This window comes from Azotobacter tropicalis (genome assembly GCF_059739045.1).
Map to the genome: position 1 here is coordinate 2357672 of NZ_AP046059.1, position 56662 is coordinate 2414333.

At 68.2% G+C, this 56662-nt stretch carries 49 protein-coding genes, 2 tRNA genes and 7 pseudogenes (2 of these 58 cut by a window edge); 35 read left to right on the forward strand and 23 right to left on the reverse strand.

All coding sequences use genetic code 11. The annotated features are described in order from the left end of the window. Both Atro_RS11130 and Atro_RS11135 read left to right on the forward strand, forming a co-directional pair. On the forward strand, nt 1-1334 hold the 3' portion of the coding sequence (locus Atro_RS11130; protein WP_497922287.1) for a retention module-containing protein. The gene continues 9955 nt to the left of window position 1, outside the view; 1334 of the gene's 11289 nt are visible here — the last part of the coding sequence; its start codon lies beyond the left edge, outside the window; the stop codon is at nt 1332-1334. A gap of 69 nt (nt 1335-1403) precedes the next feature. Continuing rightward, nucleotides 1404-1742 (forward strand): tryptophan synthase subunit beta, encoded by a 339-nt coding sequence (locus Atro_RS11135; protein ID WP_497922288.1) that lies wholly within the window; start codon nt 1404-1406, stop codon nt 1740-1742. 16 nt (nt 1743-1758) lie between these two features. On the opposite strand, the gene Atro_RS11140 is transcribed toward Atro_RS11135, so the two are convergent. Then, nucleotides 1759-3699, reverse strand: coding sequence for a bifunctional diguanylate cyclase/phosphodiesterase (locus Atro_RS11140; RefSeq protein ID WP_497922290.1), 1941 nt, complete (start codon nt 3697-3699; stop codon nt 1759-1761). 15 nt (nt 3700-3714) lie between these two features. Further along, a complete protein-coding gene (gene lapG, locus Atro_RS11145; protein ID WP_497922292.1) occupies nt 3715-4374 on the reverse strand; it encodes a cysteine protease LapG in 660 nt (219 codons plus the stop codon). A gap of 222 nt (nt 4375-4596) precedes the next feature. On the opposite strand from lapG, the pseudogene Atro_RS11150 reads away from it, so the two are divergent. From Atro_RS11150 to gshA, 3 genes and pseudogenes are all read left to right on the forward strand, one after another. Further along, nucleotides 4597-6911: pseudogene (locus tag Atro_RS11150) on the forward strand (Tex family protein). Between the two features lie 4 nt (nt 6912-6915). Next, nucleotides 6916-7305 carry a PaaI family thioesterase gene (locus Atro_RS11155; RefSeq protein WP_497922294.1) on the forward strand — a complete coding sequence of 130 codons (390 nt, stop codon included), beginning with the start codon at nt 6916-6918 and terminating at the stop codon, nt 7303-7305. 179 nt (nt 7306-7484) lie between these two features. Continuing rightward, nucleotides 7485-9068: a glutamate--cysteine ligase gene (gene gshA, locus Atro_RS11160; protein ID WP_497922296.1), complete on the forward strand. Its 1584-nt coding sequence runs from the start codon at nt 7485-7487 to the stop codon at nt 9066-9068. 5 nt (nt 9069-9073) lie between these two features. On the opposite strand, the gene argA is transcribed toward gshA, so the two are convergent. Both argA and argE read right to left on the reverse strand, forming a co-directional pair. Further along, nucleotides 9074-10372 (reverse strand): amino-acid N-acetyltransferase, encoded by a 1299-nt coding sequence (gene argA / locus Atro_RS11165; RefSeq protein WP_497922298.1) that lies wholly within the window; start codon nt 10370-10372, stop codon nt 9074-9076. A 142-nt stretch (nt 10373-10514) separates the two neighbouring features. After that, nucleotides 10515-11662: pseudogene (argE, locus tag Atro_RS11170) on the reverse strand (acetylornithine deacetylase). A gap of 157 nt (nt 11663-11819) precedes the next feature. Here argE and Atro_RS11175 point away from each other — a divergent pair. From Atro_RS11175 to Atro_RS11200, 6 genes are all read left to right on the forward strand, one after another. Further along, complete coding sequence (locus tag Atro_RS11175; RefSeq protein WP_497922300.1) at nt 11820-13301, forward strand: inorganic phosphate transporter; 1482 nt, start codon at nt 11820-11822, stop codon at nt 13299-13301. Nucleotides 13302-13317: 16 nt separating this feature from the next. Continuing rightward, nucleotides 13318-14682, forward strand: a complete 1365-nt coding sequence (locus Atro_RS11180; RefSeq protein ID WP_497922302.1) for a CYTH domain-containing protein — start codon at nt 13318-13320, stop codon at nt 14680-14682. A gap of 52 nt (nt 14683-14734) precedes the next feature. Next, nucleotides 14735-15418 carry a DUF502 domain-containing protein gene (locus Atro_RS11185; RefSeq protein WP_497922304.1) on the forward strand — a complete coding sequence of 228 codons (684 nt, stop codon included), beginning with the start codon at nt 14735-14737 and terminating at the stop codon, nt 15416-15418. A 66-nt stretch (nt 15419-15484) separates the two neighbouring features. After that, the gene (tfpB, locus tag Atro_RS11190; RefSeq protein WP_497927665.1) at nt 15485-17275 is read left to right on the forward strand and encodes a type IV pilus assembly ATPase TfpB; all 1791 of its coding nucleotides are present in this window, start codon (nt 15485-15487) and stop codon (nt 17273-17275) included. Between the two features lie 122 nt (nt 17276-17397). Then, on the forward strand, nt 17398-17649 hold the full coding sequence (locus Atro_RS11195) for an NfeD family protein (protein WP_497922305.1): 252 nt from the start codon (nt 17398-17400) through the stop codon (nt 17647-17649). 88 nt (nt 17650-17737) lie between these two features. Then, nucleotides 17738-18076 (forward strand): DUF2388 domain-containing protein, encoded by a 339-nt coding sequence (locus tag Atro_RS11200; protein ID WP_497922307.1) that lies wholly within the window; start codon nt 17738-17740, stop codon nt 18074-18076. Between the two features lie 608 nt (nt 18077-18684). On the opposite strand, the gene Atro_RS11205 is transcribed toward Atro_RS11200, so the two are convergent. Then, a complete protein-coding gene (locus tag Atro_RS11205) occupies nt 18685-19353 on the reverse strand; it encodes a YceH family protein (RefSeq protein WP_497922309.1) in 669 nt (222 codons plus the stop codon). A 285-nt stretch (nt 19354-19638) separates the two neighbouring features. Between Atro_RS11205 and Atro_RS11210 the strand changes: the two genes are divergently transcribed. From Atro_RS11210 to Atro_RS11225, 4 genes are read left to right on the forward strand one after another with little or no spacing between them, the layout of a single operon-like run. After that, nucleotides 19639-20673, forward strand: a complete 1035-nt coding sequence (locus Atro_RS11210) for an MlaE family ABC transporter permease (protein ID WP_497927666.1) — start codon at nt 19639-19641, stop codon at nt 20671-20673. Next, nucleotides 20670-21470, forward strand: a complete 801-nt coding sequence (locus Atro_RS11215) for an ABC transporter ATP-binding protein (protein WP_497922311.1) — start codon at nt 20670-20672, stop codon at nt 21468-21470. Before Atro_RS11210 ends, Atro_RS11215 begins: the two co-directional genes overlap by 4 nt. Continuing rightward, nucleotides 21470-22408 carry an MlaD family protein gene (locus Atro_RS11220; protein WP_497922313.1) on the forward strand — a complete coding sequence of 313 codons (939 nt, stop codon included), beginning with the start codon at nt 21470-21472 and terminating at the stop codon, nt 22406-22408. Before Atro_RS11215 ends, Atro_RS11220 begins: the two co-directional genes overlap by 1 nt. Continuing rightward, nucleotides 22405-23019 (forward strand): ABC-type transport auxiliary lipoprotein family protein, encoded by a 615-nt coding sequence (locus tag Atro_RS11225; RefSeq protein ID WP_497922315.1) that lies wholly within the window; start codon nt 22405-22407, stop codon nt 23017-23019. The genes Atro_RS11220 and Atro_RS11225 overlap by 4 nt, the downstream gene beginning before the upstream one ends. A 9-nt stretch (nt 23020-23028) precedes the next feature. On the opposite strand, the gene Atro_RS11230 is transcribed toward Atro_RS11225, so the two are convergent. Next, nucleotides 23029-24129 carry an IS630 family transposase gene (locus tag Atro_RS11230; protein ID WP_497922317.1) on the reverse strand — a complete coding sequence of 367 codons (1101 nt, stop codon included), beginning with the start codon at nt 24127-24129 and terminating at the stop codon, nt 23029-23031. A 94-nt stretch (nt 24130-24223) separates the two neighbouring features. Next, nucleotides 24224-24382, reverse strand: coding sequence for a YqaE/Pmp3 family membrane protein (locus Atro_RS11235; RefSeq protein WP_082765970.1), 159 nt, complete (start codon nt 24380-24382; stop codon nt 24224-24226). 126 nt (nt 24383-24508) lie between these two features. Here Atro_RS11235 and Atro_RS11240 point away from each other — a divergent pair, with 126 nt between their 5' ends. Continuing rightward, nucleotides 24509-25969, forward strand: a complete 1461-nt coding sequence (locus Atro_RS11240; protein ID WP_497922319.1) for a sigma-54 interaction domain-containing protein — start codon at nt 24509-24511, stop codon at nt 25967-25969. A 388-nt stretch (nt 25970-26357) separates the two neighbouring features. On the opposite strand, the gene Atro_RS11245 is transcribed toward Atro_RS11240, so the two are convergent. Beyond that, on the reverse strand, nt 26358-27542 hold the full coding sequence (locus Atro_RS11245) for an aspartate aminotransferase family protein (RefSeq protein WP_497922321.1): 1185 nt from the start codon (nt 27540-27542) through the stop codon (nt 26358-26360). Nucleotides 27543-27807: 265 nt separating this feature from the next. On the opposite strand from Atro_RS11245, the pseudogene Atro_RS11250 reads away from it, so the two are divergent. Together Atro_RS11250 and trmL are read left to right on the forward strand one after the other, a co-directional pair. After that, nucleotides 27808-28706, forward strand: a pseudogene (locus Atro_RS11250) (LysR family transcriptional regulator). 706 nt (nt 28707-29412) lie between these two features. After that, nucleotides 29413-29874 (forward strand): tRNA (uridine(34)/cytosine(34)/5-carboxymethylaminomethyluridine(34)-2'-O)-methyltransferase TrmL, encoded by a 462-nt coding sequence (trmL, locus tag Atro_RS11255; protein WP_497922323.1) that lies wholly within the window; start codon nt 29413-29415, stop codon nt 29872-29874. A 52-nt stretch (nt 29875-29926) separates the two neighbouring features. On the opposite strand, the gene secB is transcribed toward trmL, so the two are convergent. From secB to Atro_RS11270, 3 genes are read right to left on the reverse strand one after another with little or no spacing between them, the layout of a single operon-like run. Further along, a complete protein-coding gene (secB, locus tag Atro_RS11260; RefSeq protein ID WP_497922325.1) occupies nt 29927-30418 on the reverse strand; it encodes a protein-export chaperone SecB in 492 nt (163 codons plus the stop codon). A gap of 26 nt (nt 30419-30444) precedes the next feature. Next, complete coding sequence (gene grxC / locus Atro_RS11265) at nt 30445-30699, reverse strand: glutaredoxin 3 (RefSeq protein ID WP_497922326.1); 255 nt, start codon at nt 30697-30699, stop codon at nt 30445-30447. A gap of 7 nt (nt 30700-30706) precedes the next feature. Continuing rightward, nucleotides 30707-31120 carry a rhodanese-like domain-containing protein gene (locus Atro_RS11270; RefSeq protein ID WP_497922328.1) on the reverse strand — a complete coding sequence of 138 codons (414 nt, stop codon included), beginning with the start codon at nt 31118-31120 and terminating at the stop codon, nt 30707-30709. A 181-nt stretch (nt 31121-31301) separates the two neighbouring features. On the opposite strand from Atro_RS11270, the pseudogene gpmI reads away from it, so the two are divergent. From gpmI to Atro_RS11285, 3 genes and pseudogenes are all read left to right on the forward strand, one after another. Further along, nucleotides 31302-32836: pseudogene (gene gpmI, locus Atro_RS11275) on the forward strand (2,3-bisphosphoglycerate-independent phosphoglycerate mutase). A gap of 130 nt (nt 32837-32966) precedes the next feature. Beyond that, nucleotides 32967-34238, forward strand: coding sequence for a murein hydrolase activator EnvC family protein (locus Atro_RS11280; protein WP_497922329.1), 1272 nt, complete (start codon nt 32967-32969; stop codon nt 34236-34238). 29 nt (nt 34239-34267) lie between these two features. Next, on the forward strand, nt 34268-35590 hold the full coding sequence (locus Atro_RS11285) for a S41 family peptidase (protein WP_497922331.1): 1323 nt from the start codon (nt 34268-34270) through the stop codon (nt 35588-35590). A 64-nt stretch (nt 35591-35654) separates the two neighbouring features. Here the strand turns inward: Atro_RS11285 and hisF are convergent, their stop codons facing one another. From hisF to hisB, 4 genes and pseudogenes are all read right to left on the reverse strand, one after another. Beyond that, entirely contained in the window at nt 35655-36425 is a 771-nt protein-coding gene (gene hisF / locus Atro_RS11290; RefSeq protein ID WP_497922333.1) for an imidazole glycerol phosphate synthase subunit HisF, read from the reverse strand. 124 nt (nt 36426-36549) lie between these two features. Then, nucleotides 36550-37286, reverse strand: a pseudogene (gene hisA, locus Atro_RS11295) (1-(5-phosphoribosyl)-5-[(5-phosphoribosylamino)methylideneamino]imidazole-4-carboxamide isomerase). A gap of 69 nt (nt 37287-37355) precedes the next feature. Continuing rightward, the gene (hisH, locus tag Atro_RS11300; RefSeq protein WP_497922335.1) at nt 37356-37994 is read right to left on the reverse strand and encodes an imidazole glycerol phosphate synthase subunit HisH; all 639 of its coding nucleotides are present in this window, start codon (nt 37992-37994) and stop codon (nt 37356-37358) included. Further along, nucleotides 37994-38586, reverse strand: a pseudogene (gene hisB, locus Atro_RS11305) (imidazoleglycerol-phosphate dehydratase HisB). The gene hisH and the pseudogene hisB overlap by 1 nt, the downstream one beginning before the upstream one ends. A gap of 150 nt (nt 38587-38736) precedes the next feature. Between hisB and Atro_RS11310 the strand changes: the two are divergent. The 13 genes and pseudogenes from Atro_RS11310 (at nt 38737) to Atro_RS11370 (ending at nt 48782) form a co-directional block, all read left to right on the forward strand. Next, nucleotides 38737-39134 (forward strand): annotated as a pseudogene (locus Atro_RS11310) (acetyl-CoA sensor PanZ family protein). An 85-nt stretch (nt 39135-39219) separates the two neighbouring features. Next, nucleotides 39220-41466 (forward strand): AsmA family protein, encoded by a 2247-nt coding sequence (locus tag Atro_RS11315; RefSeq protein WP_497922337.1) that lies wholly within the window; start codon nt 39220-39222, stop codon nt 41464-41466. Then, nucleotides 41463-42551 carry an A/G-specific adenine glycosylase gene (mutY, locus tag Atro_RS11320; protein ID WP_497922339.1) on the forward strand — a complete coding sequence of 363 codons (1089 nt, stop codon included), beginning with the start codon at nt 41463-41465 and terminating at the stop codon, nt 42549-42551. Before Atro_RS11315 ends, mutY begins: the two co-directional genes overlap by 4 nt. Further along, nucleotides 42493-42819, forward strand: a complete 327-nt coding sequence (locus Atro_RS11325; protein WP_497922341.1) for an oxidative damage protection protein — start codon at nt 42493-42495, stop codon at nt 42817-42819. The genes mutY and Atro_RS11325 overlap by 59 nt, the downstream gene beginning before the upstream one ends. Before the next feature lie 106 nt (nt 42820-42925). Continuing rightward, nucleotides 42926-43001: transfer RNA gene (locus tag Atro_RS11330), tRNA-Phe, on the forward strand. A gap of 39 nt (nt 43002-43040) precedes the next feature. Then, nucleotides 43041-43116, forward strand: a tRNA-Phe gene (locus tag Atro_RS11335). Nucleotides 43117-43454: 338 nt separating this feature from the next. Beyond that, nucleotides 43455-44015: a 4Fe-4S dicluster domain-containing protein gene (locus Atro_RS11340; RefSeq protein ID WP_497922343.1), complete on the forward strand. Its 561-nt coding sequence runs from the start codon at nt 43455-43457 to the stop codon at nt 44013-44015. A gap of 1 nt (nt 44016) precedes the next feature. Then, nucleotides 44017-44961, forward strand: coding sequence for an anaerobic carbon-monoxide dehydrogenase catalytic subunit (locus tag Atro_RS11345; RefSeq protein ID WP_497922345.1), 945 nt, complete (start codon nt 44017-44019; stop codon nt 44959-44961). Continuing rightward, nucleotides 44889-45914, forward strand: coding sequence for an anaerobic carbon-monoxide dehydrogenase catalytic subunit (locus tag Atro_RS11350; RefSeq protein WP_497922347.1), 1026 nt, complete (start codon nt 44889-44891; stop codon nt 45912-45914). The genes Atro_RS11345 and Atro_RS11350 overlap by 73 nt, the downstream gene beginning before the upstream one ends. A gap of 10 nt (nt 45915-45924) precedes the next feature. After that, nucleotides 45925-47157, forward strand: a complete 1233-nt coding sequence (locus Atro_RS11355; RefSeq protein WP_497922349.1) for an NAD(P)/FAD-dependent oxidoreductase — start codon at nt 45925-45927, stop codon at nt 47155-47157. After that, nucleotides 47148-47948, forward strand: a complete 801-nt coding sequence (locus tag Atro_RS11360) for an ATP-binding protein (protein WP_497922350.1) — start codon at nt 47148-47150, stop codon at nt 47946-47948. The genes Atro_RS11355 and Atro_RS11360 overlap by 10 nt, the downstream gene beginning before the upstream one ends. Before the next feature lie 16 nt (nt 47949-47964). Beyond that, nucleotides 47965-48186: a carbon monoxide dehydrogenase gene (locus Atro_RS11365; RefSeq protein ID WP_497922352.1), complete on the forward strand. Its 222-nt coding sequence runs from the start codon at nt 47965-47967 to the stop codon at nt 48184-48186. 32 nt (nt 48187-48218) lie between these two features. Then, complete coding sequence (locus tag Atro_RS11370; RefSeq protein ID WP_497922354.1) at nt 48219-48782, forward strand: HupE/UreJ family protein; 564 nt, start codon at nt 48219-48221, stop codon at nt 48780-48782. A 66-nt stretch (nt 48783-48848) separates the two neighbouring features. On the opposite strand, the gene Atro_RS11375 is transcribed toward Atro_RS11370, so the two are convergent. After that, nucleotides 48849-50231 carry an ATP-grasp domain-containing protein gene (locus tag Atro_RS11375; protein ID WP_497922356.1) on the reverse strand — a complete coding sequence of 461 codons (1383 nt, stop codon included), beginning with the start codon at nt 50229-50231 and terminating at the stop codon, nt 48849-48851. A gap of 20 nt (nt 50232-50251) precedes the next feature. On the opposite strand from Atro_RS11375, the gene Atro_RS11380 reads away from it, so the two are divergent. Then, complete coding sequence (locus Atro_RS11380) at nt 50252-50647, forward strand: hypothetical protein (RefSeq protein ID WP_497922358.1); 396 nt, start codon at nt 50252-50254, stop codon at nt 50645-50647. A gap of 154 nt (nt 50648-50801) precedes the next feature. Here Atro_RS11380 and cptA read toward each other — a convergent pair whose 3' ends face one another. The 7 genes from cptA to Atro_RS11415 all read right to left on the reverse strand — a co-directional run. Then, complete coding sequence (gene cptA / locus Atro_RS11385; protein ID WP_497922360.1) at nt 50802-52571, reverse strand: phosphoethanolamine transferase CptA; 1770 nt, start codon at nt 52569-52571, stop codon at nt 50802-50804. A gap of 164 nt (nt 52572-52735) precedes the next feature. Then, the gene (locus tag Atro_RS11390; RefSeq protein ID WP_497922362.1) at nt 52736-53239 is read right to left on the reverse strand and encodes a hydrogenase maturation protease; all 504 of its coding nucleotides are present in this window, start codon (nt 53237-53239) and stop codon (nt 52736-52738) included. Next, nucleotides 53236-54525: a Ni/Fe hydrogenase subunit alpha gene (locus Atro_RS11395; protein WP_497922363.1), complete on the reverse strand. Its 1290-nt coding sequence runs from the start codon at nt 54523-54525 to the stop codon at nt 53236-53238. The genes Atro_RS11390 and Atro_RS11395 overlap by 4 nt, the downstream gene beginning before the upstream one ends. Beyond that, nucleotides 54515-55285 carry an NADH-quinone oxidoreductase subunit B family protein gene (locus tag Atro_RS11400; RefSeq protein WP_497922365.1) on the reverse strand — a complete coding sequence of 257 codons (771 nt, stop codon included), beginning with the start codon at nt 55283-55285 and terminating at the stop codon, nt 54515-54517. Before Atro_RS11400 ends, Atro_RS11395 begins: the two co-directional genes overlap by 11 nt. A gap of 1 nt (nt 55286) precedes the next feature. Further along, nucleotides 55287-56117, reverse strand: a complete 831-nt coding sequence (locus tag Atro_RS11405; protein ID WP_497922367.1) for an FAD/NAD(P)-binding protein — start codon at nt 56115-56117, stop codon at nt 55287-55289. Between the two features lies 1 nt (nt 56118). After that, nucleotides 56119-56577: a cyclic nucleotide-binding domain-containing protein gene (locus tag Atro_RS11410; RefSeq protein WP_497922369.1), complete on the reverse strand. Its 459-nt coding sequence runs from the start codon at nt 56575-56577 to the stop codon at nt 56119-56121. Continuing rightward, nucleotides 56564-56662, reverse strand: partial view of a 4Fe-4S dicluster domain-containing protein gene (locus Atro_RS11415; RefSeq protein ID WP_497922371.1) — the end only. It continues 1056 nt past the right edge of the window; 99 of the gene's 1155 nt are visible here — the last part of the coding sequence; its start codon lies beyond the right edge, outside the window; its stop codon occupies nt 56564-56566. The genes Atro_RS11410 and Atro_RS11415 overlap by 14 nt, the downstream gene beginning before the upstream one ends.

Consider the following 56662-nt stretch of genomic DNA (forward strand, 5'->3'; position numbering starts at 1 on the left):
CGGCCATCACCACGGCGATCCAGAAGGATTTCACCATCTCCGGGGGCAACCAGGACTCCTATACCGTCTCGGCCAGCCTCGGGCAGCAGTTCAGCCTCCTGGCCACCGCCAAGGAGTCCGATGGCTCGGCAGCAACCGTCAACACCAGCAACTTCTCCTTCGGTATTTCCGACGGGCAGAGCATCGACCAAGGCGAACAACTGACCTTCCAGTTCCGCGACCAGTCGGCGAACACCGCAGCCGGCATGTCCGCCGTTAGCCTGACGGCACTGAAGCTGGGGGCTGGCGAAAGCCTCAGCTGGAAGACCTTCGACGCATCCGGCAATTTGATCGGTACGGGAACCGTCTCGGGCACGGGCGGTAGCAATGCTTCGGTTAACTTCAGTATCTCGGATGCAAGCGCGCGGATCGCCAGCATCATCATCACCGGCGACACCGCCAGCACTTCGTTCAAGCTGGAGCTCACGGCCGTTTCCGGCCAGTCCAGCACCCATGCCCAGCAGATCGAACTCTACGCCACCGCCCACGATGGCGATGGCGACAGCAGCGCCCAGCAGAGCCTGAGCGTGACCTTCGAGCCGGAATCGACCCTGACCGCCGGCGCCAGCGGTTCGGCCCTAGGCGGCGACAGCTCGGACAACCTGCTGACCGGCAGCGCACAGAGCGACATCCTCATCGGCGGTGCGGGCAACGACACCCTCAACGGCGGTGGCGGCAATGACATTCTCAATGGCGGCGCTGGCAACGACACCCTTGACGGAGGGACCGGTACGGACATCCTGGATCTATCCGACGCCTCTGCCGGCATCACCTTCACGCTCGTGCAGAGCAGCGCCAACACGACCGTAAACCTCGGCGGGGTCGGGCTGGGCACCGACTCCTACCGCAACATCGAGGGCGTCCAGGGGTCCGATTTCGCCGACACGCTCATCGGCAGCAGCAGCGACGACATCCTCATCGGCGGCAGGGGCGACGACACCCTGACCGGCGGGTCCGGCGCCGACACCTTCGTCTGGCGAAACGGCGACACCGGCAACGACGTAGTCACCGACTTCAATCCCGGCGCAGGCGATACCCTCGACCTGAGCGATCTGCTCCAGGGAGCCACCGAAAGCAACATTCTCGACTTCCTGCAGCTGGACCAGGGCACCTCGACCCTGCAGATCAGCACGACCGGGGAGTTCGGCACTGGCGGCAGCGGAACCGCGGATGCGACCATCCGGTTGCAGGACGGCGCCGGCAATCCGCTGAACCTGTCCGCCTATGGCTCCTCGGCGGAGCAGATCATCACCGCGATGGTCGAGCAATCGGTCGCCAAGGTGGAGCACAGCTGACCGGCCCGCCCCGCCGCCCTCCGGCGGCGGGGTATCGGTCATTCATGGATCAAGCGGGCGGGAGGCTCGATGCTGTACGTGAAACGCGATGCCCACGGCAACCTGCTGCGGGTGGAACAGGCGCCGTTCGAGGGCATGGACGGCGGGATCGACGCGACCGGCCCCGAGGCGCTGGCCTGGAAGGCCGGGCAGGCGGCGCAGGACGGCCTGCTGCAACTGCGCCAGAGCGACCTGGAGATGATCCGGGTGCTCGAAGACCTGATCGAGGTGCTGATCGACAAGGGCGTGCTGCGCATCACCGACCTGCCGGAGGCCGCCCGGGCCAAGCTGGCCGGGCGCAGCCGGGCCCGCGATGCGCTGCAGGGCGTGCAGCGGCTGCTCGACGAGGACGACGGCGGGCTGATCTGAACGCCGGCCCGCTCTGCTACGCCCCCCACGTCCAGGGCGCCGGCTCGCCGAGCCGGCGCCCCTGCCCGCCGGCGAAGCCCATCGCCTGCACGATCCGCCATTCCCCGTCGCTTTCCACCCGCTCGGCGATCAGCGGCAGGTCGATGCTGTGGGTCGCGCGGTACATGGCCTCGATGAACAGCCGCTTGTCGTCCTCGCGGTCGATGTCGCGGATGTAGCTGCCGTCCACCTTGAGGTAAGCGAGGCCGAGCCGAGCCAGGTTGCCGATCAGGCTGAAGCGCCCGCCGAAATGCTGCACGCCCAGGCCACAACCCAGCGCGTGCAGGCGCCGGGCCAGGGCCTCCAGGGCGGCCGGCGCGGGCAGCCGGTCCTCGTCCGCCTCGAGAATCAGCCGTCCGCCCGTGCGGGGATGGCGTTGCAATGTCTCGAACAGCCGCTCGAGCGCCCCGGGATCGCAGAGCGTGGTCCCGGTCAGGCTGAGGGCGAGCCGCCCGTCGTGCGCCTCCAGGTGCTGCAGGACCTGCTCGAGCATCACCAGGTCGAGCCGCGCGCTCCAGCCGAAGCGCTCCAGCCAGGGCAGGAACTGCCCGGCCGGCAGCAAGCGGCCCTGCTCGTCGGGCAGGCGGGCGAGCACCTTGTGATGGAGGATGCCGCCGGCCCCGCCGGCGGCGAGCACCGGCTGGAAGTGCAGCTGGAACAGTCGCTCTGCCAGAGCGCGGTCGAGCCGGCGATACCAGCCGTCCCGCTCGTCGGCCGCCGGCGCCGCGCCGCCGGGCTCGCGGCAGGCCCAGTGCGGTCCGCTCCGGCTGGCGGCCTGGACCAGCGCCTCGTCGAGGGCGCGATACAGCTCGGCCGGCGCCTGGCCGGCGGCGAAGGGCGTCAGGCCGATGTGGGCGACCGGCAGGCGGTCGCAGGCGCCGGTGTGGTAGAGGCTGCTCATGGCCTGATCGAGCCGCTCGGCCAGCCGCTCGGCCGCAGCGCGCTCCAGGCCTGCGGCGAGAAGGGCGAACTCGCCGCCGCGGGTGCGCGCCAGGAGGTCGCGTCCGGCACAGGCCAGGCGCAGCTGCTCGGCCACCGCGACCAGCAGGCGGTCGGCCTGCTGCCCGCCGAGGCGCTGGTTGAGGCCGGTCAGATCGTCGATGCGCAGCAGCAGCATGAAGCCGCTGCTGACCTGTTCCTCGCCGGTCAGCCGCGACTGCAGCTGCAGATCGAAATGGCGGCGGTTGCCGAGCCCGGTGAGGCCGTCGCGATAGGCCTCGGCATGCAGCCGCTCGCTGCGCAGGGCCTCCTCGCGGAACAGCGCCTTGAGCTTTTCCACCATCTGGTTCATCGCCTCGACCACCCGGCGCAGCTCCGGGGTGCGCGGCAGCTCGGACAGGCTGAGGAACTCGCGCCGGGCGATGGCCCGCGACTGCTCGACCAGGTAATCCAGCGGCCGCAGCTGGCGGCGCAGCAGTAGCGCGCCGAGCAGCGCGCTGACCAGCCCGCAGAGCAGCAGCCAGCCGAGCCAGCCCAGCGCACTGCGCCACAGGCGGTCGACGGCGAACAGCGGATGGCTGATCACCTCGACCCGCGCCGCCTGCTGCCAGCCGCGGCTGACCAGGGCATCGGCGCCCTCGGCACGCAGGCCGACCAGCCGGGCGAACCACGCCGGGGCGCCGCCGCTGCCGGGCCCGCCCTGGCGCTCGACGATCACCGTGCCGTCCAGGCCGACCACCCGGATGCTGGAGTAGTAGCCGCTGTCGAAGATCGAGCTGACCATCAGCTCGACCATCGCCGGGTCGTCGATGTGCGGCGCGAGGGACAGGCCCAGCGCCGTGGCGGCATCCTGGGCATGGGCGCGCAGCTGGTTGGCGTACTGGCCGCGCGAGGTTTCCAGGCTGACCACGAAGCTGCCGGCGAAGGCGACCAGCAGGAACAGGCAGATGGCGAGCAACAGCTGTTTGAACAGCGACATTTCGGCTCCTAATTCCTAATGCTGCAGCGGGAAACCCTCGGCCTGCATCTTCTTCAGCAGATCCTGCCAGCGCGACAGCCGCTTGCTGTCGCCGACCTTCTTGTCGCCCGCACCGCCGGGCAGCCAGAGGCCCTCGCCGTTGAAGGCATACACCGGCAGCAGGTCGTCGCGCCGGCTGGCCGGGAGGATCTCGCCGACCAGATTGTCGAGCACCAGCGGCACCGCGTCCGGACGCGGGTAGTAGGTGAGCACCATGTGCGCCTGGTTCAGCCGCAACGCCTTGACGTAGGTGATGCGCAGCTTGCCGGCCGGTACGCCGAGGCGGCGCAGGCTGACGTACTTGGCGATGGCGAAGTCCTCGCAATCGCCGGCGCCGCGGCGCAGCGCCTCGACCGGCGTGGCCCAGTAGTCGGCCTGGCGCCAGAGCACGGCATCGTCGGTGAACTGCAGGCGCAGGTTGAAGAAATCGTTGACGGCGCGCAGTTGGTCCGGCTCGCCGTCCGCGGCGCTGCCGGCCAGCAGCTCCTGCCAGGCGACCAGCCGCGCGCGCCCTTCGCCCAGCGGTCCGTAGAGCTGCTCCGCCCGGGCGAGGATGCGGGCGAAATCCCACTCCTGAGCCAGTGCGCCGAGCAGGCCGCCGAGGAACAACCCCAGCACCGCGACGGCGGCGCCCATCCGACTTCTGCGCGGTCGCCTCGGGCGGAACATTCGGCTGCAATCCCGTTGAAAGGGCGAACCGGTAGACTCGCCCGACACATGGCCCTATGCCATCAAAGACTCGCATGGTGGACAGCCGCCCGGAAAAACACAAGGCCGCCGCGCTGGCGTCCGGCCGTTATAATCGCCCTCCCTTTCGTGGCCGCTGCGGCCACCTTCCCCGCCCAAGCAGGAAGTCGTATGGACAGCATCAACGCCCGCATCGCCGAAGAGCTCGGCGTCCACCCGCAACAGGTCGCCGCCGCCGTGGCGCTGCTCGACGAAGGCGCCACCGTGCCCTTCATCGCCCGCTACCGGAAAGAAGTGACCGGCAGCCTCGACGACACCCAGCTGCGTACCCTGGAGGAGCGCCTGCGCTACCTGCGCGAGCTGCAGGAGCGGCGCACGGCGATTCTTTCCAGCATCGAGGAACAGGGCAAGCTGACCCCGGAGCTGGCCCGCGAGATCAATTTGGCCGACACCAAGACGCGCCTGGAAGACCTCTACCTGCCGTACAAGCAGAAGCGCCGCACCAAGGGCCAGACCGCCCTGGAAGCCGGCCTCGGCGCGCTGGCCGACGCGCTGTTCGGCAATCCCGAGCTGGCCCCCGAGGCCGAGGCGGCGCGCTTCGTCAACGCCGAGAAGGGCTTCGCCGACGTGAAGGCGGTGCTGGAAGGCGCCAAGTACATCCTCATGGAGCGCTTCGCCGAGGACGCCACCCTGCTCGACCGGCTGCGCGGTTTCCTCAAGAGCGAGGCCACCCTGAGCGCCCGCCTGGTCGCCGGCAAGGAGCAGGAAGGCGCCAAGTTCAGCGACTACTTCGAGCACGACGAGCCGCTCAAGGGCGCGCCCTCGCACCGCGCCCTGGCGATCTTCCGCGGCCGCAACGAGGGCGTCCTGAGCGTCGCCCTCAAGGTCGGCGAGGAACTGCCCGGCAGCATGCACCCCTGCGAGGGGATGATCGGCGAGCGCTTCGGCCTCGACAACCGCGGCCGCGCCGCCGACAAGTGGCTGGCCGAGGTGGTGCGCTGGACCTGGAAGGTCAAGCTCTACACCCACCTGGAAACCGACCTGTTCGGCGAGCTGCGCGAGGCGGCCGAAACCGAGGCGATCTCGGTGTTCGCCCGCAACCTGCACGACCTCTTGCTCGCCGCCCCGGCCGGCCCGCGGGTGACCCTGGCCCTCGACCCCGGCCTGCGCACCGGCTGCAAGGTCGCCGTGGTGGACGCCACCGGCAAGCTCTTGGACACCGCCACCGTCTACCCGCACGCGCCGAAGAACGACTGGGACGGCACCCTGGCGACGCTCGCCAAACTGTGCGCCAAACATGCGGTGGAGCTGATCGCCATCGGCAACGGCACGGCGAGCCGCGAGACCGACAAGCTGGCCGGCGAGCTGATCAAAAAGCACCCGGCGCTGAAGCTCACCAAGATCATGGTCAGCGAGGCCGGCGCCTCGGTGTACTCGGCCTCCGAGCTGGCCGCCCGGGAATTCCCCGAACTCGACGTGTCGCTGCGCGGCGCGGTGTCCATCGCCCGCCGCCTGCAGGACCCGCTGGCCGAGCTGGTGAAGATCGAGCCCAAGGCCATCGGCGTCGGCCAGTACCAGCACGACGTCTCCCAGTTGCAGCTGGCGCGCTCGCTGGACGCGGTGGTCGAGGACTGCGTGAACGCCGTCGGCGTCGACGTCAATACCGCCTCGGCCGCGCTGCTGGCGCGCATTTCCGGCCTCAACGCGACCCTGGCGGGCAACATCGTCGCCTACCGCGACGCCAACGGCGCCTTCAAGAGCCGCGCCGAGCTGAAGAAGGTGCCGCGCCTGGGCGAGAAGACCTTCGAGCTGGCCGCCGGCTTCCTGCGCGTGATGAGCGGCGACAACCCGCTGGACGCCTCGGGCGTGCACCCGGAGGCCTATCCGGTGGTCAAGCGCATCGCCGCCGACACCGGCCGCGATATCCGTTCGCTGATCGGCGACTCGGGCTTCCTCAAGCGCCTCGACCCTGCCAGATTCACCGACGAGACCTTCGGCCTGCCGACCGTCACCGACATCCTCAAGGAACTGGACAAGCCCGGCCGCGACCCGCGCCCGGAGTTCAAGACCGCCGAGTTCCAGGACGGCGTCGAGAGCCTCAAGGACCTGGTGCCGGGGATGATCCTCGAAGGCGTGGTGACCAACGTGACCAACTTCGGTGCCTTCGTCGACATCGGCGTGCACCAGGACGGTCTGGTGCACATCAGCGCGCTGTCGGAGAAGTTCGTCAAGGACCCCTACGAGGTGGTCAAGGCCGGCGACATCGTCAAGGTCAAGGTCATGGAGGTGGACATCCCGCGCAACCGCGTCGGCCTGTCCATGCGCATGGGCGACACCCCGGCGAGAAGGTCGACGGCCCGCGTGGCGGCGGCAAGCCGCGCGGCAATGCGCCGCGCAGCGAGCGCCATTCCGGCCAGGACAAACCGGCGCCGGCGAACAACGCCATGGTCGCGCTGTTCGCCAGCGCCAAGCAGTTGAGGAAGTGAACCCGTGAGCATGCAAGAAGAAGAAATTGGCCGGAGCAGCGCCTTCGGGCGCCTGCTCGGCCTGGAGATCCTCGCCGCTGGCGGCGGCGAGGCGACGGTGCGCCTGGCCATGCACGACGGCCTGCGCAACCTGCACGGCAAGCTGCACGGCGGCGCGCTGTTCTCGCTGATCGACAGCGCCATGGGCCAGGCCAGCCACAGCCTGGGCGACGGTACCCCGGACAGCGTCACCCTGGAGTGCAAGGTCAACTACATCCGCCCGGTCAGCGAGGGCGAGCTGACCTGCCGCGCCTGGGTCGAGCACAACGGCAAGCGCACCCAGGTGATCGAGGCCGAGGTGCACCAGGCCGGCAAGCTGGTGGCCAAGGCGCTGGCCACCTTCGCCCGCCTGTAGGCATTCCGCTGCCCAGCCCTGGGCAGGATGGGAAACGGCCGCCGGCCTTTCCCACCGCAAGCGGGCCCGCGCGCCTGTCTGCCGCCGCCATTTCCCCTCCGGCCCGGGGCCGACGATACTTGTATAGCCGTCCGTCAGTCCCCATATCGGGCCGACTCAGTGCCTGAAGGAATCCGAACTTGAGCGAGCTACTTTCCCGCCGCCTGGCCCTGCTGGGCGAGCCCGCCAACCAGTCCCTGCTCAGGCACTGCCTGCACGGCATCGAGCGGGAATGCCTGCGCGTCGACGCCATCGGTCAGCTGGCGCAGACCCCGCATCCGCCGGCGCTGGGCTCGGCGCTGACCCATGCGCAGATCACCACCGACTACTCCGAGGCGCTGCTGGAGTTCATCACCCCTGCGGCAACCGACCCGGCGGCGACCCTCGCCGAGCTGGAGCGCATCCACCGCTTCGCCGATGCCCAGCTCGACGGCGAATACCTGTGGAGCCCGTCGATGCCCTGTCCGCTGCCGGCGGAAGAGGCCATCCCCATCGCCCGCTACGGCAGCTCCCATATCGGCCGGCTCAAGCACGTCTACCGCAAGGGGCTGGCGCTGCGCTACGGCAAGACCATGCAGTGCATCGCCGGCATCCACTACAACTTCTCCCTGCCGGAAGCGCTCTGGCCGCTGCTGCAGCAGGCCGAGGGCGACACGCGCAGCGTCCGCGACTTCCAGTCCGAGCGCTACATCGCGCTGATCCGCAATTTCCGCCGCTACAGCTGGCTGCTGATGTACCTGTTCGGCGCCTCGCCGACGCTGGACAAGAGCTTCCTGCGCGACCGCCCGCACCACCTGCACGAGCTCGACGCCGAAACCCTCTACCTGCCCTGGGCGACCAGCCTGCGGATGAGCGATCTGGGCTACCAGAACAACGCCCAGGCCGGCCTGACCCCCTGCTACAACGATCTGGCCAGCTACACCGACAGCCTGCGCCGGGCGGTCTCCACGCCCTACGCGCCCTACGCCGAGATCGGCACCCGGCGCGACGGCGAATGGTTGCAGCTCAACACCAACGTGCTGCAGATCGAGAACGAGTACTACTCGAACATCCGCCCCAAGCGCGTCACCGGCAGCGGCGAGCGGCCGATCCAGGCGCTGGTCGCCCGCGGCGTGCAGTACGTCGAGGTGCGCTGCCTGGACATCGACCCCTTCCTGCCGCTGGGCATCGACCTCGACGAGGCGCGCTTCCTCGACGCCTTCCTGCTGTTCTGCGCCTTCGAGGACAGCCCCTGCCTGGCTCCGGACGAGTGCGCCGGCTGCACCGCCAACTTCCTCAAGGTGGTCAAGGAGGGGCGCCGCCCCGGCCTGCACCTGCAGCGCCAGGGCAAGCCGGTGCTCTTCGCCGACTGGGCCGGCGAGCTGCTCGAACGCCTGCAGCCCTGTGCCGAGCTGCTCGACCGGGCCTACGGCGGCGACGGCTACGCGAGCGCCCTGCATGCCCAGCAGGCCAAGCTCGCCAACCCCGCGCTCACCCCCTCGGCGCGCGTCCTCGCGACCCTGCGCGAACGCGGCGAAAGCTTCCGCGCCTTCGCCCTGCGCCAGAGCCTGGCCCACGCCGAAACCTTCCGCGCCCGCCCGCTGGGCGAGGAGGAACGCCAGGCCTTCGAGGCCGAGGCCCGTGCCTCGCTGGCCGAGCAGGCCGAGCTGGAACGCCGCGACACCGGCAGCTTCGACGACTTCGTCGCCGCCTACCAGGCGAGCATCCAGACCGCCGGGGCCTGAGCCTCCTACAACGCCTTCTCGAACACCTTCGACTGCCGCTGGTAGTTGTACAGCGAGGCGCGCGCCGCCGGCAGGCGTTCGACGCCGCTGGGCTGGAAGCCGCGCTCGCGGAACCAGTGGGCAGTGCGGGTGGTGAGCACGAACAGGGTCTTGAGCCCCATCGCCCGGGCGCGGGCCTCGATGCGTTCGAGCAGCTCGTCGCCGCGCCCGCCGTGGCGGTACTCGGGATTCACCGCCAGGCAGGCCAGCTCGCCGGCCGCGGAGTCGGCGATCGGATAGAGCGCGGCGCAGGCGATGATCAGGCCGTCGCGCTCGACGATACTGAACTGGCCGATCTCGCGCTCCAGCACCTCGCGCGAGCGGCGCACCAGGATGCCCTGCTCCTCCAGCGGGCGGATCAGTTCGAGCAACCCGCCGACGTCCTCGATGGTCGCCTCGCGCAGCTTCTCGAACTGCTCCTGGGTGACCAGGGTGCCACCGCCTTCGCGGGTGAACAGCTCGGTGAGCAGCGCGCCGTCCTCGGCGTAGCTGACCATGTGGCTGCGCGGCACGCCGGCGCGGCAGGCCTGGGCGGCGGCATCGAGCAGCTCGCCCTGGTAGTCGCTGCCGAGACGCGCCAGATGCGTCGGCACCTGCTGCGGGCGCAGCTCGCGGATCAGCGCGCCCTGCTCGTCGAGCAGGCCCGACTCGGCGCCGAACAGCAGCAGCTTGTCGGCGCCCAGGTCGATGGCCGCGCGGGTCGCCACGTCCTCGCAGGCGAGGTTGAAGATTTCCCCGGTGGGCGAATAGCCCAGGGGCGAGAGCAGCACGATGGCGCGCTCGTCGAGCTGGCGGCCGATGCCCTTGCGGTCGATCCGCCGTACCTCGCCGGTGTGCAGATAGTCGATGCCGTCGACCACGCCGATCGGCCGGGCGGTGACGAAGTTGCCGCCGACCACCCGCAGCCGGGCGCCCTGCATCGGCGAGGCGGCCATGTCCATCGACAGGCGCGCCTCGATGGCCATGCGCAGGCTGCCGACCGCGTCGATCACGCATTCCAGGGTCTGCGCGTCGGTGATCCGCAGGTCGCGGTGGTAGCGCGGGATCAGCCCGCGGGTGGCGAGGCGCGCCTCGATCTGCGGGCGCGAGCCGTGCACCAGCACCAGGCGCACGCCGAGGCTGTGCAGCAGCACCAGGTCGTGGACGATGTTGCCGAAGTTGGGATGCTCGACGCCCTCGCCCGGCAGCATGACCACGAAGGTGCGCTCGCGGTGGGCGTTGATGTAGGGGGAGGCGTGGCGGAGCCAGTTGACGTAGTCGCGCATGGAAAACCTGTCGATGGAAAACGCGTATCTGCGGTCGTGTGCAGGAGCGAGGCAATAGTGCCCAATCAGTAGGGTGGATGGCCGGAGCCATCCACCATGGTGGACAAGCCTGCGGCGTTGTCCACCCTACGAACTGCGCCGCTCAGGCGGGATTCAGACAATAATGCCCGATCAGCTGGCGCAGCAGCTGCACGGTCGGCGCGATCCGCGCCAGCTCCAGGTATTCGTCCGGCTGGTGGGCACAGGCGATGTCGCCGGGGCCGAGGATCAGCGTCTCGCAGCCGAGCTGCTGCAGATAGGGCGCCTCGGTGCCGAAGGCCACCGCCTCCGCGCGGTGCCCGGTGAGGCGCTCGGCGAGCTGCACCAGCTCGCTGCCGGCCGCCTGTTCGAACGGCGGCAGGCCGGGGAACAGCGGGGCGTAGTCGAGACGCACGCCGCGCCGCTCGGCCAGCGGCTGCAATTTTCCGCGGATCGCCGCGCGCAGCTGCTCGGGGTCCATGCCCGGCAGCGGCCGCAGGTCGAACTCCAGGGCGCACTGGCCGCAGATGCGGTTGGGGTTGTCGCCGCCGTGGATGCAGCCGAGGTTGAGGGTCGGCTGCGGCACGTTGAACAGCGGGTTGCGGAATTCGCGCTGCCACTGGCCGCGCAGTTCGAGCAGCGCGCCGATGGCCTCGTGCATCGCCTCCAGGGCGCTGTTGCCGAGGCTGGGATCGGAGGAATGGCCGCTTCGCCCGTGGATGTCGATGCGCTCCATCATCACCCCCTTGTGCAGGCGGATGGGCCTGAGCCCGGTCGGTTCGCCGATCACCGCGGCGCGGCCGAGCGGCTGGCCGGCGGCGGCCAGGGCACGGGCCCGGCCATCGAGCTTTCCTCGTCGCAGGTGGCGAGGATCAAGAGCGGCTGGCGGAACGGCTGGTCGAGCAGCGGCCTGACCGCCTCGATGGCCAGCGGGAAGAAGCCCTTCATGTCGCAGCTGCCGAGACCGTACCAGCGGTCGTCGGCCTCGCGCAGGGCCAGCGGGTCGCTCTGCCACAGCGCGGCGTCGAAGGGCACGGTGTCGCTGTGGCCGGCCAGCACCAGGCCGCCGGGACCCGTGCCGTAGGTGGCGAGCAGGTTGGCCTTGCCGGGGGCGATGTCCTGGATCTCGCAGGCGAAGCCGAGGTCGCCGAGCCAGCTCGCCAGGCGCTCGATCAGCGGACGGTTGGGCAGGTCCAGGGCGGCCTGGGTGCAGCTCACCGACGGCAGGGCGATCAGCTCGGCGAACTGCTGCTTGAGCGGGGGAATGGGCATCGACGGGCTTCCTGACAGGGCATGCGCCCATCATAGGCCGAGGCGCCGGGCGAAGGAACGCCGGTCGCCATTCGTCCCGGACGGTCACGACCCGGCACGGGAACCACCCGCATCTGGCATAATCGCGCCCCCCTTACCGTGCGGTCACAAAACCTTCATGTTCGATCTTTTCAGCGGACTGGACGCCTGGGTCGCGATCAGCCTGATCCTCGCCCTGCTCTTCGTCCTGACCTTCGAGTTCATCAACGGTTTCCACGACACCGCCAATGCCGTCGCCACCGTGATCTATACCAAGGCCATGCCGCCCCACATGGCGGTGGTTTTGTCCGGCTGCTTCAACTTTCTCGGCGTGCTGCTCGGCGGTGTCGGCGTGGCCTACGCCATCGTCCACCTGCTGCCGGTGGAGCTATTGATCAACGTCGATACCAGCCGCGGCCTGGTGATGGTGTTCGCCCTGCTCAGCGCGGCCATCGCCTGGAATCTCGGCACCTGGTACTTCGGCATTCCCGCCTCCAGCTCGCACACCCTGATCGGCTCGATCCTCGGCGTCGGCCTGGCCAATGCCCTGCTCACCGACATTCCCCTGGGCGAAGGGGTGAACTGGCAGAAGGCGATCGACATCGCACTGTCGCTGATCTTCTCGCCGCTGGCCGGCTTCGCCGTCGCCGCGCTGATGCTGCTGGGACTGCGCTGGTGGAGACCGCTCAGCAAGATGCACGAAACGCCGAGCGAGCGCCGGGCGCGCCGGGAAGGCCGGGGCAAGAAGCGCCCGCGGTTCTGGAACCGTCTGGTGCTGGTGGTTTCCGCCATGGGCATGAGCTTCGTGCACGGCTCCAACGACGGTCAGAAGGGCATCGGCCTGATCATGCTGGTGCTGATCGGCATCGTCCCGACCAAGTTCGTCCTCGACCTGAACAGCACCACCTACCAGATCGAGCGGACCCGCGACGCAGCGGTCCACCTCAGCCAGTTCTACCAGCGCAACCACGATGAGCTGCGCGACTACCTGGCGCTCGGCAAGCACAACGGCACCGAACTGCCGAAGCACTTCCGCTGCGATCCCCAGCTCACCGAGCCGACCATCGCCGCCCTGCTGGGCGCCCTGGCGGGCATCTCCGACTACAAGAGCATGCCTGCCGAGCAGCGCATCCAGGTGCGCCGCTACCTGCTCTGCCTGGACGACACGGCCAAGCGGGTCGGTCGCCTGAAAAACCTGCCGGCCCGCGAGAAGGTCGACCTGGACAAGCTGCGCAAGGACCTCACCGCCACCACCGAGTACGCGCCCTTCTGGGTGATCCTGGCGGTCGCCCTGGCCCTGGGCCTGGGCACCATGATCGGCTGGAAGCGCGTGGTGCTCACCGTCGGCGAGAAGATCGGCCGCCAGGGCATGACCTATGCCCAGGGCATGTGCGCGCAGGTCACCGCCGTCAGCGCCATCGGCCTGGCCAACGTCTTCAGCCTGCCGGTGTCTACCACCCATGTGCTGTCCTCGGGCGTCGCCGGCACCATGGTCGCCAATCGCAGCGGCTTGCAGGGCGACACCGTACGCCACATCCTGACCGCCTGGGTGCTCACCCTGCCGGCCTCGATGTCGCTCGCGGCGGGCCTCTTCTGGCTGGGCACCCTGCTGTTCGCGTGAGCAACCGGAGTCGACGATGGTCAAGGAAACCGAAATCAAGCTGCGGGTCAGCCGCGCCACTCTCGCCGCGCTGCGCGAGCATCCCCTGCTGAAGGCGCGCAGCGAGCACGGCTGGCAGCGCCACGAGCTGTTCAACCAGTACTACGACACCCCGGCGCGGGACCTGGCCCGCGCGCGAGTCGCCCTGCGCCTGCGGCGCGACGGCGAGCAGTACATCCAGACCCTGAAGAGCCGCGGCCAGAGCGTCGCCGGGCTGTCCGAACGCAACGAATGGGACTGGTATTTGGATGAGCCCCGGCTGGACCCGGCGCGGCTCGACGACCAGTGCTGGCCGGCGGAACTGGCCGGCCTGGACAAGGCCGCCCTGCAGCCGCTCTTCAGCACCGATTTCGTCCGCGAGAAGGCCGATCTGGTCTGGCAGCGCGACGGGCAGCGGATCGCCGTCGAGGCGGCGCTGGATCTGGGCAGGGTGGTCGCCGGCCCGCGCGAGGAGGAAATCTGCGAGCTGGAGCTGGAGCTGCGCGAGGGCGAACCCGTCGCGCTGCTGGAGCTGGCCCTCGCCCTGGCCGCCGACCTGCCGCTGATGCCCTGCGACATCAGCAAGGCCGAGCGCGGCTACCGGTTGTTCGATCCGGCCAGCTACGCCCTCGCCCTGCCGGTGCCGACCCTCGGCACGGAGCTGCCGCTGGACGAGGCCTTCGCGCTCCTGGCCTGGCATCTGCTCGGCAGCAGCCAGCGGCTGGCCGAACAGTACCGCTTCAGCGGCCACTGGAAACTGCTGGAACAATGGCTCGCCCAGCTGATCGACCTGCGCGCCCTGCTCGGCAGTCTCGGCCAGGCTGCTCCGCGGGCCAGCTCCAGCGGGCTGCGCGCCGCCCTGGACGCGCTGATCCAGGACTGGCGGCCGACGCTGGCCGCTGGCCAGGACGACGAAGCCGAGCGTCAGGCGGCCCCGGCCCGCTTCGCTGCCGAGCTGGAACAGCCCCGCTGGGGACTGTTCTCGCTGGAGGCCTCGCGCTGGCTGTTGACCCGCGCCTGGACCGCCCGGCGCAGCGCCACCGGCCAGCGCCAGGGCGCCGCGCCGCTCGGCCGCTGGCTGACGCACCTGCTGGCCGACGAGGCGCAGGCCTTGCCGCTGCCGCGCTACCGGCAGCAGCCGGAAGGCCTAACGGAACAACTTCCGCGTCTCGAGCGTATGCTAGTCTGGCTGCGCCTTGCCCGCACTGCGCTGAAAATGCCCGAGCCAGACCGCTTGTACGGCGAACTGGTCAAGCTCGGCGAACTGGCCGCCCGCCCGCTGGACGACGAGCTGCGCGAGCGGCGCGCCGCCCAGGCGCAGACCGTGGCGACCCTGAAACCTTGGAAAGCGCTGCTGAAATAGGCTCCCGCCGGCAGGGCGGGCCCTGCCGCGCGATTCCGTCCGGACGCACGCAATGTTCAAGCTAAGTCTCAAAACGATCTTCGCCACCTGGCTGACCGGCCTCCTGGCGCTCCTGCCGCTGACCCTGACCCTGGTGCTGGTGGGCTGGATCGTCAGTCTGCTGAACCGCCTGATCGGCCCCTCCACCCTCGCCGGGCAGATCTCCGCGGGCCTCGGCCAGTACTTCGTGAGCAACCCGTCGCTGGCCTACCTGTTCGGCGGCTTCGTGCTGCTCGCCTGCCTCTATCCGCTGGGCCTGGCCGTGCAACTGGGCCTGCGCGGGCCGCTGACCCGGCTGATCGACGTCACCCTGCGGCGCACCCCGCTGATCGGCCAGCTCTACAACCTGGCGGACCGCTTCGTCGCCCTGCTGGACAAGGACAAGAACCCCGACATCGGCGCCATGAGCCCGGTCTGGTGCTTCTTCGGCGGCGACGGCACCGCCGTGCTGGCGCTGCTGCCGAGTCCCGCGCCGATCGAGATCGAGGGACGCAGCTACCATGCCATTCTGGTGCCCACCGCGCCGATCCCGGTCGGCGGCGGGCTGCTCTACGTGCCGGTGGACTGGGTGCGCCCGGCGAACATGGGCATCGACGAACTGACCAGCATCTATGTCTCCATGGGCCTCACGCCCCCCTCCAAAGCCAGGGCCCGGCGCGATCAGAGCCTCGACCTGGATCACGGAAAAGGCCTCTGAAGCCGCCCGGCGCTTCGCCCCGGCGGCCCCATCGGGCATGCTGGCGGGCGATGCAGAACCACCGAGATCCCGCATGCCTTCCATCGCTTCTTCCCCGGGGACCGCTGGCTCGACCTGGGCGACCTGCTGCGCGAGCTGGTCGCCGAAGGCCGGATCGGCCAGGACAGTGCCGAGCAGTGCCTGGCGATCCGTCGCAGCGCGCTGAACAACCAGCAGCATCCCCTGGAGTTCCTCGCCGCCCAGCAGCTCGACGACCGTCGTCAGCCCGGCCGCAAGCTGGACCTGGAAAGCCTCACCCAGTGGCTGGCCGTACACGCCGGGCAGCCCTACCTGCGCATCGACCCGCTGAAGATCGACGTCGCCGCGGTCACCCCGCTGATGTCCTATGCCTTCGCCCAGCGCCACAAGATCCTCGCGGTGGCGGTCGGCCCGGACAGCGTCACCGTCGCCAGCGCGCAACCCTTCGTCAGTGCCTGGGAGGCCAACCTAACCCACGTGCTCCGGCGGCCGATCCGCCGGGTGGTGGCCAATCCGGCGGAGATCCAGCGCTTCACCGTGGAGTTCTACCGCCTGGCCAAGTCGGTCAGCGGCGCCTCGGCCACGGAACAGAAGATCAGCGGCATCGGCAACTTCGAGCAGTTGCTCAAGCTCGGCGCGGCGGACCAGGAGCCGGACGCCAACGACGCGCACATCGTCACCATCGTCGACTGGCTGTTCCAGTACGCCTTCCAGCAGCGCGCCAGCGACATCCATATCGAGCCGCGCCGCGAGCAGGGCTCCGTGCGCTTTCGCATCGACGGCGTGCTGCACAACGTCTACCAGTTCCCGCCGCAGGTAACCATGGCGGTGGTCAGCCGGCTGAAAACCCTCGGCCGGATGAACGTCGCCGAGAAGCGCAAGCCGCAGGACGGCCGGGTCAAGACCAAGGCCCCGGACGGCGGCGAGATCGAGCTGCGCCTGTCCACCCTGCCGACCGCCTTCGGCGAGAAGCTGGTGATGCGCATCTTCGACCCCGAGGTATTGCTGAAAAGCTTCGACGCCCTCGGCTTCTCCGCCGACGACCTGCGCCGCTGGCAGAGCATGACCGCCCAGCCCAACGGCATCATCCTGGTCACCGGGCCGACCGGCTCGGGCAAGACCACGACCCTCTACACCACGCTGAAACAATTGGCGACGCCGGAGGTCAACGTCTGCACCATCGAAGACCCCATCGAGATGATCGAACCGGCGTTCAACCAGATGCAGGTGCAGCACAACATCGACCTGACCTTCGCCAGCGGCGTGCGTGCGCTGATGCGCCAGGACCCGGACATCATCATGGTCGGCGAGATCCGCGATCTGGAAACCGCCGAGATGGCCATCCAGGCGGCGCTCACCGGCCATCTGGTGCTCTCCACCCTGCACACCAACGACGCCCCCAGCGCCATCACCCGCCTGCTCGAGCTGGGCGTGCCCTACTACCTGATCAAGGCCACCCTGCTCGGGGTCATGGCCCAGCGCCTGGTGCGCACCCTGTGTCCGCACTGCAAGGCGCCGGTCACGCTCGACGCGGCCGACTGGCAGGGACTGACCCGTCCCTGGAACGCCCCGCTGCCGAGCGGAGCGCAGCGGGCGGTGGGCTGCCCGGAATGCCGCGACACCGGCTACCGCGGGCGTGCCGGGGTCTACGAGATCATGCTGCTGAACGATGCCATCAAGCCGCTGATCGGCGCCGACACCGACCTGCTCGCCCTGCGTCGTACCGCCTTCAAGGACGGCATGCGCAGCCTGCGCCTGTCCGGCGCCCTGAAGGTCGCCGCCGGAGCGACCACCCTGGAGGAGGTCATGCGCGTCACCCCACAGAGCGAGCAGCGCTGACCCGGCAGGATTCGCCCCCGACACTGCCCTTTCTCTAGCCACCGCCACGGAGCCCCCATGCCAAGCCATCGCATTGCCTGTTCACCTCCCGGCCCGGCCTGTGCCGGCCTGCGGAGTCACCGATGCTGCTGACCTTTCTGCAAGGGCTGTCGCCCTGGCACTGGCTCGGCCTCGGCATCCTGCTGCTGATCCTCGAAGTCTTCGATGCCGGCGGCTACCTGCTGTGGACGGCCCTGGTCGCCACCGGCCTCGCCGTGCTGCTGCAGGTCCTGCCCGACCTGTCCTGGAAGCTGCAGCTGCTGCTGTTCTTCAGCCTGTCGATACCGCTGCTGCTGCTCTGGAAACACTGGCGCCGGCATCTGCTGGACCGCTGATCGGACCGGCTGCCTCCGCGCCCCTGGTCGGGGGAACTCGAACCCCAGCGGAGTGATCTCATTTAGGCATCATTCCCTGGAGTTCCTCATGAAAAGCAAGATCGCCGGCCTCGCCGTCACCCTCGCCATCCTCCCCTTCGGCGTAGTGCAGGCCCACGACGATGACTTCCTGCGCGACATCATCTCTTCCGGCCTCACCACCGCCTCGACCTACCTGACCGTCAAGGATGACAAGCTGATCGTTGCCGCCCAGGAGGACGCCGGCAGCTTCGTGGCCAGCGACGGACAGATCCGCGGCCCCTATCTGGAAGCGGCGCTGCAGCAACTGCGCGAGAGCAACCCGCACCTGCAGGCCAGCGACATGGAACTGGCCAGCGCGATCCTCGCCAGCCAGAACGAAACCCCGGCGCGCTTTTCCAGCCAGTGAGGCCGGACTGAGCGCCGGTAACAGCCGGGCGTTACCCCCAAGAGTGGTGGGTGCCCGGCTGTTACCCCTTTCTGTGCTATGGGTAGCGAATTTGGGTGAAACGGAAACAGATTTTCCCCTTCGCAGACCTGGCAGAAAGAGGCATTTTTATTAACTTTATGATTTTAAAGGTTTTTATTTTTTGGCACGGGTAATGCTCTATCTCATGCACAACAAAAATAAAAAATGGCACTGCTAGAACAACAACATGAAACGACTCTGACATAACAAAAATAAGCACGGCAGAGACGGCGCAAACTGATTTTTTTGGAGAGGATACGCGTTCTGGGGTCAAGGCCCCGCAGCCGGACAGAGAACAATAAAACTACCTTGAGGTAGCGCCCGGACTGGTTGGATCACCTGGTGGTCATCGCGATATCGGCGATCAAAGAAATACGTTTGCTCTTGGTCCCGGTTGGGGCTGACTGAAGCATCTTCAGGGTGGCGGTCGACAAGAACAACAACAGATCGAGCACAAGAAGAACAAAGCACAAAGTCGATTTGGAGGGGAGCCTAGGCTCCCCTCTGTGCTTTGGGCGAATCCCTCGCGCGAGGGAGGCCCTTCCCGTTCACTGCGGCGTTGCACCCGCCGACATCCCTTCCAGTTTCGCCAGCCGCTCCTCCAGTTCGGCGATGCGCGCCTCCAGTGCCTCGATCCGTCCTCCGGCCATTGCGTCGCCACTACCCACTTGGCTCGCACGCGCGGTCAGCAGCTCCTCCAGATCCTCCGGCGTGCCCAGCAGGTGCATGTAGCGCTCTTCGCGCTGCCCTGCCTGACGCGGCAGCCGACAGACCAGATCGCGGCCGATCAGCCGCTCCAGCTGATGCTGCAGATCCTCGCCATCCTCGAAGCCGTGCAGACGGGCACTGCGGGTCAGCAGCTCGTTGACCGTCTGCGGGCCACGCAACAGCAGCAGCCCGACCAGCGCCAGCTGCGGCGGCGTGAGCTGCAGGGCCTTGTCGAGACGCTGCTCCCAGCGGTCCGCCCGGCTGCCCATGACCAGTTGCACCAGCGCTTGCTCCTCCAACTGGCGCAGGCTCTGGCCGACCTGTCCCGCGCCGAGGTTCATCAAAGGCTCGCGGCTGGTCTTCTGGTTGCAGGCGAGCAACAGGGCATTGAGGGTCAGCGGGTAGCTTTCCGGCGTAGTCGCCTGTTTCTCGATCAGGCTGCCCAGGATGCGTACCTCGACGGCACTGAGCGGTACTCGGGCAGTCTGTGTTTCGGAGCGGTCGGACATGACGGAACATCCTCGCATGAAAAGCCCCTAGCCTAGCGGCAGAGCCACGGCCTTGAACATATCCGGGCGTACCGCCTGGCGCATGCTGTGATCGAAAAAGGGGACTGCTATGATCCGTCCGAGACTCGTCGTGAACCCCAGCACAATGGCGACATGCGCAGGACAACGATGCACCCGACTCCCTCACCGCCAGGTCAGCTGCAGCTGCACGGCGCCGGCCAGCCCCCCGGGCTGAGCATCGCCGGCGACTGGACGCTGCAACACTACCCGCGCCTGAAGCGTGAGATCGAGCGCACCCGGCCGCAACTCGATGCCGCCTGCCCGGTCGAGCTGGACGGTCTGGGCGCCCTCGACACCGCCGGCGCCGGCCTGCTCGTGGAACTGCTCGGCGCCGCGCGTCTCGCCGACGTCGCCCGCTGGGCGCCGCAGTTGCCGGCCGAACGCCAGGCCCTGCTGCGCACGGTCGCCATGGCCGTGGCCGCGTCGGCCGCCGCCCCCGAAGAGGAACCGGAGCGCTCCACCCTACGCGACGAACTGGCCCACATCGGTCGGGTGGTCGAGATGCTCTGGGAGCAGCAGCGCACCCTGTACGGATTCATCGGCCTGACCCTGAGCACCCTGCTGCTGAGCCTGCCGCGCCCGTGGCGCTGGCGCATCACCCCGCTGGTGGCGCACATGGAGCGGACCGGCCTGGACGCCGTGCCCATCGTCGCCCTGCTGACCTTCATGGTCGGTGCGGTGGTGGCCTTTCTCGGCGCCACCGTACTCGGCCAGTTCGGCGCCACCATCTACACCGTCAACCTGGTGGCCTACTCCTTTCTGCGCGAATTCGGCGTGCTGCTCTGCGCCATCCTGATGGCCGGCCGCACTGCCAGCGCCTTCGCCGCCCAGATCGGGTCGATGAAGGCCAACGAGGAAATCGACGCGATCCGCGCCATCGGTCTCGACCCGATCGAACTGCTGGTCCTGCCGCGGGTGCTGGCGATGCTGGTGACCCTGCCGATCCTCACCTTCATCGCCATGCTCTGCGGCATCCTCGGTGGCCTGGCGGTCTGCGTTCTGGCGCTGGATATCTCGCCGGTGCAGTACTTCGCCATCCTCGAGCAGGAAATCCCCGTCAACCATTACCTGGTAGGCCTTGGCAAGGCGCCGCTGTTCGCCTTCCTGATCGCCGTGATCGGCTGTCTGGAAGGCTTCAAGGCCGGCGGCAGCGCCCAGTCGGTCGGCGAACGCACCACCTCCAGCGTGGTGCAGTCGATCTTCATGGTGATCCTGCTGGACGCCCTGGCCGCCCTGTTCCTCATGGAGATGGGCTGGTGAGCGCCGGCCTGCCGCCGCAGGAGCCCCTGATCCGGGTGCGCGGCCTGGTCAACCGTTTCGGCCGGCAGACGGTGCACGACGGTCTCGACCTGGACATCCGCCGTGGCGAGATCCTCGGCGTGGTCGGCGGCTCCGGCACCGGCAAGTCGGTCCTGCTGCGCAGCATCGTCGGCCTGCAGCGGCCCAGCGCCGGGCGCATCGAGGTGTTCGGCGAGGACCTGCTGGCCCTGCCGGCCACGCAGCGCTCCCGGCTGGAGCGGCGCTTCGGAGTGCTCTTCCAGCAGGGCGCCCTGTTCACCTCGCTGAACCTCGAGGAGAACGTCGCCCTGCCGCTGATCGAGCATGCCGGGCTGTCGCGCCCCGATGCCGGGCACCTGGCCCGGCTCAAGCTGGCGCTGGCCGGACTGCCGGCCAACGCCGCCGGCAAGTACCCGGACGAGCTGTCCGGCGGGATGGTCAAGCGCGCCGCCCTGGCTCGCGCCCTGGCGCTGGACCCGGAGGTGCTGTTCCTCGACGAGCCGACTGCCGGGCTCGACCCGATCGGCGCGGCGGCCTTCGACCGGTTGCTGCTGACCCTGCGCGATGCCCTCGGCTTCAGCGTGTTCCTGGTCACCCACGACCTCGACACCCTGTACACCAGCTGCGACCGGGTCGCGGTGCTGGCCCAGAAGCGCGTGCTGGTCGCCGACCGCCTGGCGGTGGTGGCGGCCATCGACGACCCCTGGATTCGCGAATACTTCCACGGCCCGCGCGGCCGCGCGGCACAACAGGCCGCCGAACTGCAGGAGACTCCCTGATGGAAACCCGCGCTCATCATGTGCTGATCGGTCTGTTCACCGTCGTGGCGGTGGTCGCCGCCCTGCTCCTCGCCCTCTGGCTGAGCAAGTCCAGCCTGGACCGCGAGTTCGACCATTACGAGATCCTGTTCAACCACTCGGTGAGCGGCCTGGGCGTCGGCAGCCCGGTGGAATACAGCGGCATTCGAGTCGGCGACGTGGAACAGCTCTGGCTCGACCCCGAGGATCCGCGCATGGCCCGCGCGCGCATCCGCATCGACAGCGGCACGCCGGTCAAGCGGGACACCCACGCCCGCCTGCTGCTGGCCAACATCACCGGCGCCCGCAGCATCCAGCTGTTCGGCGGCACGCCGCAAAGCCCGCGCCTCGAAGGCGAAGGCGGCAAGCCACCGCTGATCGTCGCCGACCCTTCGCCGCTCAGCACCCTGCTCGACGAGGGCGAGGACGTGATGGGTAGCATCAACAGCATCCTGAACGGTGCCGCTCATCTCTTCTCGACGGAAAATGCCGGCCGCCTCGGCCGCACCCTGGAGCACCTCGAAGAGGCCACCGGCGCACTCGCCGAACAACGCACCGACCTGGGCCTGGCGATGCAGCAGCTCAACCAACTCGGCCAGCAGACCAGCCGCCTGCTCGAGGAGACCACCCGCCTGGCGCGCAATGCCAATGGCCTGCTGGACGACAACGGCCGTCAGCTGCTGACTAGCGCGCAACGCTCGATGAGCGCCCTCGAGCGCAGCACTACGCGCCTGGATCGCCTGCTGGAAGACAACCAGCAGGCGTTGAACAGCGGCATGAACGGCATCGCCGACCTGGGGCCGGCGATCAGCGAGCTGCGCGCCACCCTCGGCGGCTTGCGCCGGGTCACCCGCCATCTGGAAGACAACCCCTCCGGCTTCCTCTTCGGCCGAGAGCAGATGCAGGAGTTCGCGCCATGAGTCGCCCCCCCTTTGCCCTGCTCCTCCTGCTCGGCAGCCTGAGCGCCTGTTCGGTGCTGCCCGAGGCCGAACCGATCCACGTCTACCGCCTGCCCGGCGAGCCGCTCCAAACCCAGGCCGCCACTGCCCGCCTCGCCCAGTCGCTGCGCATCTCCACCCCCAAGGCCGACCGCATGCTCGGCAGCGCGCGCATCGCGGTGATGCCGGAAGGCAACCGGATCAGCGCCTACCAGGGCGCCCGCTGGAGCGACGACGCGCCGACGCTGCTGCGCGACCGGCTGATCGAGGCCTTCCGCGAGGACGGCCGCACGGCCTCGGTGAGCAGCGACGACAACCACCTGTACGCCGATCTGGAGCTGCTCGGCGACCTGCGCCGCTTTCAGAGCGAATACGTCGACGGCAAGCCGCAGGTAAGGATCAGCCTCGACGTCAATCTGGTGCACAGCGCCAGCCAGCGCATCCTCGCCAGTCGCCGCTTCGAGGTGCGCCAGAACGCCCGCGACGAACGGCTCGACAGCGTGGTCGCGGCCTTCGGCACGGCCGGCGACCAACTGAGCCGGCAACTGGTGGACTGGACGCTGACCCAGGGTGGACGCCTGGCCGGACGCTAGTGTGGTGAATCACAAGTTCGCTTCATTATTATTTCTTTGCAAGGCTCGAGCAGCCCTGCCGACAGAGGCCAGGATTTCACCTGCTCCCTTACTCCAGCGGAAAGGCCTTGGATTCTGGTTGTAGGTCGCCAGGTAATACTCGATGGACTGCTCGAGATCCTTCACGCTGGTATGGGCCTGGCGCTTTATCCACTTCTGGGTGAGCATCGAGAAAAAGCGCTCCACCCGATTCAGCCATGACGCAGACGTCGGGGTGAAATGCACGTGATAACGCGGGTGCGCGACAAGCCAGGCACGCACCTTGTCGGTCTTGTGCACGGCATAGTTATCCATGATCAGGTGGATGGCCTTGTCGCTCTTGACCGTTTCCTCGATGGCCCTGAGAAACTCCAGGAATTCTGCGCTGCGGTGACGGCGCTTGAGACGTCCGATCACCTCGCCGGTGGCCACATCCAGGGCGGCAAACAAGGACGTCGTGCCATGGCGCTGATAATCATGGGTACGGGTCGCCGGATACCCAGGCTCCAGCGGCAGCCCCGGCTGTGTTCGATTGAGCGCCTGGATCTGGCTTTTCTCATCGACACACAGTACCAGCGCTTTATCAGGGGGATTTAGATAGAGCCCGACGATATCCTGCACCTTGTCGACAAAGGCAGGATCGGTGGACAGCTTGAAGGTGTGCTCCAGGTGGGGCTTGAGCCCGAAGGCTCGCCAGATACGCTGTACGCTCGCCGGTGAAATATGGGTGGCCTTGCTCATCCGGCGCGAGCTCCAATGACTGGCATCGTCGGGCCTGGTCTGCCGCACCCGGTCGACCACTTCCTGGACCTTTTCATCACTGATGCTGCGTGGGCGGCCTGAGCGCGGCTCGTCATTGAGGCCTTGCAGGCCCAAACGGGCGAAGCGAAGGCGCCACCTCGAAACGGTTTGCGCCGTAATGCCAAGCCGTCGAGCAATGGAAGAGCCGGACTCGCCTCGAGCGCAGGACAGAATGATCTCGGCGCGCAGCTGCATATCGGCAGGCCCCTTGTGCCTGGCTCGGCGGCGGGTGAGTTCGGCATGCTCTTGTTCGGTCAGTTCGATCCGAACGGCTGGGCGGCCTGTTTTCATCGCATGCCCTCCGAAAAACTCTGTCAGCTCCGCGGTAGACAAGATTTATCCTGAGTAGTTGTGATTCACCACACTAGTTCCCGAGGAAGGCCGCTCAGCGTTTGGCGATGATGTACACCGCATGGATGATGCCCGGCAGGTAGCCGAGCAGGGTCAGCAGGATGTTCAGCCAGAAGGCGCCGGCGAAGCCGACCTGCAGGAACACGCCGAGCGGCGGCAGCAGGATGGCGATGAGAATGCGCAGCAGGTCCATGGAAGTTCTCCGTCCAGTACCAAGAGAGGTCTTCCCTGAATCGACCCGCCTCGCTCTCCGGGGTTCCTTGGCGCCTGTCGCCGGCACTGGCCATACTTGCCCGGCAGCCGGCACAGGAGCTCTTTCATGGCGATCACCCACCGCGATCTCGACGAAAACGGCCTGCTGATCGGCGTGTCGCCGGAGCGCTTTCGCGAACTGGCCATGCCCCTGCTGTTCGACCAGTTGAACGCCCGCTGCGAAGGCACCATCGCCGTCAACCGCCAGGCGCAGATCGTCTGGATCAACGACAAGTACGCCGCCCGGCTGGGCGTGGCCGACCCGCGCGACGTGCTCGGCCGGCCCGTCGAGGAGATCCTCCCGGCCAGCCGGCTGCGCCAGGTCGCACAAGGCGGCCTGCCGCCCGTGCTCGACCTGATGGCCTTCGGCGACGAGCACTTCGTGGTCACCCGGATGCCTCTGCGCGATGAAGGCGGCACCCTGGTCGGCGCCATCGGCTTCGTCCTGCTCGACCGGGCGCGCCAGCTGGAGCCGCTGATCGCCCAGTACAACCAGTTGCAGAACCGCCTGGCCGCCACCCAGCGCGAACTGGCGCAGGCGCGCCAGGCGCGCTACAGCATTGCCGGCTTCATCGGCACCAGCCCGGCCGCCGGCGAACTCAAGCGCCAGGCTCGGCGCGCCGCGCAGCTGGACGCCACGCTGCTGTTGCGCGGCGAGACCGGCACCGGCAAGGAACTGCTCGCCCAAGGCATCCACAACCTCTCACCGCGTGCCCGAGGCCCCTTCGTCGCGCTCAACGTGGCGGCCATTCCCGACAGCCTGCTGGAAGCCGAACTGTTCGGCACCAGCCCCGGCGCCTATACCGGCGCCGAGCGCAAGGCGCGGATCGGCAAGTTCGAGCTGGCCGACGGCGGCACCCTGTTCCTCGACGAGATTGGCGACCTGGCGCCATCCCTGCAGGCCAAGCTGTTGCGGGTGCTGCAGGAGCAGGAGATCGAGCCGCTCGGCTCGAACCGGCTGAAACGGATCGACGTGCGGGTAATCGCTGCCACCCATGTCGACCTGGAAGCCCGGGTCAGCGCCGGAGCCTTCCGGGCCGACCTCTATTACCGTCTGAACGTGCTGAGCCTGCGCTTGCCGCCGCTGCGCGAGCGCCGCGAGGATATTCCCCCGCTTGCCGAGCACCTGCTCGACGAGATCGCCAGTCGTTCCGGCCAGCCGCGGATCGAGTTGGACGAAGCGGCGCTGGCAGTACTGACCGCTCAACCCTGGCCTGGCAATGTCCGGGAGCTGGGCAACCTGCTGGAGCGCGCCCAGTTGTTGCAGACCGACGGCAAGCCCTTGGATCGCCAGTCGCTGCTCACCCTGCTCGCGGGCACGCCACCGGCCTGCGCAGAGACGGCGCCTGCCGCTGACGACAGGGCCATCCGCCCGCTGGCGCACAGCTTGGCCGATGCCGAACGCAGCGCTCTGCTGACCGCTCTCGCCGTCTGCCAAGGCAACCGGCGGCGTGCCGCCCAGAGTCTCGGCATCGCCCGCGCCAGCCTGTACAACAAGCTGCGTCAACACGGACTCGACAAGCGTTGAGCTGCCCCCTTGTCCCACCGAATGGACAATCCGTGTGTCCATAAGGCTGGACATGTCCTGGCAGCCGATGGCTGTCGCCGTACGCACCCTGCCTGTAAATGGCATATTCGGTATTTTTTGCCGCCATTCGCCGCCAATCCGTTTCCGGTCCTCGCCGGCACGAATCTCGCTGGAACCTTGGTGGCCCCTTCTCCGCACGTCCGCCAGACAGCGCCAGGGACCACCACGGTTTGGCGTGAAGGCTGGGCAGCGGCCAGGCCCAGCCTCTTTTTTTCCGTGCCTCCGCCTTCACGGCCCCAGGCTCGGCGGCAAGCCCCTTTTATGCGCGAGCAAAAAAAACGCCCCGGCATTCCTGGCGGGGCGGCTGCGATTTCGCAAGAGACGGTATTCAGTTTCGGCCGGAGGCCCGGCCCAGCGCACGCGTCAGGCGCTTGAGCATTTCGTCGATGTTGCCGTGGCTGACTGTCAGCGCCGGTGAAAAGCGCAAGCAGTGCGCCTGCGGCGCGTTGATCAGCAAGTACTCCTTCAGTGCCGCTTCCACTACCGCCGGAGCCGACAGGCTCACCAGCGGCAGCCCCAGCAGCAGGCCCTGGCCACGCAAGGGCCCATGTCCATGCCGGCGGGCCAGTTGCGCTAGCCCTTCACGCAGGTGCTCGCCGACTGCGCGCACCTGCCCGAGAAAACCCGGCTCCAGCACCGTGTCGAGCACCGCCAGACCGGCAGCGGCCACCAGCGCGTTGCCGTGGCAACTGCCGACCAGGTCGCCCGGCTCGAAACAACAGGCACTGCCGCGAGCCACCAGGGCCGCCAGCGGTACACCGCCGCCCAACCCCTTGCCGAGCGTGACGATGTCGGCACGCACGCCATACAACTCCTCGGCCAGCAGCGCCCCGCAACGTCCAATCCCGGTCTGCACCTCATCGAGGATCAGCAGCAGGCCACGCTCGCGGCACAACCGGGCGACTCCCTGCAGATACTCCAGGGTCGCCGGAATCGCTCCCGCCTCTCCCTGCAGCGGCTCCAGCATCACTGCCACGATCTGCTCGTCGAGCGCGGCCGCCAGCGCCTCCAGGTCATTGAAGGGGACTCTGACAAAGCCCGACGAACCATCGCACTCTTCCGATGGGCCGATCGCCTTGCCCGAAGCCGCCAACGCCCCCCAGATACTGCCATGGGAACCATTGAGCGCCGTGACGATACGCCCGGCACCACCCCGATGCAGCCGCCCCCACTTGCGTGCCAGCCTGATCGCCGCTTCGTTGGCCTCGGCACCGCTGCTCAGGAAGTACACCTGATCGCTGTCGGTGGCCTGGCACAAGCGAGTAGCCAGCTTGAGCATGCCGAGGTTGTAGTACCCCGCTCCCGGGTTGATCAGGTTTTCTGCCTGACGCCGCAGGGCGCTCACCAGCACGCTCGGACTGTGGCCCAGGCTGTTCGCTGCCAAGCCTTGGTTGAAGTCGAGGTAGGCATTGCCTTGGACATCCCACAACCACGACCCCTGGCCGCGCACGAACAACTGCGGCGGACGCTCCAAGGTGCGCATCACCCGCATGCAGGCCAGGGCATCACGCATCGTACGACTTCCCGCACCGGCATTCGCCCGTGGATGACCGACTTCGATATCCGCGTTTCAGGCGGATGCTCCGGCGATCGATGGCACCAGTCAGGCCATCGCTCATTTCTTCGGCTTTACCTATGAATGCTTGCGCTACTTCTGCCCGACACATTACCCAGTCAGGCCTCCGAGACACTGTAAGCATGATCGATAGGCATTAGACTAGGGCCTATCGACACCCCGGGCCATTTCGATTTTGTAGATTTATTCATAAGAAAAAATTATGGATTTCCGTCAGCTACGCTATTTCGTCGCCCTTTACGAAGAAGGTCATGTCGGACGTGCTGCAGAACGTCTGAGCCTGTCTCAGCCGGCACTTTCTCAGCAGATCCGCCATCTGGAGGCGGACCTTGACGTCAAGCTTTTTCAACGCACCGGCAAGCGTCTGCTGCCGACCTTGGCGGCACAGACCCTGTACAGCCATGCACTTCCCCTGCTGGAAGGGCTGGAGCGTGCCCGCGATGCACTGCGCGCCTTTCGTGGCCAGTCGGCACGCAGCTTGGCGGTCGGCGTGCTGCAGACGGTCAGCACCAGCCTGGTGCCACCGCTTCTGGAGCGTTTGCGCCAGGCGCAGCCGCACCTGGTGGTGCAGCTTTACGAATTGTCCGGCATCGATATCGAGCGGCGCCTGCTGACCGGCACCCTGGATATCAGCATTGGCTTCCTGCCGCCGCGTCAGCCCGGGCTGCACAGCCTGCCGCTGTACGAAGACGAGTTGCAGTTGGTGATTCCGGAGAGCCATCCCTGAAGGATTTCAAGAAAGTTTCCCTGGCCCAGGCGGCAGAACTGCCGATGCTGCTGCTCGGCGAGGAGTTCCGCGTGCGGCAAATCTGGCAGGAGCAGCTCAGCATGCTGGGGAGACGCCCGAAAGTGCAGGCCGAGCTGAACCACATGAACAGCATCCTCGACAGCTTGCCGCAGACATCCCTAGCCACGGTGCTGCCAGGCTGTTCGCGACCGGCGCACAGCCACCCGGAACTGCTGTGGAAACCGCTCAGCGAGCCACGCATACCACTGACGGTAGGACTGGTCTATCGGGATGCACAACGCCAGCAAGGCATGCTGGACCTGCTGCGCTCGCTGCTGGAAGGGATGCCCGGCCTTCATGAGGCCCACAGCTAAGGCAGAGGCAGCCTTTTCGGAAAGCATAAAAAAAGAAAACCCCGCAAAGCGGGGTCTTGCAGACTGATTCTGACGTCCGTGACTATCCGCCATCCTGGCAGAGCATCCTTGAATCGTCCCTGAACCATCCCTGAGTTACGTGGCGCTTCCTGCGCACATCATCCATGAGCACCGCCATCCTGGCGATCGTCCCTGAGCTCCCCAACGCGTCCTGCGCCAACCATCCTTGCGGCACCCTCCTGGTGAGTTCTCGACGACATCCTGTCGCTCGATGCGCCTCCTGCGCGACCTCCCTATCACCCGCCATCCTGGCGGGAAATCTGCGACGCCTTCCGTGTTTTTCGGTGCGCTTCCTGCGCGACGTCCTTGAGCAATAGAATATGCATCGCCCCGCAAGGTAAACAGTCGTGATCACCATCACACCATGTAAGCCTTTACCTACATGCCTGGCTGAGCCATTCCACCCTTGCCGTCCTGCCCGAAAGCTCTGGCACACAGAATGCATTGAATCTGGCAAAGGTTTCGGGGACCTCGGTACAGGCAGGCCGGGAATTCCCCTCTTTTATGCCTCCCGGCGGTCTTGCAGGCGTCCGATACTGCCCGCCCCTGCCGCAGCGCGCACAACAAGCGGGCGGGGGCGGTGCGCCAAGTACGGCAAAGGTGCAACGGCAGGGTAGAATGCCGGCCTCCCCGCCTGGAGCCATGCATGCTTCACGTCATTCTTTTCCAACCGGAAATTCCGCCGAACACCGGCAACATCATCAGACTCTGCGCCAACACCGGCTGCAGCCTGCACCTGATCGACCCGCTGGGCTTCGAACTGGACGACAAGCGCCTGCGCCGCGCCGGGCTGGACTACCACGAGTACGCCACCCTCAAGCGCCATGCCGACCTCTCCGCCTGCCTGGAGAGCCTCGGCCGGCCGCGCTTGTTCGCCTTCACCACCAAGGGATCGCAGTCCTATCATCAGGTGAACTATCGGCGCGGCGACGCCTTCCTGTTCGGCCCGGAAAGCCGCGGCCTGCCGCAGGAGATCCGCGAGAGCCTGCCACCGGAGCAGCGCCTACGCCTGCCGATGCGCCCCGACTGCCGCAGCCTGAACCTGTCGAACACAGTGGCAGTGGCGGTCTACGAGGCCTGGCGCCAGCTCGATTTCGCGATGGACTGAGCGGAAACGAAAAAGCGCCCCACGGGGCGCTTTCTTCGGCAGGGCGGCGCCTTTACTGCACCGTGCCCGATGCCTGGCCCTCGGCCTGCAGGCGCGCCAGCTCCTGGGCATAGAGCACGTCGAAGTTCACCGGCGCCAGCATCAGCGCCGGGAAGGAACCACGCACGACCAGGTTGTCCAGCGCCTCACGGGCGTAGGGGAAGAGCAGGCTCGGGCAGAAGGCGCCCAGGGTATGGCCCATAGCCTCGGGATCCAAGCCCTTGATCAGGAAGATCCCGGCCTGCTGCACCTCGGCGATGAAGGCCACCTCCTCGCCGGTCTTCACGGTGACCGAGAGGGTCAGCACCACTTCGTAGAAGTCGCCGCCGGTCAGCGCCTTCTGCTTGGTATTCAGATCCAGCTGGACGCTCGGCTTCCAGTCCTGGCGGAAGATTTCCGGAGCCTTCGGGGCCTCGAAGGACAGGTCGCGCACATAGATGCGCTGCAGGGAGAATTGGGCGTTCTGGCCGTCTTGCGCGGCGCCGTTGCTAGCTTGTTCAGTCATGGCAGAGCCTTGTTCGATTTGCGGATTCAATCCTTGAGCAGCGCGTCCAGGCGGCCCGCGCGCTCCAGGGCATGGAGATCGTCACACCCACCCACATGGGTATCGCCGATCCAGATTTGCGGAACCGAGGTACGTCCGGCCTTGCGGGTCATCTCGGCGCGCAGCTCCGGTTTGCCGTCGACGCCGATCTCCTGGTAGACGACGCCTTTCCTGTCCAGCAGCTGCTTGGCCCGAATGCAGTAGGGGCACCAGGCGCTGGTGTAGATGACGATGTGCGGCATGGCTCTCTCACTTCACCACGGGCAGGTTGTCCCCACGCCAGGTGCTCATGCCACCGGCCAACCGGGCCGCGCTGAAGCCGGCCTTCTGCAGATCACGGCAGACGGTACCGGCATGCTGACCCATGGCATCGACCACGATGAGGGTTTTGGCCCGGAACTTCTCCAGCTCGGCCATACGGCTGGCCAGCTTGTCGTAGGGAATGTTGCAGGCATCGACGATGTGCCCACCGGAGAACTCCTTGTGGGCACGCACATCCAGCACCAGGCCCTGGCCACCGTTGACCAGCGCCGTCAACTCGCCGCTGCTGAGGCTACGACCACCGCGACGCAGCTCGGTCACCAGCAGCAGGACCAGCAGGACGACCAAAAGGCCGACGAGGATGTAGTGGTGGGAAGCGAATTCGATCAGCTTGGGGAGCATCGGGAAGTTCCAGAGCGGTAAAATCCCGGCAGTATACACAGCCCCTCAAGCCGGCTGAACCCGCCGCCGCGCCGGCAGTCAATGGCAATGACGCTGCGCCCTGCGAGGCAGTAGACTGTCGCCCCTTGCCCGCTCAAACCCGCCGGGCGCTCCACATCACCGCATCATCAGAGTCGGAACCATGACTGCCACCCCCAAACCGCTGGTACTCATTATCCTCGACGGCTTCGGTCACAGTGACAGCCCCGCCCACAACGCCATCCTCGCCGCCCGCACCCCGGTGCTCGACCGCCTGAACGCCAGCTGCCCGCACGGCCTGATCTCCGGCTCCGGCATGGACGTCGGCCTGCCCGACGGCCAGATGGGCAACTCCGAGGTCGGCCACATGAACCTCGGCGCCGGCCGCGTGCTCTACCAGGACTTCACCCGGGTGACCAAGGCCATCCAGGACGGCGAGTTCTTCGACAATCCGGCCATCTGCGCCGCCGTCGACCAGGCGGTCGCCGCCGGCAAGGCGGTGCACATCCTCGGCCTGCTTTCCGAAGGCGGCGTGCACAGCCACCAGGACCACATCGCCGCCATGGCCGAACTGGCCGTGCGCCGCGGCGCCGAGAAGATCTACCTGCACGCCTTCCTCGACGGCCGCGACACCCCGCCGAAAAGCGCCCTGAGCCCCTGCTGACCCTCGACGCCTGCTTCGCCCGCCTCGGCCAGGGCCGCATCGCCAGCCTGATCGGCCGCTACTTCGCCCTGGACCGCGACAACCGCTGGGACCGCGTCGAGCAGGCCTACCGGCTGATCGTCGACGGCACGGCCGAGTACGCCGCCGCCACCGCCGCCGCCGGCCTGGAGGCCGCCTACGCGCGCGGCGAGAGCGACGAGTTCGTCAAGGCCACCGCCGTCGGCGCGCCGGTGAAGGTGGAGGACGGCGATGCCGTGGTGTTCATGAACTTCCGCGCCGACCGCGCCCGCGAGCTGACCCGTGCCTTCGTCGAGGTCGACTTCCGGGAGTTCGAGCGCCCGCGCCTGCCGCAGCTGGCCGGCTTCGTCACCCTCACCCAGTATTCGGCGAGCATCCCGGCGCCCTGCGCCTTCCCGCCCACGGAGCTGAGCAACGTGCTCGGCGAGTACCTGGCGAAGCACGGCAAGACCCAGCTGCGCATCGCCGAGACCGAGAAGTACGCCCACGTCACCTTCTTCTTCTCCGGCGGCCGCGAGGAGCCGTTCGCCGGCGAGGAGCGCATCCTGATCCCCTCGCCGCCGGTCGCCACCTACGACCTCAAGCCGGAGATGAGCGCGCCGGAAGTCACCGACCGTATCGTCGAGGCGATCGAGAGCCGGCGTTTCGACGTGATCGTCGCCAACTACGCCAACGGCGACATGGTCGGGCATACCGGGGTGTTCGAGGCGGCGGTCAAGGCGGTCGAATGCCTGGACGCCTGCCTCGGGCGCGTCGTCGCGGCGCTGGAGAAGGTCGGCGGCGAGGCGCTGATCACCGCCGACCACGGCAACGTCGAGCAGATGGAGGACGAGGCCACCGGCCAGGCGCACACCGCGCACACCTGCGAGCCGGTGCCCTTCCTCTACGTGGGCCCGCGCAAGCTGCGCATCCGCGCCGGCGGCGTGCTGGCCGACGTGGCGCCGACCATGCTGAAGCTGCTCGATCTGCCGCAGCCGCAGGAAATGACCGGCCAGCCGCTCATCGAGCCGGCCTGAAGCGATGAACGGCGCGAGCCGGTCTCAGGCCGGTCCGCGCCGACTATCGAAAGTCGCCGCAATGGCCTGCAGCCTGGCGACAGATTTTTAGGCATACTTAGGCCGATCCACTCCCCCGATGCCGCATGCCATGCACCGCACCCTTTCCGCCCTGACTCTTGCCCTCGCGCTCAGCCCGGCGTTCGCCGACGAGCGCAGCGAAACCCTGCAGCAGTTGGAGCAGGCTCGCCAGGACATCGCCGAACTGAAGAAGCTGCAGGAGCAGTTGGGCCAGGAACGGAGCGGCATGCAGAAGGAGCTGGGTCGGACCGAGCGGGAGATGGGCGACCTGAAGAAGCAGGTGCATGAACTGCAGGATGAGCTGGACGGCCGCGAACGGGAAATCCAGCGTCTCGACCAACAGAAGCAGACACTGCAGAACGCCCGCGACGAACAGCAGCGGCTGATCGCCAGCCAGGCGCGCGCCGCCTACCAGAGTGGCCGCCAGGAGTACCTCAAGCTACTGCTCAACCAGCAGCAGCCGGAACTGGTTTCCCGCACCCTGACCTACTACGGCTACCTCAACCAGGCACGCCGGAAGCAGCAGGAAACCCTCGACGCGACCCTGCGCCAGCTGGCCGCGGTCGAGCAGGATATCGCCACGCAAAAGGCCCAGCTCGGCGAGCGCAAAGGCGAGCTGGAGCGGCGTCGCGGGCGGCTCGCCGCAGTGCGCCAGGAGCGCCAGCAGGTGCTCGCCCGCCTGAATCGGGAATACGCCAGCAACACGCAGAAGATCCAGGACCGCGAGACGGAGCAGGCCGAACTCGGCCGGGTGCTGCAACGCATCGAGGAAACCCTCGCCCGCCAGGCGCGCGAAGCCGAAGAGGCGCGCCAGCGCACCCTCGCCGAACAACAGCGCCAGCAGGCGCTCGAGGAACAGCGTCAGCGGGCCAGGACCGCCGCTCCCGCCCGTGAACAGCCGCAGCTGTCCCGTGGCGAGGAAAGCATTCCCGACGGCCCCTTCGCCCGCGCGCGCGGCAACCTGCCTTGGCCGGTCGCCGGCAGCCTGCTGGCCCACTATGGCTCGCCGCGCAGCGAAGATGCCCGCACCCGCTGGGATGGCGTGCTGATCGGCGCCAGCGCCGGCAGCCCGGTGCGCGCCATTCATGGCGGGCGCGTGGTGTTCGCCGAATGGCTGCGCGGCTCGGGTCTGCTGGTCATTCTCGACCACGGCAATGGCTACCTGAGCCTCTACGGGCATAATGAGAGCCTATTGAAAGGCGCCGGCGACATGGTCAAGGCCGGCGAGCCGATCGCCACGGTCGGCACCAGTGGCGGGCAGGACATGCCTGCGCTTTACTTCGCCATCCGCCAACAGGGCCGTCCCATCGATCCCGCCCTGTGGTGCCGCGCGCAGGGATAGCGCCGCTTTCACTCGAGGAGTTCGTTTCCATGCCGCACCTGCCCCGTCCCCTCTCACTGGCCCTGGCGGTCGCCTTCACGCTCGGCGCTCCTTTCCTGCACGCCGCGGAAACGCCTGCGCCAGCCGCCGAGACGCGCGGCAAGCCTCTCCTGCCCCTCGACGAGCTGCGCACCTTCGCCGAGGTCATGGACCGCATCAAGGCCGCCTATGTCGAACCGGTGGATGACAAGACCCTGCTGGAAAACGCCATCAAGGGCATGATCAGCAACCTCGATCCGCACTCGGCCTATCTCGAGCCCAAGGAATTCCTCGACCTCCAGGAAAGCACCAGCGGCGAGTTCGGCGGCCTCGGCGTCGAGGTCGGCATGGAGGACGACCAGCTCAAGGTGGTTTCGCCGATCGACGACACGCCGGCGGCCAAGGCCGGCATCGAGGCCGGCGATCTGATCGTCAGGATCGACGGCCAGCCGACCAAGGGCATGTCCATGCTCGAAGCCGTCGACAAGATGCGCGGCAAGCCCGGCAGCAAGCTCGAGCTGACCCTGGTCCGCGAAGGCGGCAAGCCGTTCGATGTCGAACTGACCCGTGCGGTGATCAAGGTCAAGAGCGTCAAGAGCCAGCTGCTCGAGTCCGGCTACGGCTACCTGCGCATCACCCAGTTCCAGGTCAACAGCGGCGAGGAAGTCGGCAAGGCGCTGGCGCGCCTGAAGAAGGAGAACGGCGGCCAGCGGCTCAAGGGGCTGGTGCTGGACCTGCGCAACAACCCCGGCGGCGTGCTGCAATCGGCCGTCGAGGTGTCCGACCACTTCCTCACCCAGGGCCTGATCGTCTACACCAAGGGCCGCATCGCCAATTCCGAGCTGCGCTTCTCGGCCGATCCGGCCGACGCCAGCGAAGGCGTACCGCTGGTGACGCTGATCAACGGCGGCAGCGCCTCGGCCGCGGAGATCGTCGCCGGCGCTCTGCAGGATCACAAGCGGGCCGTACTGATGGGCACCGACAGCTTCGGCAAGGGTTCGGTGCAGACCGTGCTGCCGCTGAACAACGACCGCGCCCTGAAGCTGACCACCGCTCTCTACTTCACCCCTAACGGCCGTTCGATTCAGGCCCAGGGCATAGTGCCGGATATCGTGGTGGAACGCGCCCGACTGACCCAGGACGCCCAGCCGGAGCACCTGCGCGAAGCCGACCTGGCCGGCCATCTGGGCAACGGCAACGGCGGTCCGGACAAGCCCAGCGGCCAGGCCGGCAAAGCCGGCCAGACGCGCCCGCAGGACGACGACTACCAGCTGAGCCAGGCGCTCAACCTGCTCAAGGGACTCAACCTGACGCGCGGGCAACCGCAGCAATAGGACTGTTGCCTGCCGCGGACGGGTGGAAAGCCGCACCGGCGCTTTCCACCCGCCGGCGAATGACTCAGCGCACCACGATACCGCGCGCGGCCAGGTAGGCCTTGGCTTCCGGAACCGTGTATTCGCCGAAGTGGAAGATGCTCGCCGCCAGCACCGCATCGGCCTTGCCTTCGAGGATGCCGGCGGCCAGGTGCTCGAGGTTGCCGACACCGCCGGAAGCGATCACCGGAATGCCCACCGCCTCGCTGATCGCGCGGGTCACGCCGAGATCGTAACCGCTCTTCACGCCGTCCTGATCCATGCTGGTCAGCAGGATCTCGCCGGCGCCGTAGCCTTCCATCTTCTGCGCCCAGGCCACGGCGTCCAGCCCGGTAGGCTTGCGCCCGCCGTGGGTGAAGATCTCCCAGCGCCCCGGCTCGCCCGGCTGCGACACACGCTTGGCGTCGATGGCGACGACGATACACTGCGAGCCGAAACGCTCGGCGGCCTCGCCGACGAACTCCGGATTGAACACCGCGGCGGTATTGATCGACACCTTGTCGGCACCGGCGTTGAGCAGGTTGCGGATGTCCTGCACGGTGCGCACGCCGCCGCCGACGGTCAGCGGGATGAACACCTGGCTGGCCATGCGTTCGACGGTGTGCAGGGTGGTGTCGCGCCCCTCGTGACTGGCGGTGATGTCGAGGAAGGTGATCTCGTCGGCGCCCTGCTCGTCGTAGCGACGGGCGATCTCGACGGGGTCCCCGGCGTCGCGGATGTTCTCGAACTGGACGCCTTTCACCACGCGGCCGTTGTCCACGTCGAGGCAGGGGATGATGCGTTTGGCAAGGGCCATGGCAATGTCTCTCGTAGGGTGGGTTAGGCCGCAGGCCGTAACCCACCGAAGCGGGTTGAAAATCGACTCCAATCGGTGGGTTACGCCGCGGTGCTGCTAACCCACCCTACGGTCTGCGTCAGGGTCAGCCCTTGAAAGCGTCGCACAACGCCTGGGCTTCAGCCACGTCGAGGTACCCTCGTAGATGGCGCGCCCGGTGATGGCGCCAACGATCCCCGGCGCGCGGGCCTCCAGCAGCTTGCGGATATCGCCGAGGTTGTGGATACCGCCGGAGGCGATCACCGGGATGCGGGTGGCGGCGGCCAGGGCGGCGGTGGCCTCGACGTTGCAGCCCTGCATCATGCCGTCCTTGGCGATATCGGTGTAGACGATGGCGGACACGCCGTCGGCCTCGAATCTCTTCGCCAGATCCACGACCTGTACGCTGCTCACCTCGGCCCAGCCGTCGGTGGCGACGAACCCGTCCTTGGCATCCAGGCCGACGATCACCTTGCCGGGGAAGGCGCGGCAGGCTTCGCCGACGAACTCCGGCTGCTTGACCGCCTTGGTGCCGATGATCACGTAGCTGACCCCGGCCTTCACATAATGCTCGATGGTCTCCAGCGAACGGATGCCGCCGCCGATCTGAATCGGCAGGCCGGGGTAGCGTTTGGCGATGGCGGTGACCACCTCGCCGTTGACCGGCTGGCCCTCGAAGGCGCCGTTGAGGTCGACCAGGTGCAGGCGGCGGCAGCCGGCCTCCACCCACTTGGCGGCCATCGCCACCGGGTCGTCGGAAAACACCGTGGCGTCCTCCATCAGGCCCTGGCGCAGGCGCACGCAGGCACCGTCCTTGAGATCGATTGCGGGGATAATCAGCATGTCTTTTTCCTAACGTCAGAAGGGCCCGGAGGGTGGATGGCCACCCCGTGGATGGCTAACCCGCGGCGCCTACCAGCGCCCGTCCCAGGCGGCGAAGTTCTGCAGCAGCTGCAGGCCGTGGGTGTGGCTCTTTTCCGGGTGGAACTGCACGGCGAAGCGCGAGCCCTCGGCCAGCGCGGCGGCGAAGTCGACCCCGTAGTGGCCGCGGCCGACCACCTGGCGCGGGTTGCCGGCCTCGATGTAGTAGCTGTGCACGAAATAGAAGCGACCGTGGTCCGGGATGTTGTGCCAGAGCGGATGGTCGACGGTCTGGGCGACCTCGTTCCAGCCCATGTGCGGCACCTTGAGGTGCTCGCCGTCCTCGACCAGGCCCTTGCCGAAGAAGCGCACCTGACCGGGGAACAGGCCGATGCAGTCGACCCCGCCGTTCTCCTCGCTGCGCTCCAGCAGCGCCTGCATGCCGACGCAGATGCCGAGGAACGGCCGGTCGACGCTCACCTCGCGGACCAGCGCGTCGAAGCCCAGGCGGCGGATCTCGGCCATGCAGTCGCGGATCGCACCGACGCCGGGAAACACCACCCGGTCGGCCTCGCGGATCACCTGAGCGTCGCTGGTGATCAGCACCTTGCCGGCGCCGACGTGCTCCAGCGCCTTGGCCACCGAGTGCAGGTTGCCCATGCCATAGTCGATCACGGCCACCGTCTGCATCACAGGCACCCCTTGGTGGAAGGCATCTGCCCGGCCATGCGCGGGTCGAGCTCGATGGCCATGCGCAGGGCGCGGCCGAAGGCCTTGAACACCGTCTCGATCTGATGGTGGGTGTTGCTGCCGCGCAGGTTGTCGATGTGCAGGGTCACCTGTGCATGGTTGACGAAGCCCTGGAAGAATTCCTGGAACAGGTCCACGTCGAAGTTGCCGACCCGGGCGCGGTGTAGGGCACCTGCATCGAGAGGCCGGGGCGGCCGGAGAAGTCGATCACCACGCGCGACAGCGCCTCGTCCAGCGGCACGTAGGAGTGGCCGTAGCGGACGATACCCTTCTTGTCGCCGATGGCCTTGGCGAAGGCCTGGCCGAGGGTGATGCCGACGTCCTCCACGGTGTGATGGTCGTCGATATGCAGGTCGCCCTGGCACTCGATATCCAGGTCGATCAGGCCGTGGCGGGCGATCTGGTCGAGCATGTGCTCGAGAAAGGGCACGCCGACGGCGAAGCGGGCCTTGCCGCTGCCGTCCAGGTTGATCGAGACCTTGATCTGGGTCTCCAAGGTATTGCGCTCGACGCAAGCCGTACGTTCGGCCATCACAGCTCCGCTAGTCGTGGGACGAAAAGGCGCCATTATAGGCGCAAACCCAACGCCCGGATAAGCCGTCCGGCGCAGCCTGCCCGGTGCGCGGAGCGGCGCCGCTGGTTATCCTTGCCGGTCCAGCAAGCGACAAGGCCCCCGAAAACCATGCCCGTCCACGTCGAAACGCTTACCACCGCCAGCCCCCAGGACCGCCTCGACCTGGCGAAGATCTATGCCGATGCCCCCGGCTGGCTGCTGGCCCCCATGCCGATGCCGAACGGCTGATCGCCACCGGGCTCGAGCGCGGCACATTGATCGCCGGTCGCTTCAACGATCGCCTGCTCGGTGCTGCGCTGCTGGAAAGGAACGACGGCTGCTGGCGGCTGTCGCACCTCTGCGTGCGGCGGATCACCCGCGGCCGCGGCGTCGCCCGGCGTCTGCTCGACGAGGCCCGGCGCCTGGCCGCGGCGGCCGGCAAGCCCCTGCACCTGGCCGGGCCCACCGACCAGCTGGAAGCCCAGGCCCTGGCCGCCCGCACCCAGCTACCGCTGGATGCCCTCTGAGGCCCGCGCCGGCGGCTCGGCCACCTGACCGGCCGCTATACTCGGCGGCCTGTATCCATTGCGAACCCCAACAAGGACTCCGCCCATGAAAACGTTCGGCAAAATCCTTGGCCTGCTCGTTCTCGGGCTGCTGCTGATCGTCGTCGCCCTCGGCTTCGCCCTCACCCAGCTGTTCGATCCCAACGATTACAAGGATGAAATCCGCCAGATCGCCCGCGACAAGGCCAATGTCGAACTGACCCTGAACGGCGACATCGGCTGGAGTCTGTTCCCCTGGCTCGGCCTGCAGTTGCAGCAGGCCAGCGTGGCCAGCACCCGCAGCCCCGATCAGCCCCTCGCCGATCTGCAGATGATCGGCCTGTCGGTACGGGTGCTGCCGCTGCTGCAGCGCGAGATCCAGATGAGCGACATCCGCATCGACGGCCTCGACCTGCACCTGCGCCGCGACAAGCAGGGCCGCGGCAACTGGGAAGACCTCGGCCGCCCGGCCCGGGCCGAAAAACCCGCGCAACCGGCGGAAGCCGCCGGAGAAACCGCACCACCGGCCGAAGCGCCCGCCAAGACGCCGGCCGATACCGCCGCCCGGGCGCTGCGCCTGGATATCGACAGCCTGACGCTGAACAACGCCCGGGTCGACTACCTGGACGAACGCAGCGGACAGAAATTCACTGCCGAGAGCATCCAGCTGAGTAGCGGCGCGATCCGCCCGGACAGCGACATCCCGCTCAAGCTGAGCGCCTTCTTCGGCAGCAACCAGCCGGTCCTGCGCGCGCGCACCAACCTCGAGGGCATGTTGCGCTTCGACTCCGCCCTCAAGCGCTTCCAGCTGGGCAACGCGCAGCTGTCCGGCGAGGCCTCGGGCGAGCCGCTCAAGGGCAAGACCCTGAACTTCGCCGCCCAGGGCGAACTGCTCGCCGACCTGGCCGCCCAGGTGGCCGAATGGAACGGCCTGAAAGTCACCGCCAACCAGCTGCGCGCCATCGGCGAGCTGAAGGTGCGCGAGCTGGACAAGGCGCCGCGGCTGAGCGGCGGCCTGTCCATCGCCCCGTTCAACCCGCGCGAGCTCCTCGCCGGTCTTGGCCAGGAGTTGCCGGCGACAGCCGATCCCGCCAGCCTGACCCGCCTCGAGCTGAGCAGCCAGCTGAGCGGCACGCCAAGCGCCGTGACCCTCGACAAGCTCGACCTGAAGCTGGACGACAGCCAGTTCACCGGCAGCCTCGCCGTCGCCGACTTCGCCCGCCAGGCCCTGCGCCTGCAGCTCAAGGGCGACAAGCTGGACCTCGACCGCTACCTGGCGCCGAAGAGCGACAAGGACAAGAAAGAGGCCGCCGGCGCCGCCCGCCAGGCGGAGGTCAAGGGCGCCGTGGCCGTCGCCGTCCAGAACAGCGACACCCCGCTGCCTGCAGCACCCACCCAGCAGGCCTGGAGCGAAGCAGCGCTGCTGCCGGTCGATACCCTGCGCAAGCTGGACCTGCAGGCCAGCCTCGACGTCGGCCAGCTGACCCTCGACCGACTGCCGATCGGCAACGCCCACCTGCAGGCCGGCGCCAAGGACGGTCTGCTGACCCTGCAGAACCTGCGCGGCGAACTCTTCGGCGGCAGCTTCGACGTCCAGGCCCGCCTCGACGCCCGCCCGTCCACGCCCCAACTGAGCGTGCTGAAGCGCCTCAGCCGCGTCCCGGTGGAGAAGTTCATCAAGACCGAGGACAAGGAAGCGCCGCCGATCAAGGGCCTGCTCGACCTGAACGCCGACCTGCAGACCAGCGGCAACAGCCAGAAAGCCTGGATCGAGGGACTCAACGGCACGGCCAGCTTCGTCCTCCACGACGGCGTGCTGCCCGACGCCAACCTCGAACAGCAGCTCTGCCTGGCCATCGCCACCCTCAACCGCAAGGGCCTGAACAATCCGCCCAACGCCAAGGACACGCCCTTCGAGGAGCTGAAAGGCAGCCTGCAATTCACCAACGGCGTCGCCAGCAACCCCGATCTCAAGGCGCGCATTCCCGGCCTGACGGTCAACGGCAACGGCGACCTGGACCTGCGCGTGCTCGGCATGGACTACCGCGTCGGCGTGATCATCGAAGGCGACAAGCGCGCCATGCCCGATGCCGCCTGCCAGGTCAACGAGCGCTACGTCGGCTTGGAATGGCCGGTCCGCTGCCGCGGCCCGCTGGAGCTGGGCGCCAAGGCCTGCCGCCTGGATCGCGACGGGCTGCGCCAGATCGCCGCCAAGCTGGCCGGCGAGAAGCTCAACGAGAAACTCGAGGAAAAGCTCGGCGACAAGGTCAGCCCGGAACTCAAGGACGCGCTGAAGGGGCTGTTCAACCGATGACTCCCGAGCAGTTCAACAGCGCCGTGCTCGACTGGTACGACCGCCACGGCCGCAAGGACCTGCCCTGGCAGCGGGACATCACGCCCTACCGGGTATGGGTCTCGGAAATCATGCTGCAGCAGACCCAGGTCGCCACCGTGCTCGGCTACTACGAGCGCTTCATGGCCGCCCTGCCGACGCTGGAGGCGCTGGCCGCGGCGCCCGAGGACGAGGTGCTGCACCTGTGGACCGGGCTCGGCTACTACAGCCGCGCGCGCAACCTGCACAAGACCGCGAAGCTCGTCGTCGCCGAGCACGCCGGCGCGTTTCCCCGCTCGGTGGAGGCCCTCGCCGAACTGCCCGGCATCGGCCGCTCCACCGCCGGCGCCATCGCCAGCATCGCCATGGGCCTGCGCGCACCGATCCTCGACGGCAACGTCAAGCGCGTACTGGCCCGCTACCTCGCCGAGGACGGTTATCCCGGCGAGCCGCAGGCGGCCAAACGCCTGTGGACAGCCGCCGAGCGCTTCACCCCCGAGGCGCGGGTCAACCACTACACCCAGGCGATGATGGACCTCGGCGCCACCCTCTGCACCCGTATGCGCCCGGCCTGCCTGCTCTGCCCGCTCGAGAGCGGCTGCCGCGCCCATCTGCTCGGCCGCGAGACGCACTACCCGACGCCCAAGCCGCGCCGGGAGCTACCGCGAAAGCGCACCCTGATGCCGCTCTTGGCCAGCCGCGACGGCGCCATCCTGCTCTACCGGCGCCCCTCCAGCGGACTCTGGGGCGGGCTCTGGAGCCTGCCGGAGCTGGACGACATCGAAGCGCTCGACCCGCTCGCCGCCCGCCACGCCCTGCGCCTCGGCGAACGCCGCCCGCTGCCGGGCCTGACCCACACCTTCAGCCACTTCCAGCTGGCCATCGAACCCTGGCTGGTGACGGTCGAGAGCAGCACCCCCGCCGTGGCCGAGGGCGACTGGCTCTGGTATAACCTCGCCGCTCCGCCGCGCCTGGGCCTCGCCGCCCCGGTGAAGAAGCTGCTCAAGCGTGCCCAGAGCGAACTGCAGCCGCCGGTGGACCCGCCGACTTCGAGGAGAGACCCATGACCCGCACCGTGCATTGCCGCAAGTACAAAGAGGAACTGCCCGGCCTCGACCGTCCGCCCTACCCGGGCCCAAGGGCGAGGACATCTACAACAACGTCTCCAGGCAAGCCTGGGACGAATGGCAGAAGCATCAGACCATGCTGATCAACGAGCGCCGGCTGAACATGATGAACGCCGAGGACCGCAAGTTCCTCCAGGGCGAGATGGACAAGTTCCTCTCCGGCGAGGAATACGCCCAGGCCGAGGGCTACGTGCAGCCGAAGGAGTGAGGCCCGCCCCGCTCGCGGAGACGTGCTAACCGATTAAAAAAGCTAATTTTTTCGCCGGCCACAGTTGACGCTCCGGCGTCAAGAAGGTTTAATGCCGGCCGTTGTTGCCCAGGTAGCTCAGTTGGTAGAGCAGGGGATTGAAAATCCCCGTGTCGGCGGTTCGATTCCGTCCCTGGGCACCACTTTCCTCGAGTGGCACTCCAGAGTCGCAACGCCCTTTCGCCCAGGTAGCTCAGTCGGTAGAGCAGGGGATTGAAAATCCCCGTGTCGGCGGTTCGATTCCGTCCCTGGGCACCATATTCGACGAAGGCCCCGCACACCCCGATGTGCGGGGCCTTCGTGTTTCCGGCTCGCTCATTTTCGGGCCAAGTCCGCATCGACGCGCCGATGCCTCCCCCTCCCGCCTTCCTGTCGGACACTCGCCAAAGCCCTTTCCCACACACCCGCCATGGCTATTCGAGGCCAGGTGTCGGCCAGCCGACAGACAAGCCCCTGCCTCCCCGCTACCGTGCCTGGGAATACCTTGTCTGCGGCATGGCCGCCGACGCGAAAAGGCTACGTTCGGAATTCACATTTGCTACTGATCCGGCCGATGCGGGAAAGACTCGCACGCCTTCCGGAACAGGAGAGAAGGCATGTCCAAAACCATCTTCACCGTGGTCGAGAATTGTGTCGCCTGTAAGTCGTGCGAAATCGCCTGTGCGGTCGAACACTCGCAGTCGAAAACCCTGGCCGGCGCCATCCTGGAAACCCCGCCGCCGCAGCGGCGCATCAGCGTGGAAGGCGTCGGCGCCTACAGCTACCCGTCGCGCTGCCAGCACTGCAGCGACGCCTCGTGCATCACCGCCTGCCCCACCGGCGCCATGCAGCGCGATTGCGGGACCGACGCAGTGTTTTCCGACTCCAACAAGTGCATCGGTTGCTGGATGTGCGTGGTCGTCTGCCCCTTCGGCGGGGTGACGGCCGACCAGTCGAGCAAGAAGGCGCTGAAATGCGACCGCTGCCCCGAGCGCACGGCCAAGGGCGAGGCGCCGGCCTGCGTGGCGGCCTGCCCGACCGGCACCCTCCTCTACCTCACCCCCGAAGAATTCGCGGCGCAGCGCCGGCAGGCGACGGCCAAGGCGGCCGTCTGCGGCGGCCAGGCGACCGAAACCAACGGCATGGACATTCTGCGATCCTTGAAGAGAACCCACTGATATGGCCGATACAACGCTTCCCGTCATCGAGGGCGCCCTGCTCAAGGTCGCCCACGACAAAGGCTTTGCCACCGCCCGCGACCGCCTGGAGGTCATGAGCCCGCAGTGCGGCTTCGGCGAACTAGGCACCTGCTGCCGCATCTGCTACATGGGCCCGTGCCGCATCGACCCGTTCGGCAACGGCCCGAAGACCGGCGTCTGCGGCCTGAGCCCCGACGCCATGGTCGCCCGCAACCTGCTGCGCGACACCGTGGGTGGCACCGCCTCCCACGTCGGCCATGCCCGCCATGTGCTCCTGACCCTACGCGACGCGCTAAACGGCAAGGCCCCCTATCAGGTCAAGGGCGTGTCCAAGGTGATGGCCCTGGCCAAGACCTTCGGCGTGCCGACCGAGGGCCGCGAGGTCAACGACATCTGCCGCGACCTGGTGAATATCGCCCTGGAGGACTTCGGCCGCCAGGACGAGCTGCCGAACAACTGGCTCAGCAAGCGCGCGCCGGCCGCGGAGCAGGCGCTGTGGAGCGATCTGGGGCTGATGTACTCCAACCCGCACAACGAGATCGAGACGGCGATGCACGCCACCTCGATGGGCAACGACGCCGATCCGGTCTCGCTGATGCTACGGGTGCTGAAGATGAGCCTGATCGACGGCTGGACCGGCCTGACCCTGTGCGTCGACCTGCAGGACATCCTGTTCGGCGTGCCGGAGATCGCGGTGACCGAGGCCGCCGTCGGCGTGCTGGAGGAGAACAGCGTCAACCTCGCCGCCCACGGCCACAACCCGGTGCTCTCGGAGAAGATCCTCGAGTGGGCCGAGAAGCTGGAGGGCGAGGCCCTCGCCGCCGGTGCCGAGCGCATCAACGTGGTCGGCGTGTGCTGCACCGGCAACGAGCTGAGCATGCGCCACGGCGTCAAGCTGGCGCGCACAACTCGCAGACCGAGCTGATCCTCGCCACCGGCGCGGTCGACGCCATGGTGGTCGACATCCAGTGCATCTGGCCGCAGCTGGCCCAGGTCGCCAAGTGCTTCGACACCGCTTTCATCACCACCGACGCCATGGTCCGGATTCCCGACGCCCGGCACATCCCATTCGAGCCGCAGCATGCCGACGAGAGCGCCCGCGAGATCGTCCAGGCGGCCATCGACGCCTTCCGCCGCCGGCGCGGCAAGCCGGTCGACATTCCCCAGCACAAGAGCACGGCAGTGGCCGGCCTGTCGGTGGAAGCGATCATCGACCTGCTCTCCAAGCTGGATGCCGAGGACCCGCTCAAGCCGGTGATCGACAACGTGGCCAACGGCAACATCTTCGGCTTCGTCGGGGTGGTCGGCTGCTCGAGCATCAAGTTCCGCGACAACGCCATGACCGAGGAGATGGTCAAGCATCTGCTGCGCCAGAACGTGCTGGTGCTGACCACCGGCTGCACCGCGCACATCTGCGCCCAGGACGGCCTGATGACCAGCGAGGCGACCTACCGCTACTGCGGCGACGGCCTCAAGGCGGTGCTTGAGGTGCTGGGCAAGGCCGCCGGCCTCGACGGCCCGCTGCCGCCGGTCTGGCACATGGGCGCCTGCGTCGACAACTCGCGCATCGTCGATCTGATGGTGGCGCTGGCCGAGCGCCTCGGCGTCAAGGTCGGCCAGTTGCCCGCGGTGGGTTCGGCGCCGGAGCTGGTGCAGGAGAAGGCCGTGTCCATCGGCGGCTCCTTCCTGGCGCTCGGCGTGTCCTGTCACATCGCCCCGGCGCCGCGCATCCTCGGCGGCCCGATGGTCACCAAGCTGCTCACCGAGGACCTGCAGGAGCTGACCGGCGCCGTGGTGCGGGTGGAGCTGGAGCCCAAGGGCGCCGCCGACTGGATGGTCGCGCATATCGCCGAGAAGCGCGCGGCGCTCGGCATCTGACGGAGGCGGCATGAAGATCGTCATCATCGGCAACGGACCGGCGGCGATCTCCGCCGCCGAGACCCTCCGCGGGCAGGACCGGAGCTGCGAGATCGTCATGCTCTCCCGGGAGAGCGTGCCCTTCTACTCCCCCTGTCCGCTGGCCGAGTACGTGGAAGGCAGCGTCCCCAAGGACCATCTCTTCCTACGCGACCCGGACTTCTACGCCCGCACCGGAATCGACATCCGCTACGGCTGCCCGGTGCGGCGGATCGATCCGCCGGCCCGTCAGGTCTGGACCGGAGACCAAGCCATCGGCTACGACAAGCTGCTAATCGCCACCGGCTCCAAGGCGTTCGTCCCGCCGATTCCCGGCCTTGCCACCGCCAGGGGGGTGTTCGAGCTGAAGACCCTGGGCGATGCCGACGGCATTCTGGAGAGGCTCGAGGTCGCCCAGCGCGCGGTGGTCATCGGCTCCGGCTTCATCGGCCTGGAGGCGGTGCAGGCCCTGGTCCGCCACGGACTGGCGGTGACCCTGCTGGAAGCCCAGAGTCATGTGCTGCCGGCCATGCTGGACAGCGACATGGCCGCCCTCGTCGAGCGGCGGCTGGTCGCGCACGGCGTGCAGGTGCACACCGGCTGCGGCGCCGAGCGCATCCTCGAAGGCGACGACGGCGTGCGCGGCGTGCTGGCCGGCGGAGTCGAAATCCCCTGCGAGCTGGTGATCTGCGCCGCCGGGGTGCGTGCCGACCTGTCGATCCTCGAGGGCAGCGGCATCGCCGGCAACCGGGGCATTCTGGTCGACGCGCGGATGCAGACCAGCGTCGAAGGCGTGTTCGCCGCCGGCGACGTCATCGAGCGCCCGGACGCCCCGGACAAGCACCGGGTGGTGCCCAACTGGCCGAACGCGGTTTCCACCGGCCGGATCGCGGCATGCAACATGCTGGGAATCGACCGGCGCCATCCGGGACTGGAAGCGGTCAACGTCGTGCGCGTCTTCGACCTGCCCATCGCCTCGTTCGGCGTGCAGGCCGGTGAAACCTCTCTGCGCTGGCAGGACGACAAGGGCGCGGTGCGCAAGGTCCTGCTCAAGGACGGCCGGGTGGCCGGCGGCCAGCTGATCGGCGAGATCAACGGCACCGGCGTGCTGCACGAGATGATGAAGAAGGGCATCGCCGTCGAGCGCTTCGGAACGCATCTGGCGCATCCCGGCTTCGGTTACATCCACACCCTGGAACCCCTGAGGGCAGTCAAATGGGCCTGAAAATCGCCATCAGCGGCAAGGGCGGGGTCGGCAAGACGACCCTGACCGGCCTGCTCGCTCACCACTACGCCAAACAGGGCCGCCGGGTCCTGGCCATCGACGCCGACCCCTCGCCCTGCCTGGGACCGGCACTGGGCTTTTCCGAGTCGGTGCTGATGGATCTGCTGCCGATCTCCGAAATGGCCGAGCTGATCGCCGAGCGCACCGGCAGCGACCCGCGCGGCGGCAGCGGCGGGATGTTCAAGCTCAATCCCCGGGTTTCCGACATCCCCGAGCGCTTCTCGGCGAGCCTGGGCAACATCCGCCTGCTGCTGCTGGGCGCCGTGCAGAAGGGCGGCTCGGGCTGCATCTGCCCGGCCAGCACCCTGCTCAAGCAACTGGTCCGGCACGTGCTGCTGGAGCGCGACGAGGTGGTCCTGCTCGACCTGTACGCTGGCGTCGAACACCTCGGCCGCGGTACCGCCGAGGCGGTGGACGTCATGCTGGCGGTGGCCGAGCCGACCAACCGCAGCCTGCGCACCGTCCGCCAGGTAGAGGTGCTGGCCCGCGACATCGGCATCGACAAGCTGCTCTTGGTCGGCAACAAGGCGACCGGCGCCGAGGACCGGGCGTTCTTCACGGACGCGGCCGGCAGCCTGCCGCTGGCCGGCTGCCTGGAGATGTCGCCGGCGGCGATGGCCGCCGACCGCTCCGGCGCGCCGCTCTATGACCTGTCGCCCGAGCTGGCCCGGGAAGTCGCTTCGATTGCCGAAGCCATCGAGCGCCTGGCCCGAGCCGGCGAACCCGCATAAAAAGGAGCGAACGAACATGTGCGAGAACTGCAACTGCGGCACCGCCTCCCCCTCCGTCGGCCATGCCCATGCCATGCCGGGCCAGCTCATCGAACACGAGCACGAGCACATCCATGCCGACGGCACGGTGCACAGCCACGTCCATGTCCATCTGGCGCCGCATGGGCCGGGGGCCGTCCACCACCACTCCCACTCCAACCTCCAGGGCCTGAAGCGCCCCGGCGGCGGGCAGAACTGAGCCCGCCGGGGCCGACCCCAGGAACCATAGCCATGAAAACACGCCACCTTCTGCCCCTGCTCGCCCTGCCCCTGCTGCCCGGCGCCGCCTTCGCCCACCCCGGGCATGACGGCAACGGCCTGATCGCCGGCCTGCTGCACCCCTTCGGCGGCGCCGACCACCTGCTGGCGATGCTGGCCATCGGCATCTGGGCCGCCCTGCAGCCGCGCGCCCTGAAATTCGCCATGCCGGCGGCCTTCCTCGCCGCCCTGCTGGGCGGCTTCCTGCTCGGCGCCAACGGCATCGGCCTGCCGCTGGTGGAAACCGGCATCGCCCTCTCGGTGCTGCTGCTCGGCCTGCTGATCGCCTGCGCCGCGCGCCTGCCGGCCACTGTCTCGCTGGCCCTGGCCGGTGCCTTCGCCCTGTTCCATGGCCACGGCCACGGCGCCGAGGCCAGCGGCAGCCTGGCCGCCTTCGCCGGCGGCTTCCTCGCCGCCAGTCTGAGCCTGCACCTGGGCGGCGGCCTGCTCGCCACCGCCGTGCAGCGGCGCCTGCCCCTGCTGGCCCGCAGCGCCGGCGCACTCATCGCCGCCAGCGGTGCGCTGATGATGCTCTGAGCGCCAGGCCCGCTCCCTGAGGAAAAGGCTCGCCCGTGCGGTGGGCCTTTTTGCTTTCCGGCCGGCTCAGACGCCCCGGGGCTCGCCGTGCGGCTCCCGCGCTCCGGCAGCGCCGACACCTCCGCTCCCCTGCCCGAAGACCAGCGCCGCCATGCGCGCGTGCTCCTCGGCGGTCGGCAGCGCGCTCGCGTCGACGGCGCCGGCGGCTTCGCCATTGCCCACGGCCGGTGCCGGCCGGAAGCGACCGTCGGCAGCTATCTCCACCCAACCGTACCACTCGTTCAGCAGTTGTTCGGCAACGCCGTCCCGCAGGCGCACATACCAGTCGGCAAGCCGGAAGCGTCTGCCGGCCAGCGCGGGCAGTGCGGACTCGGCGTGCACCAGCGCCACATAGAGCGGGTGCGGCAGGGAATGGATCTGCCCGGCTTCGTCCAGCAGGAAGGTATGGGACCGGTACTCACCCGGCTCCGGCGTGCCGCCCCGGCCGGGCTCGCTCAGGGTGAACACCGGCGCAAAGCCGCCGCCCTCGGTGCGGAAATTGGTGGTCTGCCCTTGGTAGACGCGCGCGGCCAGCCACTGGATCTGCCCGTCGTAGACGTAGGCGCGCAGGTCGTATTTCATCGGCTGGCCCGTCGCGGTACGCCGCTCGCCCGGTACCACCAGCGCCTGGGCGACATAGCCGCCGGCCAGGATGTCCTGCCAGACGCGCCTGGTGAGCTTGTCGCCGCGGTAGGCGCCACGGCTGCCGAAGCCGCTGACCGGCTTGAAGAACAGCCCGCGCCGCCCGGCCCACAGGCGCTCGGCATCCTCGGCCCGCACCAGCCGCGTGCGCGGCACGTCGCGCAGCAGGATCGCCTGCGCCTCCTGCGCGACGCCCAGGCGCGCCAGCACCTCGGGATCGCTCAGATCGGCCAGACGCCGTTTGTCGGCATAGAGGGCATGCGCCTGCGGATGCGGCGTCAGCACCACGGCATCGCTCAGATAGGCCTCGCGCAAGGCCCGGCAGTCCTCGCCCTGCAGATAGAAATCGGTCAGGCGGTTGTACACCAGGTCGATGGCCTGCTCGCCCAGCAACAGCCGGCCGTCGCGCAGCTCGAGTTCCGCCGGGTCGGCGATCAGGGTCTCGATGCCGTGCCCGCCGAGCAGGTGCTGGAACAGCAGGAATTCCGGATACAGGTACTGGCGCTCCGGCGCCTCGTCGACGATCGCCACGCGGCGCAGCGGCGCCTGCCGGCCGGTCGCGCGCCATTCGTGCCGGAACATCTCCGGCATGGCCCGCTCGAAGCCCTCCACGCCTTCGCGGCCCGGCAGCAGCGGCGCGACGCCCTCGCAGCAGACGCGCTGCGCCCGCGCCAGCACCGCGTTGAGCATCGCCCCGCCGGCATTGGTGTTGATTTCGATGAGACCGAGCGTGTCGCCCTCGACGTGGAAGTCGTAGCCGAAGAACACGCCCCTGACCCGCGCACGTCGTGGCGGGCGATGGCCGGCGCCGCCGCCAGCGCCTGCTCGCGCCACGCCGGCAACGCCACCACCTGCTCCACGGCCCTGACCACCGCCTCGATACGCTGCAACTGCGCCGGCGCCACGAACACGGGGTACTCGGCGAAGACATGCGGACAGCGCTCGCGCAGCAGCGCCGCGAGCCGCGGATCGCCCAGCTCGGTTGCGAGGGCCGCGTCGAGGGCCCGGTGATCGAGACTGATGCAGAAACAGGCATCGTTCAGCGCATCGACCGTAGTTCCGAAGCCCTGGCGGAGAAGGCCGGTGCCAGCGGCAAGCCCGGTCGTCCGGCCGCAGCCGGAATGTTCATCACCCATACTGCCTCCCTTTCCGCGCCGTGCCGGACGCTCTGGACACCAGCATAGCCAGCGGGCGCGGACGACCACGGTGAGCCGGCGCAACCGAAACGCGGTAGCCGAACACGAAAACGCCGGGCGAACCCGGCGTAAACGAAAAGCGGCGAGGCGGGACCGTCCGCCCTGCCCGCCTCCGGACGGAGACGAACAGGACGGACAGGAGCTACAGCGGCCGCTCCTTGGTCTCGCGTTCCTGCTGGACCAGCTCGGTGCTCGCCGCGGCGGGCTTCTTCGGCTTGATCAGGCTGAAGTCGATCAGGTTCTTCGGCTGCTCCGGATTGCCGATCAGCAGCGGATGCGGCTTGAACGCATCACTCACCAGGCTCTTGCTCGGCTCCAGCTCGTCGAAGCGCAGGCCGGCCAGGTCCGCCCAGGTGTGGATGAAGTGCGAGCTGCTGTAGGGACGGTGCAGGCTGGCGCTGAAATCGCGCGGCTGCTGCGCCTGCCACTTCGGCGCGTTCCACAGGATGAACGGCACGGTGTACATCGGGCCGGTCGGCGCGGCCTCGTTGCGGCCGAGCACCTGGGGATCGGGCGCATCGAACACCGCCTCGCCGTGGTCGGCCAGATACAACAGGAAGCCGTTGGGGTCGGTGGCGCGGAAGCGCTCGATCAGCGAGGAGACCACGTAGTCGTTGTACAGCACGGCGTTGTCGTAGCTGTTGTAGGTCGGCAGCTGGTCGTCGGTGACGCTGGCCGGCACTCCACTGCGGTCGGTGAAGCGCTCGAACTCCTCCGGGTAGCGGTACTTGTAGCGCATGTGGGTGCCCAGCAGGTGCACCACCACGAACTTGCGCGGCGCGTCGTCGGCCAGCACCTTGGCGAACGGCTCGAGCACGTCGCCGTCGTACTGGCGGGCGTTCTGGTCGCGGTTGTTGTTCAGATAGACCTGCTCGTCCGCCTGCCTGGAGAAGGTGGTGAGCATGGTGTTGCGCTTGGTCATCGTCTGCTGGTTGGTGATCCAGTAGGTCTTGTAGCCGGCCTGCTTCATCACGCTGACCAGCGAGGGCGTGGTCAGGTAGAGGTCCGGGTGTTCCTGGTCGGCGAAGGTCAGCACCTGCTGCAGCGCCTCGATGGTGTAGGGGCGCGGGGTGACCACGTTGTCGAACACCTGCAGCTCGCCGCGCAGCTTGTCGAGGTTGGGGGTGGTCGGCCGCGGATAGCCGTAGAGGCTCAGGCGCTGGCGGTTGGTCGATTCGCCGATGACCAGCACCAGGGTCGAGGGCTGTCCGGCATGGGCGTCGACCAGGTTTTTCAGCGGCGGAATCTGCTCGCGGCTGGCCAGCAGGCTCTCCATGTTGGACAGCTGCTTGAGGTAGTGACGGTAGCCGATCACCAGTTGCCAGGGCGAGGCCGCCTCGATGCGCTTCTCGAAGTCCTCCAGCCCTGCCTGGAACTCGCCGTGCTTGAGGAACTGGCGCGCCGCCGGATAGCCGACGGAGCTGGTGAACAGCAGCAGGCTGGCGACCAGCGCCGCCCGGCGCGGCAGGTACACCGGGCGCACCTTGCGCCACAGCAGCCAGCCGCCGAAGCCGTAGGCGATCATGGCCAGCACGATCCACCAGGCGAAGTAGTGCCCCAGGTACTCGCTCGCCTCGTTCACGTTCGATTCGAACATGATGAAGATGACGCTCTGCGAGAACTCCTGGCCGTACACCAGGAAATAGCCGAAGCCGCTCAGCGAGCACAGCCAGAGCACGGCGCCGATCGCCCCGGCGAGCAGCCGGGTGCGGGCAGGAAACAGCAGCAGGGGCACCAGCCACAGGGCGCTGGCCAGGAAGGCCTGGCGGAAGCCGCTGAAGCCGGCGACGTCCGAGGCCCAGATCAGCGTCTGGGTGACGCCGGAGAAATACCAGAAGAACAGGAACATCCAGCCGAGTCCGGCCCAGTCGATGCCACTACGCCCGGCGGGTGCAGATTTCGTTGTTGCCATGGGTTCCTCGATGCAGCGAGCGAATGCCGGGCTTGCCCCGGCCTTGCACGGACTATGCCGAATCCGCGGTGAAAACTTCGTCAAGAATCGTCATAGCAAAATGCCATGAACGCCCCGACAAAAGTTGCAGAACGCCCGCGGCCGGACGGGCAAAGACGGCTGGCTCAGGGCGCGCCGGCGCCCTCTGCCGACCGTCGGAAGGCGGCGAGTTCGGCGAGCACGCGCTCGGCGACTTCGTCCACGGCGGCGGCAACCGCGGCGCTCAGGGGTGCCCCGGCCACGAAACGGCAGCCTTCCACGGCATACACGACCACCCGCGGCGGCACCGCGCCGAGGACGCGGGCCAGCCCCAGCGCTTCGGCCAGGCCGAAGCCGTGACTGGAGGTCAGGGAAAAATCCTGAAACAACTCCTCGGTGGCCAGATCGAGCCGGCGGATGCGTCCCGGCACGCCCTGCGGCGCCGAGGCATCCACGCAGACCAGCGCCTCGACGCCGCTCCACGTCCCGATCAGCCCCAGCACATCGTCGCCGCATTCGCACAGCACGACGTCCGCCGGCAGCCGGCCGCGCAGCCGGGCGGCGACCGCCGGACCGATGCCGTCGTCGCCGCGCAGCGGATTGCCCAGGGCGAGCACCAGTACCGCGCCGTTGTCGGCGGTCCCGCTCATGGACGGTGCAGCGCCAGCCGGAGGAAGTGCGTCGAGCAGGAGATGCACGGGTCGTAGTTGCGGATGGCGAGCTCGCAGCGCTGGCGGATGACCTCCTCCGGCTGGTCGAGCAGCGGCGTGGCGACCGCCTCCAGGTCCGCCTCGATGCTCGGCTGGTTCTGGGAAGTGGGCGGAACGATGCGCGCGTCCTCGATGGTCCCGTCGGCGGCCAGCCGGTAGCGGTGCCAGAGGGTGCCGCGCGGCGCCTCGGTGCAGCCGAAGCCGGTGGCGGCGCGCGGCTCCACCGGCACGGCGGCGACGGCCGGCATCCGGTAGGCGGCGATGATGCCGAGCGCCTCCTCGCAGGCGTAGAGGATTTCCAGGGCGCGCACCACGATGCTCTGGAAGGGATTGCGGCACACCGGACCGAGGCCGACCTCGCCGGCGAGCTGACGGACCGATTCCGGCAGCCGCTCGAAGTTCAGCGCATAGCGCGCCAGCGGCCCGACCAGGTAGGCGCCGCGGCGCTTGAGCAGCGAATGCAGCGCCGTCGAATGCGGCACCTGGCGCTCCTCGAATTCGCTCTCGTAGTCGGCGATGCCGATGTCCAGGCCGCGGCTGGAGACCAGCCGGCCCTCGTTGAGCGGATACTCGTGCGGATGGCGCAGGGCGACGAACTCGTAGTCGCGCTCGATCCGCGGGAAGGCGAAGCCCGCCACCCAGCGCACCAGCTCGACGGCGGACTCGCGGGCGCGGCCCAGTTCCTCGGCCAGCGGCGCCAGCTCGGCGCGGGTCGGCACCCGGTAGAAGCCGCCGACGCGGACGTTGACCGGGTGGATCTCGCGCCCGCCGAGCAGGCGGATGATCGAATTGCCGGCCTTCTTCAGCGCCAGGGCGCTGCGCACCCGCTCGCCGTGCGCGGCGGCCATGCGGATCGCGTCCGGATAGCCGAGGAAGTCCGGGGCGTGCAGCATCACCACATGCAGCGCATGGCTCTCGATCCATTCGCCGCAGTAGATGAGCCGGCGCAGCGCGCGCAGCTGCCCTTCGACGCGCACGCCGAAGGCGTTCTCCAGGGCGTGCACCGCACTCATCTGGTAGGCCACCGGGCAGATGCCGCAGATCCGCGCGACGATGTCCGGAGTCTCGGCGAAGCCGCGGCCGCGCAGGAAGGCCTCGAAGAAGCGCGGCGGCTCGAAGATGCCGAGCCGCGCCGCACTGACCCGGTCGTTCTCGATATGCAGGTCGAGGGAGCCCTCGCCCTCGACGCGGGCCATGTAGTCGACGGTGATTCTTCTAGTCGTCATGGGCCTCGCCCTCCTCGCGGAATGCCGGCGCCCAGGCGTTGAAGGTGTGGAAGGCGCGGCGGATGTCCCGCGGCGCGACACCCATGGCGCTCCACTGGCGCGCCAGCATGGCGGTGTCCGGGGTCTCCATCGGCCCGTAGCAGCCGTAGCAGCCGCGCCGGCAGCCCGGACAGAGCGCGCCGCAGCCGGCCTGGGTCACGGGGCCGAGGCAGGGCGTGCCCTGCACCATCACGCAGAGGTTGCCGCGCCGCTTGCACTCGATGCACACGCTGTAGGTGGGGATCGCCGGCCGGCGCCCGGCGAGGAAGGCCGAGAGCACTTCGAGCAGTTGCACCTTGTTGATCGGGCAGCCGCGCAGCTCGAAGTCCACCGGCACGTGGGCGGCGATCGGCGTCGAGGTGGCCAGGGTCTCGATGTACTGCGGCGAGGCGTAGACGACTGCGAGGTAGTCGTTCACGTCGGCGAAGTTGCGCAGCGCCTGGATGCCCCCGGCGGTGGCGCAGGCGCCGATGGTGACGAGGAACTTCGATTGCCGGCGCACTTCGCGGATGCGCTCGGCGTCGTGGGCCGTGGTGATCGAGCCCTCCACCAGCGAGAGGTCGTAGGGGCCGCCTTCCATGGTGCTGGAAGCCTCGGCGAAATAGGCGATCTCTACGGCTCCGGCGAGCGACAGCAGCTCGTCCTCGCAGTCGAGCAGCGACAGCTGGCAGCCGTCGCAGGAGGCGAACTTCCAGACCGCCAGGCGCGGGCGTGAATCCATCTCAGATCTCCGGCACGGCGAGGATGCCGCCGATGCGGTCGTAGCGCAGCACCGGCCCGTCCTTGCAGACGAAGAACGGCCCGAACTGGCAGTGCCCGCACTGGGCGACGGCGCATTTCATGTTGCGCTCCATGGACAGGTGGATGCGCTCGGGCCGGATGCCGGCGGCGAGCAGGGCGTTGGCGGTGAAGCGCATCATCACCTCCGGCCCGCAGACCAGCGCCAGCGTCTTCGCCGGGTCCAGCCCGGCATGCGGGATCAGCGCCGGCACCACGCCGACATGGCCGCGCCAGCCGGCGTCGGCATGGTCGACGGTGAGCAGCACCTCGAGGTCGGCACGCCGGCGCCAGTGCTCCAGCTCGCGGCGGTAGAGGATGTCTGCGGGACTGCGGCTGCCGACCATGATCAGCACCCGGCCGTAGCGCGCGCGCCGGGCGAGGAGCGCGTAGAGCGCCGGGCGCAGCGGCGCGAGGCCGAGCCCTCCGGCGACCAGCAGCACATCCGCGCCTTCGGCTTCGGCCAGCGGCCAGCCACGGCCGAAAGGCCCGCGCACGCCGACGCTCGCGCCGACCTCCAGACGGCTCAGCGCGCCGCTGACCGCGCCGACGTTGCGCACCGTGTGCACGAAGGTCGTGCCGCGCTCGGCGTCGCCGCTGAGGCTGATGGCCGCCTCGCCGACGCCGAACACGTAGAGCATGTTGAACTGGCCGGGCGCGAAATCCGGCCGCGCGCCGGCCAGCGGGGCGAGTTCGAGGGTCACCGCGCCGATCAGTTCGCGGCGGCGCCGCTCGACCCGGTAGGGCTGCGGCAGGAAAGGGTCGGGGGCGCTCATCTCAGCGCCTTCCGTAGACATCGAGCAGTTGCAGCCGGGTGGCCTGCAGACGCTCCACCAGGATCGGCAGGAAACGCTTCATCATCGCGTAGCCCAGGTGGTGGTCCGTCTCGCACTTGCCGCGCAGACAGGCGGCGTCGATGCCGATCGCCCGGGTCAGCTCCACCGCGCGGGCGGCGAGGCGCCAGCGATACGGCGGCAGCAGCCAGGAGGCGCCGACGATCTCGCCCTCGCCGAGGGTAGCGAAGACCAGCGGCGGCCGCCCCGGCTCGACCAGCTCCAGGGCCACCTTGCCGTGGCGGATGAGGAAGAACTCGTCGGCCGGATCGCCCTCGCGGAACAGGTACTGGCCGGCGGCGAAGCGCACGTTGCGCGCGCAGCCGGCGACCAGCCGGCCGTGCTCGGCCTCGAAGCCGGCGAAGAAGGGATGCCGGCCGAGGATCTCCTCAAGACGCTCCATGGGTCCCTCCCTGGACGTGGGGGGTGGCGCGGATGGCCGCCGCCTCCTCGGTGATGTCGATGCCCACCGGGCACCAGGTGATGCA

Excerpts from the sequence above, each read along its gene's own strand:
- Atro_RS11345 (WP_497922345.1), top strand. The coding sequence starts at position 44,017 with ATGGCCGATACAACGCTTCCCGTCATCGAGGGCGCCCTGCTCAAGGTC.
- Atro_RS11365 (WP_497922352.1), top strand. The coding sequence starts at position 47,965 with ATGTGCGAGAACTGCAACTGCGGCACCGCCTCCCCCTCCGTCGGCCAT.
- Atro_RS11395 (WP_497922363.1), bottom strand. The coding sequence starts at position 54,525 with ATGACGACTAGAAGAATCACCGTCGACTACATGGCCCGCGTCGAGGGC.
- Atro_RS11175 (WP_497922300.1), top strand. The coding sequence starts at position 11,820 with ATGTTCGATCTTTTCAGCGGACTGGACGCCTGGGTCGCGATCAGCCTG.
- Atro_RS11180 (WP_497922302.1), top strand. The coding sequence starts at position 13,318 with ATGGTCAAGGAAACCGAAATCAAGCTGCGGGTCAGCCGCGCCACTCTC.
- Atro_RS11355 (WP_497922349.1), top strand. The coding sequence starts at position 45,925 with ATGAAGATCGTCATCATCGGCAACGGACCGGCGGCGATCTCCGCCGCC.
- Atro_RS11370 (WP_497922354.1), top strand. The coding sequence starts at position 48,219 with ATGAAAACACGCCACCTTCTGCCCCTGCTCGCCCTGCCCCTGCTGCCC.
- lapG (WP_497922292.1), bottom strand. The coding sequence starts at position 4,374 with ATGGGCGCCGCCGTCGCGGTGCTGGGGTTGTTCCTCGGCGGCCTGCTC.
- Atro_RS11285 (WP_497922331.1), top strand. The coding sequence starts at position 34,268 with ATGCCGCACCTGCCCCGTCCCCTCTCACTGGCCCTGGCGGTCGCCTTC.
- Atro_RS11220 (WP_497922313.1), top strand. The coding sequence starts at position 21,470 with ATGGAAACCCGCGCTCATCATGTGCTGATCGGTCTGTTCACCGTCGTG.
- Atro_RS11135 (WP_497922288.1), top strand. The coding sequence starts at position 1,404 with ATGCTGTACGTGAAACGCGATGCCCACGGCAACCTGCTGCGGGTGGAA.
- hisF (WP_497922333.1), bottom strand. The coding sequence starts at position 36,425 with ATGGCCCTTGCCAAACGCATCATCCCCTGCCTCGACGTGGACAACGGC.
- Atro_RS11240 (WP_497922319.1), top strand. The coding sequence starts at position 24,509 with ATGGCGATCACCCACCGCGATCTCGACGAAAACGGCCTGCTGATCGGC.
- Atro_RS11245 (WP_497922321.1), bottom strand. The coding sequence starts at position 27,542 with ATGCGTGATGCCCTGGCCTGCATGCGGGTGATGCGCACCTTGGAGCGT.
- Atro_RS11315 (WP_497922337.1), top strand. The coding sequence starts at position 39,220 with ATGAAAACGTTCGGCAAAATCCTTGGCCTGCTCGTTCTCGGGCTGCTG.
- trmL (WP_497922323.1), top strand. The coding sequence starts at position 29,413 with ATGCTTCACGTCATTCTTTTCCAACCGGAAATTCCGCCGAACACCGGC.
- Atro_RS11270 (WP_497922328.1), bottom strand. The coding sequence starts at position 31,120 with ATGCTCCCCAAGCTGATCGAATTCGCTTCCCACCACTACATCCTCGTC.
- hisH (WP_497922335.1), bottom strand. The coding sequence starts at position 37,994 with ATGCAGACGGTGGCCGTGATCGACTATGGCATGGGCAACCTGCACTCG.
- mutY (WP_497922339.1), top strand. The coding sequence starts at position 41,463 with ATGACTCCCGAGCAGTTCAACAGCGCCGTGCTCGACTGGTACGACCGC.
- Atro_RS11360 (WP_497922350.1), top strand. The coding sequence starts at position 47,148 with ATGGGCCTGAAAATCGCCATCAGCGGCAAGGGCGGGGTCGGCAAGACG.
- secB (WP_497922325.1), bottom strand. The coding sequence starts at position 30,418 with ATGACTGAACAAGCTAGCAACGGCGCCGCGCAAGACGGCCAGAACGCC.
- Atro_RS11235 (WP_082765970.1), bottom strand. The coding sequence starts at position 24,382 with ATGGACCTGCTGCGCATTCTCATCGCCATCCTGCTGCCGCCGCTCGGC.
- Atro_RS11400 (WP_497922365.1), bottom strand. The coding sequence starts at position 55,285 with ATGGATTCACGCCCGCGCCTGGCGGTCTGGAAGTTCGCCTCCTGCGAC.
- Atro_RS11200 (WP_497922307.1), top strand. The coding sequence starts at position 17,738 with ATGAAAAGCAAGATCGCCGGCCTCGCCGTCACCCTCGCCATCCTCCCC.
- Atro_RS11340 (WP_497922343.1), top strand. The coding sequence starts at position 43,455 with ATGTCCAAAACCATCTTCACCGTGGTCGAGAATTGTGTCGCCTGTAAG.
- argA (WP_497922298.1), bottom strand. The coding sequence starts at position 10,372 with ATGCGCGACTACGTCAACTGGCTCCGCCACGCCTCCCCCTACATCAAC.
- Atro_RS11140 (WP_497922290.1), bottom strand. The coding sequence starts at position 3,699 with ATGTCGCTGTTCAAACAGCTGTTGCTCGCCATCTGCCTGTTCCTGCTG.
- Atro_RS11230 (WP_497922317.1), bottom strand. The coding sequence starts at position 24,129 with ATGAAAACAGGCCGCCCAGCCGTTCGGATCGAACTGACCGAACAAGAG.
- Atro_RS11390 (WP_497922362.1), bottom strand. The coding sequence starts at position 53,239 with ATGAGCGGGACCGCCGACAACGGCGCGGTACTGGTGCTCGCCCTGGGC.
- Atro_RS11280 (WP_497922329.1), top strand. The coding sequence starts at position 32,967 with ATGCACCGCACCCTTTCCGCCCTGACTCTTGCCCTCGCGCTCAGCCCG.
- grxC (WP_497922326.1), bottom strand. The coding sequence starts at position 30,699 with ATGCCGCACATCGTCATCTACACCAGCGCCTGGTGCCCCTACTGCATT.
- Atro_RS11410 (WP_497922369.1), bottom strand. The coding sequence starts at position 56,577 with ATGGAGCGTCTTGAGGAGATCCTCGGCCGGCATCCCTTCTTCGCCGGC.
- cptA (WP_497922360.1), bottom strand. The coding sequence starts at position 52,571 with ATGGCAACAACGAAATCTGCACCCGCCGGGCGTAGTGGCATCGACTGG.
- Atro_RS11225 (WP_497922315.1), top strand. The coding sequence starts at position 22,405 with ATGAGTCGCCCCCCCTTTGCCCTGCTCCTCCTGCTCGGCAGCCTGAGC.
- Atro_RS11205 (WP_497922309.1), bottom strand. The coding sequence starts at position 19,353 with ATGTCCGACCGCTCCGAAACACAGACTGCCCGAGTACCGCTCAGTGCC.
- Atro_RS11195 (WP_497922305.1), top strand. The coding sequence starts at position 17,398 with ATGCTGCTGACCTTTCTGCAAGGGCTGTCGCCCTGGCACTGGCTCGGC.
- Atro_RS11185 (WP_497922304.1), top strand. The coding sequence starts at position 14,735 with ATGTTCAAGCTAAGTCTCAAAACGATCTTCGCCACCTGGCTGACCGGC.
- Atro_RS11405 (WP_497922367.1), bottom strand. The coding sequence starts at position 56,117 with ATGAGCGCCCCCGACCCTTTCCTGCCGCAGCCCTACCGGGTCGAGCGG.